Annotated in this window: 57 protein-coding genes, 1 other RNA gene and 3 other annotated features (1 of these 61 only partly in view); of the genes, 48 read left to right on the top strand and 10 right to left on the bottom strand. The window is 45.9% G+C overall.

What is annotated here, in order from left to right:
- From recJ to B3S86_RS09245, 10 genes are all read left to right on the top strand, one after another.
- Window positions 1–1,620 carry the 3' portion of a single-stranded-DNA-specific exonuclease RecJ gene (gene recJ, locus B3S86_RS09290; RefSeq protein WP_290751778.1) on the top strand. Its footprint begins 690 nt before the window's first position, so the window shows 1,620 of its 2,310 coding nt (coding positions 691–2,310); its start codon lies off the left edge, out of view; its stop codon occupies window positions 1,618–1,620.
- Window positions 1,599–2,117, top strand: coding sequence for an adenine phosphoribosyltransferase (locus B3S86_RS09285; RefSeq protein ID WP_035406521.1), 519 nt, complete (start codon window positions 1,599–1,601; stop codon window positions 2,115–2,117). The genes recJ and B3S86_RS09285 overlap by 22 nt, the downstream gene beginning before the upstream one ends.
- A 141-nt stretch (window positions 2,118–2,258) precedes the next feature.
- Window positions 2,259–4,457 carry a RelA/SpoT family protein gene (locus B3S86_RS09280; RefSeq protein ID WP_056062492.1) on the top strand — a complete coding sequence of 733 codons (2,199 nt, stop codon included), beginning with the start codon at window positions 2,259–2,261 and terminating at the stop codon, window positions 4,455–4,457.
- Between the two features lie 14 nt (window positions 4,458–4,471).
- A complete protein-coding gene (gene dtd, locus B3S86_RS09275; protein ID WP_290751773.1) occupies window positions 4,472–4,921 on the top strand; it encodes a D-aminoacyl-tRNA deacylase in 450 nt (149 codons plus the stop codon).
- A gap of 45 nt (window positions 4,922–4,966) precedes the next feature.
- Window positions 4,967–5,188: a binding site (T-box leader), on the top strand.
- A gap of 42 nt (window positions 5,189–5,230) precedes the next feature.
- The gene (gene hisS / locus B3S86_RS09270) at window positions 5,231–6,511 is read left to right on the top strand and encodes a histidine--tRNA ligase (protein WP_290751770.1); all 1,281 of its coding nucleotides are present in this window, start codon (window positions 5,231–5,233) and stop codon (window positions 6,509–6,511) included.
- On the top strand, window positions 6,508–8,274 hold the full coding sequence (aspS, locus tag B3S86_RS09265) for an aspartate--tRNA ligase (protein WP_290751767.1): 1,767 nt from the start codon (window positions 6,508–6,510) through the stop codon (window positions 8,272–8,274). The genes hisS and aspS overlap by 4 nt, the downstream gene beginning before the upstream one ends.
- A 62-nt stretch (window positions 8,275–8,336) precedes the next feature.
- Complete coding sequence (locus B3S86_RS09260; protein WP_290751764.1) at window positions 8,337–8,921, top strand: DNA-3-methyladenine glycosylase; 585 nt, start codon at window positions 8,337–8,339, stop codon at window positions 8,919–8,921.
- A 289-nt stretch (window positions 8,922–9,210) separates the two neighbouring features.
- Window positions 9,211–10,395, top strand: a complete 1,185-nt coding sequence (locus B3S86_RS09255; RefSeq protein ID WP_290751761.1) for a DASH family cryptochrome — start codon at window positions 9,211–9,213, stop codon at window positions 10,393–10,395.
- Between the two features lie 74 nt (window positions 10,396–10,469).
- Window positions 10,470–10,659, top strand: a non-coding RNA gene (gene ssrS, locus B3S86_RS09250) — 6S RNA.
- 93 nt (window positions 10,660–10,752) lie between these two features.
- On the top strand, window positions 10,753–11,517 hold the full coding sequence (locus tag B3S86_RS09245; RefSeq protein WP_023468920.1) for a tRNA threonylcarbamoyladenosine dehydratase: 765 nt from the start codon (window positions 10,753–10,755) through the stop codon (window positions 11,515–11,517).
- Window positions 11,518–11,529: 12 nt separating this feature from the next.
- Here the strand turns inward: B3S86_RS09245 and B3S86_RS09240 are convergent, their stop codons facing one another.
- Complete coding sequence (locus tag B3S86_RS09240; RefSeq protein WP_290751758.1) at window positions 11,530–12,867, bottom strand: replication-associated recombination protein A; 1,338 nt, start codon at window positions 12,865–12,867, stop codon at window positions 11,530–11,532.
- A 60-nt stretch (window positions 12,868–12,927) separates the two neighbouring features.
- Between B3S86_RS09240 and cymR the strand changes: the two genes are divergently transcribed.
- The 4 genes from cymR to B3S86_RS09220 are packed head-to-tail and all read left to right on the top strand — an operon-like array spanning window position 12,928 to window position 16,293.
- Entirely contained in the window at window positions 12,928–13,335 is a 408-nt protein-coding gene (gene cymR / locus B3S86_RS09235) for a cysteine metabolism transcriptional regulator CymR (RefSeq protein WP_056062801.1), read from the top strand.
- A 13-nt stretch (window positions 13,336–13,348) separates the two neighbouring features.
- Window positions 13,349–14,476, top strand: coding sequence for a cysteine desulfurase family protein (locus tag B3S86_RS09230; protein ID WP_290751755.1), 1,128 nt, complete (start codon window positions 13,349–13,351; stop codon window positions 14,474–14,476).
- A 16-nt stretch (window positions 14,477–14,492) separates the two neighbouring features.
- A complete protein-coding gene (gene mnmA / locus B3S86_RS09225; RefSeq protein WP_029342234.1) occupies window positions 14,493–15,614 on the top strand; it encodes a tRNA 2-thiouridine(34) synthase MnmA in 1,122 nt (373 codons plus the stop codon).
- A 13-nt stretch (window positions 15,615–15,627) separates the two neighbouring features.
- Window positions 15,628–16,293, top strand: a complete 666-nt coding sequence (locus B3S86_RS09220; protein WP_058703823.1) for a tetratricopeptide repeat protein — start codon at window positions 15,628–15,630, stop codon at window positions 16,291–16,293.
- Between the two features lie 47 nt (window positions 16,294–16,340).
- Here the strand turns inward: B3S86_RS09220 and B3S86_RS09215 are convergent, their stop codons facing one another.
- The gene (locus B3S86_RS09215) at window positions 16,341–16,889 is read right to left on the bottom strand and encodes a VOC family protein (protein WP_035406551.1); all 549 of its coding nucleotides are present in this window, start codon (window positions 16,887–16,889) and stop codon (window positions 16,341–16,343) included.
- 116 nt (window positions 16,890–17,005) lie between these two features.
- On the opposite strand from B3S86_RS09215, the gene B3S86_RS09210 reads away from it, so the two are divergent.
- From B3S86_RS09210 to B3S86_RS09140, 15 genes are all read left to right on the top strand, one after another.
- Entirely contained in the window at window positions 17,006–19,231 is a 2,226-nt protein-coding gene (locus tag B3S86_RS09210; protein WP_056062464.1) for an ATP-dependent RecD-like DNA helicase, read from the top strand.
- Between the two features lie 42 nt (window positions 19,232–19,273).
- Window positions 19,274–19,484 (top strand) — a binding site (T-box leader).
- A 57-nt stretch (window positions 19,485–19,541) separates the two neighbouring features.
- Window positions 19,542–22,184: an alanine--tRNA ligase gene (gene alaS, locus B3S86_RS09205; protein ID WP_214853112.1), complete on the top strand. Its 2,643-nt coding sequence runs from the start codon at window positions 19,542–19,544 to the stop codon at window positions 22,182–22,184.
- A 34-nt stretch (window positions 22,185–22,218) separates the two neighbouring features.
- On the top strand, window positions 22,219–22,488 hold the full coding sequence (locus B3S86_RS09200) for an IreB family regulatory phosphoprotein (protein WP_029342229.1): 270 nt from the start codon (window positions 22,219–22,221) through the stop codon (window positions 22,486–22,488).
- On the top strand, window positions 22,485–22,907 hold the full coding sequence (ruvX, locus tag B3S86_RS09195; RefSeq protein WP_056062458.1) for a Holliday junction resolvase RuvX: 423 nt from the start codon (window positions 22,485–22,487) through the stop codon (window positions 22,905–22,907). Before B3S86_RS09200 ends, ruvX begins: the two co-directional genes overlap by 4 nt.
- A gap of 14 nt (window positions 22,908–22,921) precedes the next feature.
- On the top strand, window positions 22,922–23,209 hold the full coding sequence (locus B3S86_RS09190; protein ID WP_023468909.1) for a DUF1292 domain-containing protein: 288 nt from the start codon (window positions 22,922–22,924) through the stop codon (window positions 23,207–23,209).
- The gene (locus B3S86_RS09185) at window positions 23,196–23,489 is read left to right on the top strand and encodes a DUF1292 domain-containing protein (protein ID WP_023468908.1); all 294 of its coding nucleotides are present in this window, start codon (window positions 23,196–23,198) and stop codon (window positions 23,487–23,489) included. The genes B3S86_RS09190 and B3S86_RS09185 overlap by 14 nt, the downstream gene beginning before the upstream one ends.
- Before the next feature lie 78 nt (window positions 23,490–23,567).
- Complete coding sequence (gene mltG / locus B3S86_RS09180; RefSeq protein ID WP_035406563.1) at window positions 23,568–24,716, top strand: endolytic transglycosylase MltG; 1,149 nt, start codon at window positions 23,568–23,570, stop codon at window positions 24,714–24,716.
- A gap of 71 nt (window positions 24,717–24,787) precedes the next feature.
- Window positions 24,788–25,426, top strand: a complete 639-nt coding sequence (locus tag B3S86_RS09175; protein WP_081780346.1) for an O-methyltransferase — start codon at window positions 24,788–24,790, stop codon at window positions 25,424–25,426.
- 16 nt (window positions 25,427–25,442) lie between these two features.
- Complete coding sequence (gene udk / locus B3S86_RS09170; protein WP_035406565.1) at window positions 25,443–26,090, top strand: uridine kinase; 648 nt, start codon at window positions 25,443–25,445, stop codon at window positions 26,088–26,090.
- 56 nt (window positions 26,091–26,146) lie between these two features.
- Window positions 26,147–26,620 (top strand): transcription elongation factor GreA, encoded by a 474-nt coding sequence (gene greA, locus B3S86_RS09165; RefSeq protein WP_029342224.1) that lies wholly within the window; start codon window positions 26,147–26,149, stop codon window positions 26,618–26,620.
- Between the two features lie 52 nt (window positions 26,621–26,672).
- The gene (gene mtnN, locus B3S86_RS09160; protein ID WP_029342223.1) at window positions 26,673–27,371 is read left to right on the top strand and encodes a 5'-methylthioadenosine/S-adenosylhomocysteine nucleosidase; all 699 of its coding nucleotides are present in this window, start codon (window positions 26,673–26,675) and stop codon (window positions 27,369–27,371) included.
- A 106-nt stretch (window positions 27,372–27,477) separates the two neighbouring features.
- Window positions 27,478–28,422, top strand: a complete 945-nt coding sequence (locus B3S86_RS09155; RefSeq protein WP_290751733.1) for a beta-ketoacyl-ACP synthase III — start codon at window positions 27,478–27,480, stop codon at window positions 28,420–28,422.
- Between the two features lies 1 nt (window position 28,423).
- Window positions 28,424–29,662: a beta-ketoacyl-ACP synthase II gene (gene fabF / locus B3S86_RS09150; protein ID WP_056062450.1), complete on the top strand. Its 1,239-nt coding sequence runs from the start codon at window positions 28,424–28,426 to the stop codon at window positions 29,660–29,662.
- Window positions 29,663–29,759: 97 nt separating this feature from the next.
- The gene (locus tag B3S86_RS09145; protein ID WP_290751728.1) at window positions 29,760–31,316 is read left to right on the top strand and encodes a peptide ABC transporter substrate-binding protein; all 1,557 of its coding nucleotides are present in this window, start codon (window positions 29,760–29,762) and stop codon (window positions 31,314–31,316) included.
- A 206-nt stretch (window positions 31,317–31,522) separates the two neighbouring features.
- Window positions 31,523–33,166, top strand: a complete 1,644-nt coding sequence (locus B3S86_RS09140) for a peptide ABC transporter substrate-binding protein (protein ID WP_056062443.1) — start codon at window positions 31,523–31,525, stop codon at window positions 33,164–33,166.
- A gap of 100 nt (window positions 33,167–33,266) precedes the next feature.
- Here B3S86_RS09140 and trpS read toward each other — a convergent pair whose 3' ends face one another.
- Window positions 33,267–34,268 carry a tryptophan--tRNA ligase gene (gene trpS, locus B3S86_RS09135; protein ID WP_035406584.1) on the bottom strand — a complete coding sequence of 334 codons (1,002 nt, stop codon included), beginning with the start codon at window positions 34,266–34,268 and terminating at the stop codon, window positions 33,267–33,269.
- A gap of 51 nt (window positions 34,269–34,319) precedes the next feature.
- Window positions 34,320–34,525: a binding site (T-box leader), on the bottom strand.
- A 56-nt stretch (window positions 34,526–34,581) separates the two neighbouring features.
- Window positions 34,582–34,962, bottom strand: a complete 381-nt coding sequence (locus tag B3S86_RS09130) for a DUF3899 domain-containing protein (protein ID WP_290751721.1) — start codon at window positions 34,960–34,962, stop codon at window positions 34,582–34,584.
- Between the two features lie 272 nt (window positions 34,963–35,234).
- Between B3S86_RS09130 and B3S86_RS09125 the strand changes: the two genes are divergently transcribed.
- The 5 genes from B3S86_RS09125 (at window position 35,235) to B3S86_RS09105 (ending at window position 41,197) form a co-directional block, all read left to right on the top strand.
- The gene (locus B3S86_RS09125) at window positions 35,235–36,848 is read left to right on the top strand and encodes a peptide ABC transporter substrate-binding protein (RefSeq protein WP_290751718.1); all 1,614 of its coding nucleotides are present in this window, start codon (window positions 35,235–35,237) and stop codon (window positions 36,846–36,848) included.
- Window positions 36,849–37,180: 332 nt separating this feature from the next.
- Window positions 37,181–38,107: an oligopeptide ABC transporter permease gene (gene opp3b / locus B3S86_RS09120; RefSeq protein WP_035406592.1), complete on the top strand. Its 927-nt coding sequence runs from the start codon at window positions 37,181–37,183 to the stop codon at window positions 38,105–38,107.
- Entirely contained in the window at window positions 38,107–39,138 is a 1,032-nt protein-coding gene (gene opp3C, locus B3S86_RS09115) for an oligopeptide ABC transporter permease (RefSeq protein ID WP_035406596.1), read from the top strand. The genes opp3b and opp3C overlap by 1 nt, the downstream gene beginning before the upstream one ends.
- A gap of 32 nt (window positions 39,139–39,170) precedes the next feature.
- A complete protein-coding gene (locus tag B3S86_RS09110; protein WP_035406599.1) occupies window positions 39,171–40,244 on the top strand; it encodes an ABC transporter ATP-binding protein in 1,074 nt (357 codons plus the stop codon).
- Window positions 40,244–41,197 (top strand): ABC transporter ATP-binding protein, encoded by a 954-nt coding sequence (locus B3S86_RS09105; protein WP_035406602.1) that lies wholly within the window; start codon window positions 40,244–40,246, stop codon window positions 41,195–41,197. The genes B3S86_RS09110 and B3S86_RS09105 overlap by 1 nt, the downstream gene beginning before the upstream one ends.
- Window positions 41,198–41,243: 46 nt before the next feature.
- Here B3S86_RS09105 and B3S86_RS09100 read toward each other — a convergent pair whose 3' ends face one another.
- On the bottom strand, window positions 41,244–41,777 hold the full coding sequence (locus B3S86_RS09100) for an HD domain-containing protein (RefSeq protein ID WP_035406605.1): 534 nt from the start codon (window positions 41,775–41,777) through the stop codon (window positions 41,244–41,246).
- A 223-nt stretch (window positions 41,778–42,000) separates the two neighbouring features.
- On the opposite strand from B3S86_RS09100, the gene B3S86_RS09095 reads away from it, so the two are divergent.
- The 3 genes from B3S86_RS09095 to mecA all read left to right on the top strand — a co-directional run bounded on the left by B3S86_RS09095 (window position 42,001) and on the right by mecA (window position 43,507).
- Window positions 42,001–42,138: a hypothetical protein gene (locus B3S86_RS09095; protein WP_023468890.1), complete on the top strand. Its 138-nt coding sequence runs from the start codon at window positions 42,001–42,003 to the stop codon at window positions 42,136–42,138.
- A gap of 172 nt (window positions 42,139–42,310) precedes the next feature.
- Window positions 42,311–42,709 (top strand): transcriptional regulator SpxA, encoded by a 399-nt coding sequence (gene spxA, locus B3S86_RS09090; protein ID WP_012370920.1) that lies wholly within the window; start codon window positions 42,311–42,313, stop codon window positions 42,707–42,709.
- A gap of 171 nt (window positions 42,710–42,880) precedes the next feature.
- On the top strand, window positions 42,881–43,507 hold the full coding sequence (mecA, locus tag B3S86_RS09085) for an adaptor protein MecA (protein ID WP_035406608.1): 627 nt from the start codon (window positions 42,881–42,883) through the stop codon (window positions 43,505–43,507).
- Between the two features lie 62 nt (window positions 43,508–43,569).
- Here mecA and B3S86_RS09080 read toward each other — a convergent pair whose 3' ends face one another.
- Window positions 43,570–44,292, bottom strand: coding sequence for an SDR family NAD(P)-dependent oxidoreductase (locus B3S86_RS09080; protein ID WP_290751705.1), 723 nt, complete (start codon window positions 44,290–44,292; stop codon window positions 43,570–43,572).
- Between the two features lie 70 nt (window positions 44,293–44,362).
- Between B3S86_RS09080 and cls the strand changes: the two genes are divergently transcribed.
- The 3 genes from cls (at window position 44,363) to pepF (ending at window position 48,710) form a co-directional block, all read left to right on the top strand.
- A complete protein-coding gene (cls, locus tag B3S86_RS09075; RefSeq protein ID WP_290751702.1) occupies window positions 44,363–45,874 on the top strand; it encodes a cardiolipin synthase in 1,512 nt (503 codons plus the stop codon).
- Between the two features lie 18 nt (window positions 45,875–45,892).
- The gene (locus B3S86_RS09070; RefSeq protein ID WP_290751698.1) at window positions 45,893–46,843 is read left to right on the top strand and encodes a competence protein CoiA family protein; all 951 of its coding nucleotides are present in this window, start codon (window positions 45,893–45,895) and stop codon (window positions 46,841–46,843) included.
- 64 nt (window positions 46,844–46,907) lie between these two features.
- Window positions 46,908–48,710 carry an oligoendopeptidase F gene (gene pepF / locus B3S86_RS09065; protein ID WP_035406619.1) on the top strand — a complete coding sequence of 601 codons (1,803 nt, stop codon included), beginning with the start codon at window positions 46,908–46,910 and terminating at the stop codon, window positions 48,708–48,710.
- Between the two features lie 212 nt (window positions 48,711–48,922).
- Here the strand turns inward: pepF and B3S86_RS09060 are convergent, their stop codons facing one another.
- The gene (locus B3S86_RS09060) at window positions 48,923–49,714 is read right to left on the bottom strand and encodes a DsbA family protein (RefSeq protein WP_035406622.1); all 792 of its coding nucleotides are present in this window, start codon (window positions 49,712–49,714) and stop codon (window positions 48,923–48,925) included.
- Between the two features lie 94 nt (window positions 49,715–49,808).
- Complete coding sequence (locus B3S86_RS09055; RefSeq protein ID WP_290751691.1) at window positions 49,809–50,390, bottom strand: CYTH domain-containing protein; 582 nt, start codon at window positions 50,388–50,390, stop codon at window positions 49,809–49,811.
- 96 nt (window positions 50,391–50,486) lie between these two features.
- On the opposite strand from B3S86_RS09055, the gene B3S86_RS09050 reads away from it, so the two are divergent.
- The 3 genes from B3S86_RS09050 to B3S86_RS09040 are packed head-to-tail and all read left to right on the top strand — an operon-like array spanning window position 50,487 to window position 52,855.
- Window positions 50,487–51,131 (top strand): GTP pyrophosphokinase, encoded by a 645-nt coding sequence (locus tag B3S86_RS09050; protein ID WP_035396676.1) that lies wholly within the window; start codon window positions 50,487–50,489, stop codon window positions 51,129–51,131.
- A gap of 10 nt (window positions 51,132–51,141) precedes the next feature.
- Window positions 51,142–51,945, top strand: a complete 804-nt coding sequence (locus B3S86_RS09045) for an NAD kinase (RefSeq protein ID WP_035406625.1) — start codon at window positions 51,142–51,144, stop codon at window positions 51,943–51,945.
- Window positions 51,946–51,970: 25 nt separating this feature from the next.
- The gene (locus tag B3S86_RS09040; protein ID WP_035406628.1) at window positions 51,971–52,855 is read left to right on the top strand and encodes an RluA family pseudouridine synthase; all 885 of its coding nucleotides are present in this window, start codon (window positions 51,971–51,973) and stop codon (window positions 52,853–52,855) included.
- A gap of 54 nt (window positions 52,856–52,909) precedes the next feature.
- Here the strand turns inward: B3S86_RS09040 and B3S86_RS09035 are convergent, their stop codons facing one another.
- On the bottom strand, window positions 52,910–54,079 hold the full coding sequence (locus tag B3S86_RS09035; protein ID WP_035406631.1) for an FtsW/RodA/SpoVE family cell cycle protein: 1,170 nt from the start codon (window positions 54,077–54,079) through the stop codon (window positions 52,910–52,912).
- A gap of 144 nt (window positions 54,080–54,223) precedes the next feature.
- Here B3S86_RS09035 and fabI point away from each other — a divergent pair, with 144 nt between their 5' ends.
- Window positions 54,224–54,997, top strand: a complete 774-nt coding sequence (gene fabI / locus B3S86_RS09030; RefSeq protein ID WP_029342212.1) for an enoyl-ACP reductase FabI — start codon at window positions 54,224–54,226, stop codon at window positions 54,995–54,997.
- Between the two features lie 119 nt (window positions 54,998–55,116).
- Window positions 55,117–55,335: a hypothetical protein gene (locus B3S86_RS09025; protein ID WP_035406634.1), complete on the top strand. Its 219-nt coding sequence runs from the start codon at window positions 55,117–55,119 to the stop codon at window positions 55,333–55,335.
- Window positions 55,336–55,339: 4 nt separating this feature from the next.
- Here B3S86_RS09025 and B3S86_RS09020 read toward each other — a convergent pair whose 3' ends face one another.
- Window positions 55,340–55,852, bottom strand: coding sequence for a YjcG family protein (locus tag B3S86_RS09020; protein WP_056062411.1), 513 nt, complete (start codon window positions 55,850–55,852; stop codon window positions 55,340–55,342).
- Between the two features lie 145 nt (window positions 55,853–55,997).
- Between B3S86_RS09020 and B3S86_RS09015 the strand changes: the two genes are divergently transcribed.
- The 3 genes from B3S86_RS09015 to B3S86_RS09005 are packed head-to-tail and all read left to right on the top strand — an operon-like array spanning window position 55,998 to window position 57,657.
- Entirely contained in the window at window positions 55,998–56,540 is a 543-nt protein-coding gene (locus B3S86_RS09015; RefSeq protein ID WP_035406640.1) for a phosphatidylglycerophosphatase A family protein, read from the top strand.
- The gene (locus tag B3S86_RS09010) at window positions 56,540–57,160 is read left to right on the top strand and encodes a phosphatase PAP2 family protein (RefSeq protein WP_052018989.1); all 621 of its coding nucleotides are present in this window, start codon (window positions 56,540–56,542) and stop codon (window positions 57,158–57,160) included. The genes B3S86_RS09015 and B3S86_RS09010 overlap by 1 nt, the downstream gene beginning before the upstream one ends.
- The gene (locus B3S86_RS09005; RefSeq protein WP_290751677.1) at window positions 57,160–57,657 is read left to right on the top strand and encodes a hypothetical protein; all 498 of its coding nucleotides are present in this window, start codon (window positions 57,160–57,162) and stop codon (window positions 57,655–57,657) included. The genes B3S86_RS09010 and B3S86_RS09005 overlap by 1 nt, the downstream gene beginning before the upstream one ends.
- The last annotated feature ends 14 nt before the right edge of the window (window positions 57,658–57,671 follow it).

The raw sequence follows: 57,671 nt of genomic DNA, 5'->3' as shown, positions 1-57,671 counted from the left end.
CCGCTCGTCGGCGAAAACCGCTTACTTGCGATTCGTGGCATCGAAGCACTGAACGCAAGTGAACGTCCAGGTATCCTTGCGTTACGTGACGTCTGCAGTTTAACTGAGGACGAACTAACGGAAGAGTCGGTCGGATTTGCGTTCGGTCCACGGATCAATGCAGCAGGTCGTCTCGATTCTGCGATGCCAGCGCTCGAGATGTTGCTAGCAGAAAGTAAAGATGAAGCACTTCATCTCGCGAAACAGCTCGACCAACAAAATAAGCAACGTCAAGATATCGTCAAGCAGATTGCGGAAGAAGCAACGGCGCTTGTCGAGGAACGCTTCAAGGATGACCGCGTCCTCGTCGTCGATGCGGCAGACTGGAACCCAGGTGTCGTCGGGATCGTCGCCTCGCGACTCGTTGAAAAATATCATCGCCCCGTCATCATGCTGTGTCATGATGCTGAAAAAGGAACAGCCAAAGGTTCTGGGCGATCGATTCCAGCCTTTGACCTCTTCGCTGAACTGACGAAATGTGAAGATATCTTACCGCATTTCGGCGGACATCCAGCTGCGGCTGGGATGACTTTATCTTCTGATGACGTTGAGACGTTACGTCAACGCTTGAATGAACAAGCGAGCACGTTACCGGATGACGCGTTCATCGCGACAATCGATGTCGACCTACGTCTACACGTCAGTGATGTCTCGATTCAGTTAATTGAAGACATTCAGCGACTGGCACCGTTCGGGATGGGAAACCCCGCGCCACGGATCGTCATTGAGCAGGCGAAGATTCGCGATATGAAACGGATCGGTCGTGATCTGACGCATGTCAAGGCACTCCTATCAGGCGACGGGAAGGAACTCGATGCAATCGGCTTCGGCTTCGGCGACCTCGTCGATGAAGTTTCAACCTTATCGGAGATTCACTTGATGGGCAGTCTGAACATCAATGAATGGAATGGTTTCCGTAAACCACAATTGATGATTCAAGACGTCGCTGTCGAAGATGTTCAAGTGTTTGATTACCGTGGAGGTAAGCGGCCGCTGAGCGATCTATTCGCCTTACCGCACGAGACGACGACATTCGTCGCCTTTACCGATGAGATGAAGGAGAAATACACTGAACGTTCGTTGAATGGTCCGATTCGACAAAACATCGTCTTTCTTGACCTGCCGGAAGAGGAAGCAGCATTTTATCCATATGTGCAACAGGCAGAGCGGATTTATTGTGCCTTTAAGGATGAAGGCTATTATTTCGAGACGATTCCATCGCGTGAGGACTTCAAACAGTACTTCCAGTATTTTGCGAAATGTCCACGGGATGAGCTCCGGATGGGTCTCGTACGTTTGTCGAAATCGCGAAAATGGACGAAACGATCGATTAACTTTATGCATTCGGTATTCTCGGAACTTGATTTTCTTGTTACAATGGAGGACGGGCTGCCGGGTGTGAACCCAAATGCTGCAAAACGAGATCTGACGGAAGCACCGACGTACCAACGTCATGAAGCGCGTCAAGAGCTCGAGCAACAATACATTTATTCGTCACTCGCTCAGTTGAAAGAGCGTTTTGATACTTTGGTAGAAGCGGCGAAGCAGGAGGAAAAGACATGGAGTTCAAACAGCATATAAAAGAGGTCGAGAATTGGCCGAAAGAAGGAATCAGTTTCAAGGACATCACATCACTCATGCAAAACGGACCGGCGTATAAACAATCGGTCGATGCGCTCGTTGAGTATGCACGTAGTAAAGGCGCAGATGTCATCGCAGGTCCAGAAGCACGTGGATTCGTCGTTGGTTGCCCAGCAGCTTACGCGATGGAAATCGGATTCGTTCCTGTTCGTAAAGAAGGAAAATTACCGCGCGAGACAGTCCGTGTCGAGTATGGTCTTGAGTACGGAAAAGACGTCTTGACGATGCACGAAGATGCAATCCAACCGGGACAACGCGTCGTCATCCTTGACGATTTGCTTGCGACAGGTGGTACGATTGAAGCAACGATCCAAATGATCGAAAAATTAGGCGGAACAGTTGCCGGAATCGGATTCTTAATTGAACTCGATGGTCTTGGCGGACGTGAGAAACTCGAAGGATATGACATTCTTTCATTGATTCGCTACGAAGACTGAAGACACTATACTCTCTTGGTACTTGATGACCAAGGGGGTATTTCTTTTTATTTTGACATCTTCTCAAGATTTCACGATAATAAGAATTATATATTAGGGATTCCGTTGCAGACGATCCCGGGGACTGGGTGAGGAAAAGGGATGACAAATAAACAAATCGTAAATGTAGAAGACCTTCTCGCTCGATGTGCGGAATACATGACGCAAGTTGAAGTCAAAGACATCGAACGTGCTTACCAATTCGCGAAAGACGAACATGATGGACAATTCCGCCGTTCAGGGGAACCGTACATCATTCATCCGGTACAAGTTGCCGGTATCTTAGTCGATATTGGTTTGGATGCAACGACGATCGTCGCTGCGCTTCTTCATGATGTCGTCGAAGATACGGACATTACACTCGAAGAATTATCCGAACGATTCGGATCTGACGTTGCGATGCTCGTCGATGGCGTCACGAAACTCGGGAAAATTAAATATAAATCGAAGCGCGAAGAGTTAGCTGAGAACCATCGGAAGATGTTCATCGCGATGGCGGAAGACATTCGTGTCATCTTGATCAAACTGGCTGACCGTTTGCACAATATGCGGACGTTGCAACATATGGTCAAGGAAAAGCAAGTGCAAAAAGCAGAAGAGACGCTTGAAATCTTCGCGCCACTTGCGCATCGTCTCGGGATTTCGACGATCAAATGGGAACTCGAGGACATCAGTTTGCGCTACATCAATCCGCAACAATACTACCGGATCGTTTCGATGATGAAACAAAAACGGACGGAACGAGAAGCGCTCGTTAGTTCGGTTATTGAAGAGGTCAATGAAGTACTCGATGATGTACAGATTGCAGCGGAAGTCGATGGACGTCCGAAGCATATCTATTCCATTTATAATAAGATGCAAAACTCGAAAAAAGAGTTCAGTGAAATCTATGATTTGATGGCTGTTCGCATCATTGTTGACTCAATCAAAGATTGTTACGCTGTACTCGGAATCATTCATACGCAGTATAAACCGATGCCGGGACGTTTCAAGGATTATATCGCGATGCCGAAGCCGAACATGTATCAATCGCTGCATACGACGGTCATCGGACCGAAAGGCGAGCCGCTCGAGGTCCAAATTCGGACGCGAGACATGCATTTCATTGCCGAGTACGGGATTGCCGCTCACTGGGCGTATAAAGAAGGTAAGGAACAGGAAGCAAAATCTGGGTTTGAGGATAAGATTGCTCACTTCCGCGAGATTTTGGAGTTACAGAAGGACACGGCAGATGCCGAGGAATTCATGGAATCGGTCAAAGTCGACTTCTTCAGTGACATGCTGTACGTCTTCACACCAAAAGGTGACGTCATCGAGTTGCCGAAAGGTTCTGTTCCGATTGATTATGCCTACCGAATTCATACGGAAATTGGTCACCGGACGATCGGAGCGAAAGTCAACGGACGGATGGTACCGATCGACTATAAGCTAAAGACAGGTGACATCATCGAAATCGTCACGTCGAAGCATAGTTATGGTCCAAGTAAGGATTGGCTCAAGATTTGTGTGTCGAGTCAGGCGAAAAATAAAATCCGTCAATGGTTCAAACGTCAGCAACGCGAAGAGAACGTCTCAAAAGGACGGGAACTGATCGAAGCAGAAGTGAAGAAGCTTGGCTTTGAGCCGAAAGAAGTCATCAATGAGAAGACGCTCGAAGACGTGACGCGGAAGTTCAACTTCTCGCAAGAAGAAGACATGTACGCTGCCGTTGGCTATCATGGTCTGACTGCTGCCCAAGTCGCGCATAAATTAACGGAAAAATTACGCAAAGACAAAGAATCCAAAAATCTAGAACTGAACGAAGCAATCAGTGAGATGAAGACGTTCGATCGTCCGAAAAAGGAAAATCCGGAAGGGGTTCGGGTCAAAGGCATCGATAACATGCTCGTTCGCATGAGTCGTTGTTGTAATCCGGTTCCAGGGGACGATATCGTCGGATATATCACGCGTGGGCGTGGCGTCTCAATTCACCGGACGGACTGTTTGAACGTCATTCACGAACAAAATCCGGAACGTCTGCTCGAAGTCGAGTGGGAACATGAAGGTAAAGCCGTCAAGAGTTATAACGTCGAAATCGAAATTTCTGGATTTGACCGGGCAGGATTGTTGAATGATGTCTTGCAGTCGGTATCTGCAACGAATACGAACATCGTCGCTGTCAGTGGGAAGGGCGACGACAGTAAACAAGCCAAAATCACGATGACGATTGCGATCAATAATGTCAATCATCTACAAAAAGTCGTCGATCGAATTAAACAAATCTCTGACGTGTATGCTGTACATCGCGTCATGATGACGTAAGGAGCGGATCCGTCGTGCGAGTTGTATTACAACGAGTCAAAGAAGCAAGTGTCACAGTCGATCAAAAAATCATCGGTCAAATCAAACAAGGATTTCTTTTGCTCGTCGGTGTCACGCACGAAGACACGATCGATCAGGTGAACTGGTTAGCTGATAAAATCGCAGGACTCCGTGTGTTTGAAGATGAGGAAGAACGGATGAATCGCTCGTTACAGGATGTCGACGGTCAGATTCTATCCGTCTCGCAGTTCACGCTGTATGGTGATGTCAAAAAAGGACGTCGTCCAGCCTTCACGGAAGCGGCGAAACCGAATGTTGCCAATGAGTTGTATGAAGCGTTCAATGAACGTCTTCGTGCGCAAGGACTGACGGTCGAGACAGGTCAGTTCGGTGCCATGATGGATATCGCGCTCATTAATGATGGGCCTGTAACGTTGATTCTTGAAAAAGAAGCAAACGCTTGACAGGAACCGAGAGACGAGGCAATATTAGACGTAACCAAATGATTCATACGACCGAAGACGAAGAGGAGTAATCAAGACCTCGTCTGCTTAGAGAGTCGCCCCTTGGCTGAAAGGGCGAACAGACGAACTCGATGAAAGACCCTTCCGAGGTATCTTCCTGAACTGAGAGTAGGGAAGGTCGTACGCAGGCGTTAACTGCACCGAGTGGTCAAATGTGATTTGACAACCAGGGTGGTACCACGGGATCTTCAAGTTCTCGTCCCTTTGCGGACGAGAACTTTTTTGTATTCAAAAAAGGAGGAATTTGAGATGAAATTACCACGCGGTACGTTTGATGTCCTTCCAGGAACAGTCGAACGTTGGCAGTACATCGAACAACAATTACGTGAAATTAGTAAGCGTTACAACTATAAGGAAATCCGGACGCCGATTTTTGAGGAGACAGAACTCTTTAAACGTGGCGTTGGTGAGACGACGGATATCGTTCAAAAAGAGATGTTCATGCTTGAGAAACGCGGAAAAGACCAGTTGACGTTACGCCCGGAAGGAACGGCTGCCGTCGTTCGTTCATTCGTGACAAACAAACTGTTCGGTTCACCGAACCAACCAACGAAATTATTCTACATCGGCCCGATGTTCCGTTATGAACGTCCGCAAGCAGGACGATTCCGTCAGCTCCACCAATACGGAGTTGAAGCACTCGGAAGTGAACAACCGGCCATCGATGCGGAAGTAATCAGTCTCGCGATGAGCATCTACCGTTCATTCGGATTGAAGCATCTTAAACTGGTCATCAACACGCTCGGGGATAACGAAAGTCGCGCCGCACACCGGGCAGCACTCGTCGAACACTTTAAGCCAGTCGTTCACGAATTATGCCAGGACTGTCAAAATCGTCTCGAAACGAATCCACTTCGTGTCCTCGATTGTAAGGTCGACCGCGATCACCCGAGCATGGCAACAGCACCATCGATTCTCGATTACTTAAACCCGGCATCAAAAGCGTACTTCGACGAAGTGTTGCTTCACTTAGATGCACTCGGTATCGAGTACGTCGTTGATCCAACGCTTGTTCGCGGAATCGACTATTACAATCACACGGCGTTCGAAATCATGTCAGAAGCAGAAGGTTTCGGAGCAATCACGACACTATGTGGTGGTGGTCGTTACAACGGTCTCGTCGAACAGATCGGTGGACCGGCAACACCGGGAATCGGATTCGGAATCGGTATCGAGCGTTTATTGATGGCGCTTGAAAATGAGAACGTCTTACCAGCAGTCGACGATCGAATCGATGTCTTCATCGTCGCGCAAGGCAGTGACGAAGTCGAAAAGACAGCGACACGACTCCTACAATTAATGCGTCTTGAAGGACTTGTCGCGGATCGGGATTATCTCGGTCGGAAGTTCAAAGGACAATTTAAGGCAGCAGATCGCTTGAAAGCACGTTACACGGTCATCCTCGGGGATGAAGAAGTCGAGCGTGGTGCAGCTGCCCTCAAAAACATGGCTACAGGGGAACAGACGGACGTTCCGTTATCAGCAGTCGCTGATACGATCGTCGCGAAATTAAAGGAGGAAGCACAATGATCGGACGCACGCATATGAACGGACAGGTGACAGAAGAAGTCATCGGACAACACGTTCAACTTAAAGGATGGGTTCAAAAACGACGTGACTTAGGAGGATTGATCTTCCTTGATCTCCGTGACCGTAGTGGCATCGTCCAAATCGTCTTCCAACCGGAAAACGAGCAGGCACACCGTCTTGCCGAATCGATTCGTTCGGAATATGTCCTCGATATTAAAGGACATGTCATCGCACGTGAGAATCCGAACCCGAACATCCCGACTGGACAAGTCGAGGTCGTCGCGGATGAAGTCGTCATCTTAAACGCAGCGAAGATGACACCGTTTCCGATCAGTGAAGAAGCGGAGCAGACGTCAGAAGATTTACGTCTCAAATACCGTTACCTCGACTTGCGTCGCCCATCGCTCCAAGAGACATTCCGTCTTCGTTCGAAAGCATCGAACATCATGCGGAACTTCCTCGATGAGCAAGACTTCCTGGAAGTCGAGACACCGATCTTAACGAAATCAACGCCAGAAGGCGCACGTGACTATCTCGTCCCAAGCCGGGTTCACCCGGGCGAGTTCTACGCCTTGCCACAATCTCCACAATTGTTCAAACAATTGCTGATGGTGTCTGGTTTTGAGCGGTACTTCCAAATCGCACGTTGTTTCCGTGATGAAGACTTACGGGCAGACCGTCAACCTGAATTCACGCAAGTCGACATCGAGACAAGCTTCATGGACATCGAAGACTTGTATGCCATGATGGAGTCGATGATGACACGCGTCATGAAAGAAACGCTCGGAAAAGATATCGTGACACCATTCCCACGGATGCCGTATGCAGAAGCAATGAGCCGGTATGGTTCGGATAAACCGGATACACGCTTCGGTCTCGAATTGATCGATGTCGCGGATGCCGTCAAAGGAGCAGGATTCAAAGTATTCGATATGGCACTTGAAGCAGGTGGAGAAGTCAAAGCATTGAACGTCAAAGGTGCAGCTGAACGCTTCTCACGAAAAGACATCGATAAGTTACAAGAATTTACGGCGATTTACGGTGCAAAAGGTCTCGCATGGGTCAAAGTGACAGCGGACGGATTGAATGGTCCAATCGCGAAGTTCTTCAACGAAGAAGCAACCGCTCGCTTGACAGCGGCGACAGATGCAGAAGCAGGCGACTTGTTGTTGTTCGTCGCAGCAAAAGCATCGATCGTAGCAGACAGCTTAGGTGCGCTCCGTCAGAAGTTGGCGAAGGAACTCGACTTAATTGATGAGTCGGTCTTCAACTTCCTTTGGGTGACAGACTTCCCACTTGTCACGTACGAAGAAGAAGATGGTCGTTTCTATGCGAACCACCACCCGTTCACGATGCCGCGTCGTGAGGATCTCGAATTGCTCGAGACGGATCCTGGCAAAGTCCTCGCAGTCGCGTATGACCTCGTCTTAAACGGATATGAGCTCGGCGGTGGATCACAACGGATTTATGAACGGGATATCCAGGAGCGGATGTTCAAGTTGCTTGGCTTCTCAGAAGAAGAAGCAAACGAGCAATTCGGCTTCTTGATGGAAGCATTCGAATACGGAACACCACCACATGCGGGGATCGCACTTGGTCTAGACCGTCTCGTCATGTTACTCGCAGGGCGTTCGAACTTGCGTGATACAATTGCCTTCCCGAAAACAGCATCAGCAAGTGATCTGTTGACGGCAGCACCAAGCCCAGTCTCGGATGCGCAATTGAATGATCTCTCAATTCGTACAGCAGTCAAACAATCTTAAGTCACGACAAGCGAATCTTCCGGTATGGGAGGTTCGCTTGTTTCATGAAGGAGGGCGAACGGATGGAACGACACTTTTTTGAACGGTCTCCAGTTGAAGTCGGACCAGACTTCTTAGGAACACAGATCACGGTCGATGAGGTGACGATGCGAATCGTCGAGGTCGAAGCCTATCTCGGTCCTCACGATCAAGCGGCACACTCGTTTTCCGGTAAACCGACGAAACGAACGGCACCGATGTTCGGTCCACCCGGACATTTATATGTTTATTTCACGTATGGTATGCATCACTGTATGAATATCGTTTGTGGACATGAAGGGGAAGGATACGGACTGCTGTTACGAGGTGCCGAAATCATCAGTGGGCACGATCTTGTCGCTGAACGCCGTTTCGGTTGTTCCTACGCAGAATTGACTGCGATTCAACGACGAAATCTCGTCAATGGACCGGCAAAATTGTGCCAAGGATTCGGTCTAACGACTGCTGATTCAGGTCAGGATCTTTATCAAGACCGGTTTCGACTCGTTGCCGACCCAGTCGATGCAATCGTCCAGACGACACGCATTGGTATTCCAAATGCTGGAGAAGCGACGGCCTATCCATGGCGTTTTTATGTCGACGCGAGTGAAGGTGTCAGTAAACATTAAAAAATGGACGCTCCGATCAGGAAGCGTCCATTTTTTATTTAGGATTGTTGATTGATTTTTTAGCTTGTTGTTTTTTATAGAATTTATAAACGATTGGTCCAACCGTCGTTACAAGCGTCACTAATGTTCTGAGTTTACCGCGTTTTGCAGCCATTGATCCATTCACTCCTCTGATTTGTTGTAATAATCATATTCCACGAAAACAACGTCTTAAAACCTCGTCGGCACATCGATTGGTTTTCTAAGTCCCTTGGTCGGGTCATAGTATAAGAGAAGGGAGCCGATCAATATGGGAGCAGTCGTCTGGTACCGCAATGATTTGCGTGTCGATGATCATGAAGCACTTCGGAGCGCATGCGAAGAACAAGATACGATTCGGGCAGTATACGTTAAAAATCATAAGGAACAGCTGTTTGAAAGAGGCGCGCAACAAGCGAAATTCGAAGAAGAGACATTAGTGAATTTAGCCGATCATTTGTCTCAAATCGGAATTGCATTAGATATTTTAGAGGGGAAGGTGAATGAGGCACTTGATTCTTATCTACAAACGGATGATACAGTCTATTTCCATAAGATGACTGGAACAGAAGAAGCGGCAAGTGAGCAGTATGTCAAAGACAGATATACAGTCCGTTCTTTTGAGACACAGACACTACATCGCCGGGAAGATATCGGAAGTGACGAACTGAAGCGCGTCTTTACAGCGTTTCGAAAACGTGTCGAGGCGAAAGGAACCTTCTACGATCCACTTGATCCACCAACCGGTATTCGATTAATAAGGGAGGAATCAGTCAAAGCGGATCCAGAGATTGCGTTCCCGTTCCGTGGTGGAGAATCAGCGGGGAGAGCACGTCTTCAAGAATACTTTGCTGAGCCTGTATTCACCTATAAAGAAACACGTAATGGTTTTTTGCGAGATGATTCTTCGAAGTTATCTGCCTGGCTAGCGAACGGATCGCTGTCACCGCGTCGCGTCATGGCTGAATTGCAGAAAGCCGAGCGAAAAAAGGGAGCAAATGAATCGACGTACTGGTTGTATTTCGAACTGTTATGGCGTGACTTTTTCCATTTAACGATGCGTGAGACAGGAAGTCGTCTGTTTCGATCGAATGGATTAAAGGAAGGACAATACACGTGGAAGACGGATCAGCTAGCTGTCGAACGTTGGATAAAAGGAAAGACCGGTGTACCGTTCGTTGATGCCTTTATGAACGAGATTCGCGAGACGGGATGGATGTCGAACCGGGGCAGGCAGATCGTTGCCAGTTATCTCATTCATGAATTAAAACAGGACTGGCGCATCGGAGCACAGTATTTTGAACAACAATTGATTGATCATGACGTTGCTTCGAACTATGGCAACTGGGCATTCATCGCAGGGGTCGGGAATGCGACACGGACGCCACGATTCGATCCCGTGTTCCAGCAACAACGATATGATCCGAATGAGGAATTCACGAAACGTTGGACCTGAAAAAAGCATCTTTTTCTGGAGTGGGAAGTAGTTGCATTTCAGAGGGGAGGATGCTATATTAAATGCATCAGATGGGGTTCCTGAATTGTACGAGAGCCGCCTTTTATCTTTGAGCCACTCTTTTTTGATAGGGAGTTTGACGTTCCAACTAGTAGTACATGCCTCGTAACACAGCAGGAGGACGTACGAATAGGAATCGGATAAGACACCCACCTGCACAGCAGGTTCAAAAATAAGGTATCGACACGGCACTTCGGGTCCCATCGTCTTATTATTTTATTGTTTGACACGTCGCATGACGTTTTTTTTTATGATATAATTCCGAGTAAAACAGTATGAGTATTGTGAGGTTATGAGATGTTACATCAATTTTCGCGTAATGAACTAGCAATCGGTAAAACTGGACTTGACGCATTGGCATCCAAGTCTGTCGCTATTCTGGGAATCGGTGGTGTTGGATCGTTCTCGGCAGAAGCGCTTGCCCGTAGTGGTGTAGGTCGTTTGATTCTCGTTGATAAGGATGATATCGACATCACGAACGTCAACCGACAAATTCATGCCTTGCTTCCGACGGTCGGTCAGCCGAAGGTCGATGCGATGGCAGAACGTCTTGCGTTAATCAATCCAGACCTTGAAATCGTTCGTTTAAAGATGTTCTACAATGAAGAAACATTCGAGTCGTTCTTTGAACAGCAGCCGGATTATGTCATTGATGCATCGGACACGGTCTCGTTCAAAATTCACCTGATTCAAGAATGTAAGAAACGTAACATCCCGATCATTTCGAGCATGGGGATGGCGAACAAGATGGATCCGACACGCATCAAGATCGTTGACATCAAAGATACAAGTTATGATCCTCTGGCGAAGGTCATTCGGACGAAACTCCGGAAAGCCGGCATCCATAAAGGTGTTCCTGTCGTCTTTTCCGATGAACCACCCGTTAAGATCATTGAAGAAGTCCGCCAAGTCGTCGGAAACGATGCCGCTGCGATTCGTAAAGCGAAGATGCCACCGAGTTCGAATGCATTTGTTCCATCTGTCGGTGGACTGATTGCAGCGAGCTACGTCATCAATGAGATTGTCCGTGAAGCTGGCGTGACGATCGAACGCGTTCGTTAAAAAAAAGCGACCTTATGGTCGCTTTTTCTGATGTGTGGCTGTTTGTTTGTTCCAAAAATCAAGTCGAGCTTGCAGTTGTTTCTCAAAACCGCGCGGGCTCGGGCGATAAAAGACCGGCTTTGTTCGGGCCAGGTTCTCGGGCCAGTAATTTTGTGGCACATAGGCATGCTCGAACTCATGAGGATATTGATAAGTGACACCATTCCCGAGCGCCGCTGCCCCCGGATGATGAGCATCGCGCAAGTGCGGCGGGACGGGTCCGCCGTCCGAACGACGAACGAGCGTCAATGCTTGATCGATTGCTGAGATGACAGCATTCGATTTCGGTGCCGTCGCGAGATATAAGACCGTTTCAGCAAGCGGGATCCGTGCTTCCGGGAAACCGACGTACTCGCACGCGCGTGCGCAGGCATCGACCATTAATAACGCTTGCGGATCAGACAGACCGATGTCTTCTGCCGCATGGACGTAGAGACGACGGACGATGAAACGTGGACTTTCGCCCGCTTCAATCATGACGGCGAGCCAGTAGAGAGCGGCGTCGGGATCGGAACCGCGAATCGATTTGATGAAGGCGGAGATGACATCATAATGACGATCGCCGTCCTTATCATACTTCAATGCCTTTTGCTGAATCGATTCCTCGGCGACAGCGAGGTCGATCGTGATTTGACCATCGATTTCCGGTGTCGTCAAGACGGCGAGTTCGAGCGCATTCAATAATGCCCGGTAGTCGCCGTCTGACAATTTGACGTAATGATCGATTGCTTCATCCGTGATCGTGATTGGATATTTGCCAAGACCACGCTCCGTGTCCTTCAGGGTCCGATCGAGGACGATCCGTAAATCATCTGCCGTCGGGGGTTCAAAACGAAAGACTGTTGCCCGCGATAAGAGAGCGGCGTTGACCTCAAAACTCGGATTTTCCGTCGTCGCCCCGATCAATGTGATCGTACCCGCTTCAAGCGCTGGCAGTAAGGCGTCTTGCTGCATCTTATTGAACCGATGGATCTCATCGAGAAAAAGGATCGTTTTTTGATCCTCGAACTGAAGACGAGCTTCGGCTGCTTTTAGAATTTCCCGTAATTGTTCCAGTTTCGCCGTGACCGCATTCAATTGCTCGAATGCTGATTTCGTATAACTGGAGATGACACGTGCGAGCGTCGTCTTACCGGTACCGGGTGGACCGTAAAAAATGACGGTTCCGAGACGATCGGCTAATATGGCACGCCGCAAAAGCGTCGTCTCTCCGATTAGATGGCGTTGTCCGACGATTTCATCCAGATTCTGCGGACGCATCCGATTCGCGAGCGGTCCGGCAGGAGACTGGGATTCAAATAAATGTGCCATACACATATGCTCCTTCCACTTTTAGCTACTACTATACTAGAAAGGATGATCCTTCGCATGATGAAAATCTCGACGAAAGGGCGATATGGTCTGACGATCATGATCGCACTCGCGAAAGAAGCTGAATCTAAACCATTGTCCTTAAAAAAAATCGCGCAGATGTATGACTTATCTGAACACTACCTCGAGCAATTGATCGCACCACTTCGTAATGGTGGTCTCGTCAAAAGCGTCCGCGGCGCCTATGGCGGGTATAAACTCGGTCGTGAAGCACAAAGCATTACGGCGGGTGAAATCATCCGCCTGCTTGAAGGACCACTCGTCGTCGTTGAAGGTGATGCGTGTGACGAGGTCACGAAACGCAAACTGTGGGATAAAATCCAACAAGCAGTCGATCAAGTACTCGATTCAACGACGCTACAAGACTTAGCGGAAGAAGACGATACAGGATACATGTTCTATATTTGAGAGGTGAAAACGAATGAATTACTTTGACCATTCGGCGACGACGCCGATGCGTCCGGAAGTCCTTGAGGCGATGACGCCTTATTTGCTCGAACAGTATGGTAACCCATCGAGTGTCCATGCGGCTGGTCGGTCTGCTCGTGCAGCGATTGACAAAGCACGTCGGCAGATCGCACAAGAATTGAACGCGAAACCAACCGAACTGATTTTCACGAGTGGTGGAACGGAGTCGGATAACTATGCCATCTTCGGTGCGGCAGAGGCAGCGCGTGAAAAAGGACGTCATCTCATTACGACACGTTTTGAGCATCATGCCGTGCTCCGCGCCTTCGAAGAGCTCGAAAAACAAGGCTATGACGTCACGTATCTTGATGTACCAACGACAGGCGTCGTCTCATTGGATTCCTTGCAAGAAGCTGTCCGGGAAGATACGACACTTGTCTCGATCATGTTCGGCAACAATGAAGTCGGGACGATCCAGCCGATTGCGGCAATTGGTCAATTCTTACGGGAACGCGGTATTTTGTTCCATACGGACGCGGTGCAAGTGTTCGGAAAACAAGCAATTGATGTCGAAGCGTTACAGGTCGATCTTTTATCCGCGTCTGGTCATAAAATCAATGGTCCAAAAGGAATCGGGCTATTATATGTACGGACAGGTGTGAAATTAGCGACGCAGACGTATGGCGGAGAACAGGAACGCAAGCGTCGCGCTGGTACGGAGAACGTACCGGGAATCGTCGGTTTAGCGAAAGCGCTCGAACTGATGATCGCAGAGCGCGATCATCAGCAGGACCACATCAAACAACTGCGTAGCGTTTTGCTAACACGCTTGGATGAAAGTGGCGTCACTTACGAAGTCAACGGTGTTGAAGGATTGCCGAATGTCCTCAATCTTTACTTCCCGCAAATTGAAATCGAACCGTTCTTGATCATGCTTGATATGCGCCAGATGGCGGTATCGAGCGGGAGTGCATGTACGGCAGGATCCGTCGAGCCTTCGCATGTCTTGTCGGCGATGTATGGTGAAGATGAACGGACACGGGCATCGGTTCGGATCAGTTTTGGTCACGGAAATGAGCTCGCGCAAGTCGAACTACTCGCACAAGCCTTGCAAGATGTCGTAAAATCGTTTCAGAATTAACTAAGAGGTGAAATGAATGAATACACGAGCGAAAGCCCCGAGTGAAACGACAGTCGTCGTTGGGATGTCGGGCGGTGTCGATTCGTCTGTGACGGCTCATTTATTAAAAGAGCAAGGCTATAACGTCATCGGGATCTTCATGAAAAACTGGGATGACACGGATGAGAACGGCTTTTGTACAGCGACGGAAGATTATGAAGACGTCATCGCCGTAGCCAATCAAATCGGCATTCCGTATTATGCGGTCAATTTTGAAAAAGAGTACTGGGATAAGGTCTTCACGTACTTCCTCGATGAATATAAACTCGGTAGGACACCGAATCCAGACGTCATGTGTAACAAGGAAATCAAGTTCAAAGCCTTCCTCGATCACGCGATGCGTCTTGGTGCCGATTTCGTCGCGACAGGTCATTATGCACGTGCTGTCTATGAAGATGGAGAACATAAATTGCTTCGTGGTGTCGATGCAAACAAGGATCAAACATATTTCTTGAATCAATTGTCGCAAGAGCAAATCGCGAAGGCGATGTTCCCAATCGGTCACATGGAAAAATCAGAAGTGCGCCGGATCGCAGAAGAAGCGAACCTTGCAACAGCTAAGAAAAAAGACTCGACCGGTATTTGCTTCATTGGCGAGCGGAATTTTAAACAGTTCCTCGGTCAATACCTACCGGCACAACCCGGTGAGATGCGGACGCTTGACGGCAACGTCATGGGTCGTCACGATGGATTGATGTACTATACGATGGGGCAACGCCACGGGCTTGGTATCGGTGGCGACGGAGAACCTTGGTTCGTCGTCGGAAAAAACCTAAAAGAGAACATTCTCTATGTCGATCAAGGATTCCATAACGAATTATTGTATTCGGAAGGATTACTTGCTTCAGATGTCAGTTGGACATCTGAACGTCCAGTCGGTGAGACATTCCGTTGCACAGCGAAATTCCGTTACCGTCAACAAGATACAGCCGTCACGGTTCGTGTCCTTGAAGATGGACTCGATGTTTCGTTTGACGAACGTCAACGGGCGATCACACCAGGACAAGCGGTCGTGTTCTATGATGGAGACATCTGCCTCGGTGGTGCGACAATCGATGCAGCCTATAAAGCAGGCGAACGCCTCGCTTATTTAGCGTAAGGAGCAAAAGAAGATGAACTATAATGAAGTAGGGTTCCGGCATCTAGAAGCTGGAAATTATGAATTAGCAGCGCAAGCTTTTAATGATGCGATCGAACAAAACCCAAAAGATCCGACAGCATACGTCAATCTTGGAACATTACTCCAATCGATGAACGACGCTGATCGTGCCCTTCGTTTTTATGACCGGGCACTGATGATTGATAATACGTTTGCGAGTGCCTATTATGCGAAAGGCGCTCTGTTCTTTGCTGCCGATCAACTCGTCGAAGCAGAGGAATCATTGCGCGCGGCGTTATTGTACGGACTTGACGACGCGGATCTCCATTTCATGCTAGGGATGACGTATCAAAAACTCGGTGATCCAGTCCGCGGGTTGCCCCGTTTACAGCGTGCGTCAGAACTAAACGGTGTCGATATCGAGATCGCATTCCAATACGGACTTGCCTTAGCGCAAAACGAGAAGTTGGAAGAAGCGGTCGAGATGTTCGAGCACGTCTTGATGCTTGACGAAACGCATACAGATGCACGATACAATTATGCGATTGCTCTTGCCTTCCTCGGTCAACAGGAAGCCTGTTATGCAGAACTTGAAGCCGTTCTTGCCTATCAGCCGGAACACGCGCTTGCACGAGATGCAAAAGCGAAGATGGATGCGTTATTAAAACAAGCAGATTGATCTAAAAAAAGACGATTCCAGGCGGAGTCGTCTTTTTTGTATGGTATTTAATTCCCGACTTCACGGATGACACGAAGCGGAGGTCCGGAAAAGTCTTCATAGGCTTCATCCATGTTTTTCGTATACAGTTCGATGACGTTATTTTCTGTATCCTTGAAATAAGCGGAATACTCTTTTTGGTTCGAGGTCTCCTGTTCATCCCATTCTCTGAGCTTCACGGTGATTGAAGCTTCCCGAAGCTGATTTAAGGCTTGCTGGAACTCGTCCTTCTCAACGTAAAAGGCACAGTGGACATGGACTCCGCCTTCATCGTACAACGTATCCCATTCGGAGACCGGTAAATGTTTAACGGTTCGTTCTTCCATCGTGAAGTCCCGTTTCAGCCAAAGACCGAGTCGGGTGTTGCCGCCAATGTAGAGCCACGTTGCCCAGACCCCATCTTGTTTAGATTGTTCTTTGCTCGGCTCAGCATCCTCAGGTGCCCATTGCTCGACAATCGGAATACCAAGTGTCCCATTCCAAAAGCCAAGGGCGCGATCCATATCCTCGACTTCAAGTACTAATTCACACAATCCTGCAATCGGTAAACGTGCCATCCTTGAACTCCTCCTCTTAACGAAATGTTTCAGGGTATCTTTCCCTGATTTAAAATCCGGTAAACGAGTGCTATGATGAAAGCAGCGAATGAAAAAGAGAGAAAGAAGGTGGAGTGATGGAGCACCCCCATCAAGTCGTCGGGCGCGTCAAACGTGTGCTCTTTTCTTCTGAAGAGGAAGCACACTCCATTGTACTGGTCGCCGTCAAAGAAAAGAACTTTGAATTAAAAGAGACCGAGCTCGTCATTACGGGTACAGGAGTCGGAATCGAACTCGGAGGGACGTATCAAGCATTCGGTCGTCTCGTTGATCATCCTCGCTTCGGAAAACAACTGAAGGCGGAGCTGATTCGCCGATCGGTTCCGATGACCAAACATGCGACGATCCGCTTCTTGACGAATGGTTCGTTCACCGGCATTGGTCCGAAAACAGCGAAAAATATCGTCGATGCTCTCGGAGAAGACGCAGTGGATCTCATATTAAAGGATGAACGGGTACTGAATCAGGTGCCTGGGTTGAAACAAAAACAAGCCGACATCATATTGAATCGACTCGCCACGTTATACGGTGTCGATCAGTTGATGCTGTTCTTAGCACCGTTTGATGTCACACCGAAGCTAGCGGCAAAGATCTATGCCGCGTACGAGGGCGACGCCATGGCACGGATTCGGGAGAATCCGTATTCCTTGATGTATGAAGTAAACGGGATCGGCTTTAAGACAGCCGATCATATTGCCGCGCACCTCGGACTTGTCGGGCTACATCCAGAGCGTGTCGCTGCTTCGATCATGCATATATTAGAACAAGAAGCGGGCGAGGGACATGCCTTCGCGACGGTCGACTCTCTGTTGCAACGGGCACCCCGTCTACTAGGGGAAGATCCGGGAGAGCGGCTGGAACAAGCGATCGAACTGTTGCTCGCTGAAGATAAGGTCAAGCTTGAAGAAGGTTGCTTGTATTTACCGACGATCTTTTATGCGGAAGTCCGAGCGGCGAAGGAGCTAGCACGCGTCATGGCAAACGGTGCTGAACAAGAAGTCGATGTCGCGACGATTCTTGAAGCAATCGGGCACCTCGAAGAACAGTTTGGCATGGAATATGCCGCGCAACAGCGAGAAGCGATCGAGTTAGCGGTCAAAGCGCCGCTGATGGTCTTGACTGGTGGACCGGGTACCGGTAAGACGACTGTCATCAAGGGAATTTTGCATGCGTTGCAAGAAATTCATGACTGGCCGCTTGAGAAGAGTCGCGTCAAGACAGGGGATGTCTATCCATACGTCCTTGTTGCACCGACGGGACGTGCCGCTAAACGTCTATCGGAAGCAACAGATGTACCGGCGATGACGATTCACCGTCTCTTAAAGTATGACGGAACGAACTTCCAACTGAATGAGGATCAGCCGATCACGGGAAAAGTACTGATCATCGATGAATCGTCGATGATTGATATCTACTTGTTATCGAGTTTGCTTCGCGCCGTCCCGAATGGCATGAAGATCTTGTTCGTCGGTGACCGCGATCAATTGCCATCCGTCGGTCCAGGACAGGTGCTGGCAGACTTGATGGATACGGAAGGAATTCCCGTCGTCCGTTTGAACGTCGTCCATCGTCAAGCAGAAGATTCTTCGATATTGCGTCTTGCGCACGATTTGAAGAACCGGACGACGTCTGCTGATTTGTTATCACCACTTGCGGATCGCCGCTTCTATACTGCGTCTCCGCAAGAAACGTTACGGGGCATCTCGGCCTTCGCGGAAAAAGCACTCGCAAAAGGCTACTCGAAATTCGATGTACAGGTCCTCGCGCCGACCTACCGGGGTCAGGTCGGGATCGACGAATTGAATGTCGCCTTGCAACGCGTCTATAACCCGGAGGAACCGAAGAAACGGGAAGTCAAACAAGGAACGCGGATTTACCGGACCGGGGACAAGATTCTCCAGCTCGTCAACAATGCGGAAGAAAACGTCTATAACGGAGATATCGGCGAAATCGTCAATATCTTCTTCGCTAAAGAGAATGTCGATAAAGTCGATAAAATCATCGCCCGGTTCGATCAGACGGAGGTCGAGTACAACCGGAGTGATTGGGATCAATTCACGCACGCCTATGCGATTACGATCCACAAAGCGCAAGGATCTGAGTTTCCGATCGTCTTGATGCCGGTCTATTTCACGGGGGCGTTCAAACATTCCCGAAATTTAATTTATACGGCAGTTACTCGGGCAAAATCGAGTTTGTTATTATTCGGTGATCCGCGTGCGTTCCATAAAGCGTCGCAAGAAGAGGAACCCCGGCGCCGAACACGATTGATCGAACGACTCGGTGGGGTGACAAAGACTTGACGGATGCTGTTCGATAGGTAATAATCACGATAGATGAATGGACGTAACACGTTGATGGAAGATAAGTAAAAGGAAAACTCGAGTCCAGAGAGAAGTGAGTCTGCTGCAATCACTTTCTCGAGTCCCTTTGAAGCTCCTTCCGGAGTCGGGTGTAAACACCTGCGGGTCATCCCCGTTATCAGATGTTCGAGGTAGGCAATAGGTTGCTTACGAACGAGGGTGGTACCACGGAAGCGATGCTTTCGTCCCTTTTCAGGGATGAAAGCATCGCTTTTTTGCGTCCAAATAAAACCAATGGAGGTAACTGTTCATGAAAGCTCTAAAACCATTAACGGGTGCACAAATCCGTCAGATGTATCTTGATTTCTTCCAAAGCAAAGGGCATGCGATCGAACCGAGTGCTTCACTCGTGCCGGTCGAGGATCCATCGCTCTTGTGGATCAACTCGGGTGTTGCAACACTCAAGAAATATTTTGATGGTCGTGTCATTCCTGATAATCCACGTATCGTCAACGCACAAAAATCAATCCGGACGAACGATATCGAAAACGTCGGGAAAACAGCGCGTCACCATACGTTCTTCGAGATGCTTGGAAACTTCTCTGTCGGTGATTACTTCCGTGAAGATGCAATCAAATGGGGTTGGGAACTCTTGACGAGTGATGACTGGTACGGTCTTGACCCAGAACGTCTTTCGGTCACGATTCATCCGGAAGATGATGCAGCGCGTCAAATCTGGCTTGAACTCGGCGTACCGGCTGAGCGGATCATTCCGCTTGAAGATAACTTCTGGGAAATCGGTGAAGGTCCATCTGGTCCGAATACGGAAATCTTCTTCGATCGTGGTCCAGCTTTCGGAGACGATCCGAACGATTCAGAACTTTATCCAGGTGGCGAAAACGAACGCTATCTCGAGATCTGGAATATCGTCTTCAGTCAGTACAACCACGACGGACACGGCAACTACACGGAACTTCCGCGTAAAAACATCGATACTGGGATGGGACTCGAACGGATGGCGTGTGTCATGCAGGACGTGCCGACGAACTTCGATACGGATCTGTTCATGCCGATCATTCATAAGACAGAAGAAATCAGCGGCAAGATATACCGTGATGATTCGAAACTTGATGTAGCATTCAAAGTCATCGCAGACCACATCCGTACTGTATCATTTGCAATCGGTGATGGGGCTCTTCCTTCGAATGAAGGACGTGGATATGTCCTTCGTCGTTTACTACGCCGTGCGGTTCGTTATGCGAAGATGCTCGGGATTGAACGTCCGTTCATGTATGAACTCGTTGATACGGTCGGGAACGTCATGGTTGACTTCTACCCACAAGTTCCGGAAAAAGCGGACTTCATCAAACGCGTCATTAAAAACGAAGAAGAACGTTTCCATGAGACGCTTCATGACGGTCTTGCAATCTTGAACACGGTCGCTCAGACGTCTAAGGCAAACGGTGAGCACGTCATCAGTGGCGAAGATGCGTTCCGTCTGTATGACACGTATGGTTTCCCACTCGAATTGACAGTTGAGTATGCGGAAGATCATCAGATGTCTGTTGATGAAGAAGGCTTCAAACAAGCGATGGACGCACAACGTCAACGTGCGCGGGCAGCACGTGAAGAGAGCGGTTCGATGCAACAACAATCGGAAGTCCTCTCGACACTAAAAGATAAAAGTACGTTCGTCGGCTATACCGACCTTAAGGCGGATGCAAAAATCATCGCATTGTTGCATGATGGAGAACGAGTCACAGAAGTGGCTGCTGGTGAAGAAGCGCAAGTCATTCTCGATATCACGCCGTTCTACGCTGAAAGTGGTGGTGAAGTCGCGGATACAGGAACAATCGAAGGCAAAGACTTCGTTCTTGATGTCAAAGATGTTCAAAAGGCACCAAACGGTCAAAACTTGCATACGGTCATCGTCCGTACAGGAATCGCAACGGAAGCGGCGGATGTCGTTGCAAACGTCGAAGCAGCAGAACGTAAAGCCGTCACGAAAAACCATACAGCAACACACTTGCTTCATAAAGCATTGAAAGACACGCTCGGAACACACGTCAACCAAGCGGGATCACTTGTTTCTCCAGAACGTCTCCGCTTCGACTTCTCACACTTCGGTGCCGTGACACAAGAAGAGTTGACAAAAATCGAACAAGACGTCAACCAAGCGATCTGGGCATCATTACCGGTTGATATCGAAGAGATGAACATCGCTGATGCAAAAGCAAAAGGCGCGATGGCATTGTTCGGTGAGAAGTACGGGGAAACGGTCCGTGTCGTCTCAGCAGGCACATACTCGATTGAATTGTGTGGCGGAATCCACGTCGGAAACACTGCAGAGATCGGTCTGTTCAAGATCGTCTCAGAGTCTGGGATCGGTGCAGGTACACGCCGGATCGAAGCCGTGACAGGTGCAGGCGCGTATCGTGTGATGAATCAACACTTGGAAACACTCGAACAAGCAGCAGCTGTCTTGAAAACGAAAACGACGGAAGTTCCGGTCCGTATCGAAGCACTGCAACAACAACTTCGTGAGACGGAACGGGCGAACGAATCGTTGCAAGCAAAACTTGCGAACATCGAAGCTGCTTCACTAAAGGACGATGTTGAGGAAATCAACGGCGTACGTGTGCTTGCAAAACGTGTCGACGTCTCAGATATGGATGCCCTTCGCGGTATGATGGATGAGTTGAAGAGCTCACTCGGATCAGCAATCATTGTTCTCGGTAGTGCGCAAGGTGAAAAAGTCAATCTCGTCGCAAGCGTTTCAAAAGATTTAATCGACCAAGGCTATCATGCTGGTAAATTGATCAAGGAAGTCGCAACACGCTGCGGTGGTGGCGGTGGCGGTCGCCCTGACATGGCTCAAGCTGGTGGGAAAGATGCGTCGAAATTAGAAGAAGCACTCGCGTACGCTTCACAATACGTGCAATCACTGGCATAATAGAAACGTAGTGTATATGAAAGAGGTGATGAACGTGAGTCAGATGGATCAAACGATGAAATTCAACTTTCCAGAAGACGATAACAAAGCAGCGACACGGGATGTGTTGTTGACGGTCTATCATGCTTTAGAAGAAAAAGGATATCATCCGATCAACCAAATCGTCGGCTATCTCCTATCTGGAGATCCTGCTTACATTCCTCGTCATAATGACGCACGTAACTTAATTCGTAAGATTGAACGCGACGAATTGCTCGAAGAACTCGTGAAATCTTATTTGGCGGAGAGTGGAAATTCAAAATGAAACGTGCAATGGGACTAGACGTCGGTTCGAAGACGATCGGGGTAGCGGTCAGTGACTTGATGGGCTGGACGGCGCAAGGTGTCGAGACGGTCAAGTGGACGGAACCGGATTACCCAGAAGCCTTCAAACGGCTCGATGTCATCATGGAGACATACAATGTCGAAATCCTAGTCATTGGTCTTCCGAAAAACATGAACGGTTCCATCGGTCCCCGTGCGGAGGCGAGTGAAGCCTTTGCGAAGGAAATCGAACAGCATACTGGGCTTGAAGTCGTCTTCATGGATGAACGGTTGACGACGATGCAAGCAGAACGGATGCTGATCGATGCCGATGTCAGCCGCAAGAAACGAAAACAAGTCATCGATAAGATGGCTGCCGTCATGATCCTGCAATCGTATTTGGATCGGGCGAATCGATGAAGGGAGAGAAACCGATGGCTGAAGAAAAACGTCAGTATCTCTTTCCAGATGAAGAGGGCGGCGAACATCTTTTCGAAGAATGGTACCGTTACTCAAGTGAACGTACAGGAAAAACCTATCTATTTCTTGAAATGATCGGTAACCCTGACGAAGGAGCGGATGATCTAATCATCTGTGAGATCGATGAATATGGAGAAGGCGAAGATGATTTTGAATTGAGCCTGATCGATGAAAATGATGAGCAAACTTGGGATGAACTCGAGCTTGCGTTAAAGGAGCGGATCACTGATGCAACAGAATGAGCCAACACGTTACGTAATTCCGGACGGCGAAGGAAATGATTTCGAATTCGTAGAACGTCTGCGTTATGAAAGCCCACGTTCGAGCAAGACATACATCTTCCTCGAGCCAATCGGAGCAGATTATGACGAAGCAGAAGAAGTCGATATCTTCGTTTACGAACTCGACGAATACGGTGATGGAGACAACGACTTCAACCTCGTACCAATCGACGAAGACGATACAGCGACTTGGGATGAAATCGAAGAAGTCTTTAACACGCTCGAAGATCAGTTAGACTAACCCGACTCATGACAGGTGACGTCGTAAGAGACTTTCTCTTACGGTGTCACCTTGTTTTAAGAGAAGAAGGAGGAACCGATGGAGAACGAATGGAAGCAAAATGCTGAAATCGAAAAAAGGCGACGCCGGACATCACGCCGGATCACGCTGATCATCCTTTCTGTATTGTTGACGATTTTTCTAGTTACCAGTGCGGTCATCTATGTCTTTTTGAAAAATGCGCTTGAACCGGTCGATGAAGCAGCGACGAAATCCGTCAAAGTCGAAATTCCTTTAGGCGCAGGAACGAGTACGATCGCTTCCTTACTAAAGGAAAAAGATTTGATTGCAAACGAGACGATTTTCCGTTATTACGTCCGTTATAAGAATGAATCGTCATTCCAGGCGGGTACATATACCCTGTCACAAGCCATGTCCCCGGATGAAATCATCAATGAATTGAAAACGGGAACGGTCATGAAGGCAGCGGATGTGAAAATCACGTTACCTGAAGGCATCACGATGGATCGTCAAATTGATTTAATCGCGAAAGCGACGAAGTTCAAAGAAGAGACGATTCGTAAAGAATTGACGGATGCGATGTTCATCGATGCCATGATTGAAAAATATCCGATGTTGACGGATGAAGTGAAGAAGAATGGCGTCTTGTACGCACTTGAAGGATATCTCTTCCCAGCAACGTATGAGTTCGATAAAGGAAAAAGCATTGATCAAATCGTCGAGACGATGCTCGACGAGACAGAAAAAGTCTACGATGAAAATGAGGATGCCATTCGAAAGTCAGGCATGACCTTCCATGAAGTGCTCAGTCTCGGTTCAATGGTCGAGCGTGAAGCCGCGACACCGAAGGATCGTCGTGAAATCGCAGGCGTCTTCAAAAACCGTTTAGATGATGGCATGAAACTTCAGTCGGACCCAACGGTTTGGTATGGCACAGGCGAGAATACGGCATTGACGACGCTGAAGGATCTTGAGAATAACTCGAAGTACAATACGTATAAGTACGAAGGAATTCCGATTGGTCCGATTTCAACGGTCAGTAAGGATTCCGTATTAGCTGTCTTGAACCCGAATAAAACAAAATATGTCTATTTCTTCGCCCGTCCACCAAGTGATACACATCCACGAGGACAGATTCTTTACGAAGAGACATATGAAGAACATCAAAGAAACGTCGTTAAGTATAAACCGGAATGGGTGGAATACGAAGCGAGTAAAGAGCAATGAGCAACGGGTTGGGTTGAAGCGGAAATGACGCTTCAAGTCAACCTGTTTATGCGGAAGAGGGAGTGAATGGCGTGAAGGATTTCACGACCTATGTCGAATCGATGATTCATCCTCGTGATGCCCTACTAGAAGAAATGGAGCGTTATGCGGAAGAACATCATATACCGATCATCGAGTTGACCGGTTCCGAAGTCTTGTTGTCGCTCCTGCGATTACAGCAACCGAAGCGTATTTTAGAAGTCGGAACAGCAATTGGTTATAGTGCGATCCGGATGGCACGCGCGTTACCGGATGCGCGTATTACGACAATCGAACGGAATGCAAAGCGGTATGAAGAAGCAAAAACCTTCATCGCCCGGTCAGATGTGGCGGATCGGATTGACATCATTTTTGGTGATGCAGTAGAATTAGCCGAAACGCTTGAAGACCAGTTTGATGCAGTCTTCATCGATGCAGCTAAAGGACAGTATAAAAAATTCTTTGCGGGATATGGGCGACTCATTCCAGAGGGTGGCGTGCTTTATACGGACAATCTCTTCTTACACGGAGATGTCCTTGAGCCTGACCCGAAGACGTTCGATCGAAGAAGACGTCGGCTCGTGCGTCTCGTCAAAGAATTCACGGTCTGGATGATGGAACAAGAACAATATGATACGACGATTTTTCCGCTCGGTGACGGTGTATCCGTCAGTCGGAAAAAGTCGAAATGATGGAGGAACGAATGACATGCAAAAACCGGTAGTAATAGGCGTAGCGGGCGGAACGGGTTCAGGGAAGACGACGGTGGCACGTTCACTTGTCGATGCGTTCCCAAGCGAATCAATCGTCATGATTGAACAGGACGCATACTATAAAGACCAAAGTGAATTATCAATGGAAGAGCGATATCAGACAAACTATGATCATCCATTTGCTTTCGATAATGGTCTTTTGATCGAACACATTCAAGCGCTCCGCGAAAACATTGCCGTTGAAAAACCGGTATATGATTATGTCGCACATACACGTGCTCAAGAAACGATTCGTCTCGAACCACGTGATGTCATCATCGTAGAAGGAATTTTAGCGCTTGAAGACGAACGGTTACGGGAACTAATGGATATTAAGGTGTTCGTCGATACGGATGCGGACGTTCGCATTCTTCGTCGGATGCAACGTGATATCAACGAACGTGGGCGTTCAATTGATTCTGTCGTTGAGCAGTACACGAATGTCGTCCGTCCCATGCATCTACAGTTCTGTGAACCGACAAAACGTTATGCGGATATCATCGTACCAGAGGGCGGCGAAAACCACGTGGCAATCGATTTACTCGTAACGAAAATCCGAGCGATCCTTGATTATCGTTCGGCACTTGATCAAAGAGGATATTGATTCCAAAAAAGATGTGAATATACTATACTAGTGGAATAAAAAGGAGCGTGACAAAAATGGCAGAAAAGCAATACTACATGACGCTTGAAGGTAAAGCGAACATTGAAAATGAATTGAATGAATTGAAGTCAGTCCGCCGGAAAGAAGTCGTCGAGAACATCAAGATCGCCCGTTCGTTCGGTGACCTTTCAGAGAACGCAGAGTATGACTCGGCAAAAGAAGAGCAAGCAATGGTCGAAGGTCGGATTGCTCAACTCGAGGAGATGCTTCGTAACGTTGCGATCATCTCGGAAGAAGAGAAGGATATCTCAGTCGTCGGTATCGGTACGACGGTGACGTTCTTGAGTGTCGAAGACAATGAAGAAGATACGTACACAATCGTTGGTAGTGCGGAAGCAGATCCGTTCACAGGTAAGATTTCGAACGAATCACCAATCGCAAAAAGTTTAATGGGGCACCAAGTCGGAGATCAAGTCTCTGTACCAGCACCAGGCGGCGAATACGCAGTAAAAATTACATCGATCAAATAAAGAACACAGGAGCCGGAGCAATCCGGCTTTCTGTTTGATGGAGGAATGGACCATGCCAATCGCAATCATCGGCGCAATGGAAGAGGAAGTCAACTTATTGCGCAACGAGTTGTCAGAACGTAAAGATACAGTCATTGCAAACTATCATTTTTATGAAGGACTCTTGAATAGCGTTCCTGTCGTCATTTTGAAGTCAGGAATCGGGAAAGTGAACGCTGCGATCGGTACGACATTATTGCTTGACCACTACAAACCAACTGCTGTCATCAATACCGGCTCAGCAGGCGGATTTAAAGAAGGCTTAACGGTTGGGGATGTCGTCGTCTCAACAGAAGTACGTCACCATGACGTAGACGTGACAGCGTTTGGTTACGAATATGGTCAGGTACCTGGAATGCCAGCTGCCTACCAAGCAGATCCAAAGCTCGTAGCAACAGCAGAAGCTGTCATCGAGCGCATGGATGCAATTCGTGTCGTTCATGGATTGATCGCGACAGGTGACTCATTCATCCATGATTCAGAGCGTTCTGCTCAAATCAAGGCGCACTTCCCAGAAGTCGCAGCCGTCGAGATGGAAGCTGCGCCAATCGCACAAGTCTGTCATCAGTTTGGTGTTCCGTTCGTCGTGACACGTTCGATTTCAGATAGCGCTAATGAAGAAGCGTCACTCTCGTTTGATGAATTCCTCGAGATTGCGTCAATCAATTCCGCTAAAATGGTCATGGAAGTCGTTCGGACGTTAGCAGAATGAGGTAGAAGGAAGGGCACGGGAGACCTTGCTCTTCCTTTTTTCTTTGACAAAAGCAAATTAACGCTTTATATTAGTACCAGATACTAATAACAAAAGGGGATGCCTTATGAAGATCGGGATTGTAGGATTAGGAACGTCTTTGCCATCACGTCGCGTAACGAATGATGAGCTAGCAACGACGCTCGACACAAGTGATGAATGGATTCGGACACGAACAGGAATCGGGGCACGACGAATTGCAGCCGATGATGTGGATGTAACAGACTTAGCGACAGAAGCGGCTCAGAAGGCACTCGATGATGCTGGATTGACAGTAGAGGACATCGGCTTGATCATTGTCGGAACGGCAACAGGACGTGCGTTCCCTTCTACAGCCTGTATCGTTCAAGAGCGCCTGGGAGCACGAGGGGCGACCGCTTTTGATATCAGTGCGGCCTGTAGTGGATTCATCTTCGCATTACAAACAGCTGCAAGCATGTTATCAACAGTCAAAGGAAAACATGCACTTGTCATCGGTGCCGAAAAAATGTCGAGCATCGTTGACTGGTCAGACCGGTCGACAGCGATTTTATTCGGGGATGGTGCAGGAGCGGTCGTCATCGGACAAACTGAGCAAGAGGGATTAAATGCTTTTGAACTCGGAACAGACGGACGTGGAGCCCATCTGTTGTTTAAGGATATCGATGGACCAATCGAGATGAACGGTCGCGAAGTCTTTAAGTTCGCCGTTCGTAAATTACCGGAAATCGTTGAGAAGGTCATTCAAAAAGCAGACAGCACGCTTGAAGATGTCGATATCTTGATTCCGCATCAGGCGAACCTACGCATCATCGATGCAGCGTGCGAACGACTGCATATTCCGCAAGAAAAAGTCATCGTTACGATCGATGAGCATGCGAATACATCTGCTGCTTCGATCCCACTCGCACTCGAAGAAGCACGTAAGCAAGGTCGTCTGACACTAGGTACGAAACTTGTACTTGCTGGCTTCGGTGCCGGATTGACTTGGGGAGCAGCATATATTACTTGGACTAAAGGAGAGAACACATAAGATGATGAGAAAACGCGTTGTAGTCACAGGAATCGGGGCATTGACACCAATCGGGAATGATGCGAATACATTCTGGGATGCATTAAAAGAAGGAACGAACGGAATTCGTCCGATGGAGCGTCTTGATATCGATGAGTATCCAACGAAGGTTACGGGCGAATTACAGAACTTCGACGTCACAGAATTCATCGAGGCGAAAGAAGCACGTAAAATGGACCGCTTCGTTCATTATTCACTTGTCGCAAGCATGGAAGCTGTAAAAGATGCTGGAATCGACATTAAAGAAATTGCAGAACGCGCTGGGGTCTGGATCGGATCTGGAATCGGTGGCGTTGAAACGATCGAGAAACAAGCGAAAATCTACTTTGAACGTGGACACCGTCGTGTCAGCCCATTCTTCATTCCAATGATGATTCCGAACATGGCAAGCGGTCAGGTATCGATCTATACCGGAGCCAAGGGACCGAATAACTGTTCCGTCACTGCATGTGCTTCAGGAACGAATGCCATTGGAGAAGCACTGCGTGTCATCGAACGTGGCGATGCGGATGTCATGATCGCTGGTGGAGCGGAAGCACCGATCACGAACTTAGCATTTGCTGGTTTTTGTGCCAACAAAGCGATGTCGACGAATCACGATCCTGAAACGGCAAGTCGTCCATTTGATGAAGGACGTGACGGATTCGTCATGGGAGAAGGCGCAGGTATCCTGATTCTTGAGGAATACGAGCATGCGGTAGCACGTGGTGCGAAAATCTATGCAGAGGTCAGTGGGTATGGATTAACAGCTGATGCGTATCACATCACAGCTCCGGATCCAGACGGAGACGGTGGAGCACGCGCGATGGCGATGGCGATTCAAGATGCGGGCATCACTCCGGAGGCAGTCGGATACATCAATGCTCATGGAACGAGCACACCGATGAACGACATTCTTGAAACAAAAGCGATTCACAGTGTCTTTGGTGAACAAGCGAAACAACTCGTCGTCAACTCAACGAAATCGATGATCGGTCACTTACTTGGTGGAGCAGGTGGTGTCGAGGCGATTGCGACGATTAAATCGTTACAAGAACAAACAGTTCACCCGACGATCCATCTGAAACAGCCGAGTGAAGGCTGTGATCTCGACTACGTGACAGAAGGTTCACGTCACGTCGAAATGACTTATGCGCTCAGCAACTCGCTTGGGTTCGGTGGACACAACGCATCACTCGTCTTCAAACGGTATGAAGCTTAAGCTCAAGCGACTCCCTTGAAACATCAAGGGGGTCGCTTTTTTGATGAAATTCTGATTCAATAGAGAAATGCGTGTTTGACGCAGAAAGGAGTCGTTTATGGCTAACATCACAAAAAAGACATCGATCATGGCACTGCTCCTATTTTTACTGATTGCACTTAGTGGCATGCTCATATATCGTCTGTCGTCGTCTCAAGAAACTAAAACAAGTAACGAAACAAAAACAGCAAAAGTCGAACTGATTGAATCATCGCTTCCGAAAACGTCAGATATTGCGCTGGCGACAGATAGTCGTTCACAGACACTTTTAGCGCAATTGTATGAAGGATTATATGTCTTTACTTCCGGAACATCGGTCCGTCGAGGTTTAGCGCAGGATATGTCAGTCTCGAAAGATCGATTGACGTATACGATTCAACTCAAAGAAACGAAGGATGCCAATGGTCAGCCGATTACGGCGCAGCAGTTCGTCGATAGTTTTCGGCGTATCGCTGCTAATCAAACCAATTCACCGTATGGTTTCTTGTTTGAAGTATTTAAAAATGGACGCGCCGTCAATGATGGAAAAATGAAACCAGAGCGTTTAGGAGTCAAAGCCAAAGGACGCAATCAACTCATCATCACGTTGAATCAGCCGGTTTCGAATCTAAAGGAATTACTTGCGATGTCCGTCTTCTATCCACAACCGGAATCAAAGAAGTGGGAAGAACTTGTTGGAAATGGTGCATTTACACTAGAAAAAATGTCGAAAAGCGGATATACGCTTAAGAAAAATGATCAGTATCATCAGCAAAACGTTGTCACAGTAGCGAAAATAGAAAGCCGTATCACTCCCGATCATCAGACGCAATGGAGTTCGTATGAGAAAAGCAAGGCGGCTATCCTTCCATTACAAGAAAGTGTCGAAACACAAGGTGATCAGGTTTCACGACCGACCTATCAAAAAAAGCGGAGTGGTGTCTTTTATATCGCCTTTAATCAAAAAAATGACACGTTCCGCGATACGACACTCAGAAAGCGGATTGCTTACGCCTTGATGGAAAAAGAATCGGTTCAACTTCCTTTAGGGTATGCAGGTATTCCGACGAATCGATTCGTCGTCACGGATACGAACGTATTGATGTCAGAATCCGTTCAAGAGAAACCTGAAAAATCACAAGAACATAGTAAACAACAAATTGAGATGCTTAATTTTGATGATCCACAAGCAAAACGGATTGGGGAACAACTCGAAACCTATCTTGAGAAACAAATACCTGAGATTGATATCATTCTTAAGCCAGTCGCGATTGAAGAGAAAATCGACAAAGAACAATCATCACGATATGCGATGACTTTGACTGGATGGATGCCAGATTATCCAGGACCGCTAGCCTATTTAAATCAGTTCGTCTCAGACAATCCTTTAAATTCGGTGAATTACCAATCCAAGGTATACGACCAGACAGTTGAAAAAGCAAGAAAAGAAAAAGAGATAAAACGAAAACAAGCACTCTATCATCGAGCCGAAGAACGGTTAATCCATCAGGATGCTGTCGTCGTTCCTTTGTATCAGACGACTGAGAAATTATATGTTTCTGATACGATTCAAGGAATTGAAGTACCGATTTATGGACCGGAATACCTACTCCGCTCGATGAAAATTTTAAAATAATCACTTAACTGGGACCATTATTTCTTAAGGTCCCAGTCTTTTTTGAAAAAATATTTAGAAAAATCGGATAAAAGGTTTGCAAAATTATCAGAACATTGTAAACTATTTGTAACGAAGGGTTTGATTCGAATATAGTAATTCTTTTTTTTTCGGTCAAAAACCTGACAGTATCATTTTTTTTAGAAACCTAGGGGGGTCATCGTAACATGAAGAAGAAAAGCTTTGCTTTAGCTACATCGGTAGCACTCGTATCAAGTGCGTTCCTCGCAGCTTGTTCGACAACGGATTCAGGCGACAAATCGGGCGACACAGGTTCAAGCAAAAAATCAAATGATCAAACACTTAACTTGATCGAAGGTTCGGATATCCCGACACTCAACCCGACGACTTCAACAGACTCAGTTTCATTTAACGTATTGAACAACACGATGGAAGGTCTTTACCGTCTTGATGACAAGCAGCAGCCGACTCCGGGTATCGCTGAAAGTCACACGGTTTCCGATGACAAATTAACATACACGTTCAAATTACGTGATGCGAAATGGTCTGACGGTACACCAATCACGGCAAAAGACTTTGAATATGCATGGAAAGAAGTTCTTAATCCAGAGAACGCTTCACAGTATGCATATGTCTTCTACAATATCGAAGGTGCAGAAGAGTACAACACGAAGAAAGGTGATCGTGATGCTATCGGCGTTAAAGCAGTCGATGACAAAACGCTCGAAGTTAAACTAAAAGCACCTGCAGATTACTTCCTCGGACTCACTGGATTCGGACCATTCATGCCGAAATCAGAAGAACTCTCGAAGAAAATCGGGAAAGACTTCGGTTCGACTGCAGATAAATCGCTGTACAACGGACCATTCAAGTTAACAGAATGGACACGTGAGCAAGGCTGGAAAATGGTTAAAAACGATAACTACTGGGATAAAGATGCCGTTAAACTCAAAACGATCAACGTTAAGGTCGTTAAAGAGACAGCGACAGGCGTTAACTTATATGAAAAAGGCGACATCGATCGTACAGGTCTAACTTCTGAGTTCGTTGCCCAGTACAAAGACAATAAAGAGTTCAAAACAAAAGGTGAATCAACGATCTTCTACCTTTACCTCAACACAAAGGTAAAAGCACTTGATAACGAAAAAATCCGTCGCGCAATCGACATGGGTTACAACAAAAAAGGAATCACGGATGTCATCCTTGCAAACGGATCACTTCCAGCAAACTACCTCGTACCAAAAGATTTCGCGAAAGATGCTGACGGAAAAGATTTCCGCGACAAGTATCCGGCATTCAACGAATACAATGCCGATGAAGCGAAAAAACTTTGGAAAGAGGGTCTCAAAGAAATCGGTCAAAAATCGGTTGATCTTGAGCTCTTGAACTATGACAGCGACGACTCGAAAAAAATCGGTGAGTTCTTGAAAGGGGAACTTGAGAAAAACCTTCCAGGTATGAAGGTTACAATCAAGCAACAACCATTCAAAAACAAACTTGATCTTGAAAACAAAGGTGACTTCCAGTTCTCACTCGCAGGATGGGGTCCTGACTACCAAGATCCAATGACGTTCCTCGATCTCTTCGTCACGGGTGGACCATACAACCGTGGTAAATGGTCGGACAAAGAGTACGATAAACTCATCAAAGATGCACAAACTCAAACAGATGCAGCAAAACGTTGGTCTGAACTACAAGAAGCTGAAAAAATCCTTCTTGATTCAGCAGCAATCTCACCTGTTTATCAGCGTGGACGTGCATTCCTCGTTAAACCATACGTTAAAGGAGTCGTCGAGCATAACTTCGGCGCAGACTTCTCATACAAATGGGCTTCGATCGAAGGAAAATAAGCAAAATAAAAACGGCTTCCGAATCAAATCGGAAGCCGTTTTTTTATCTGTGACATATAAAAAAGACCGGGACATCACGGTCTTTCGCGTAGAGGATGAATTATCTTTTTACTTTCGCACGTTTCCGTTGTAAGCCCATTGCCTTTTCAATCTTCGCAAGTTTTTTTGCAGCGACTGCTTCTGCGCGATCACGTCCAGCGTCGAGAATCTGATCAAGCTCTTCAGAATCAATCAATTCATAATAGCGCTGTTGAATCGGTTCGAGTTCCGCAATGATCGCTTCCGCAACATCTGCTTTAAATGTTCCATAATTCGAGCCTTCGTATTTTGCTTCAAGAGCTGGAATCGAGATACCAGCGAGTAGGGAGTAGATCTCAAGTAAATTCGACACACCTGGTTTGTTTTCTCGATCGAATTTTACGATACCTTCTGAGTCTGTGACAGCTGATTTCACTTTTTTACGAATGACATCTGGTGCGTCAAGCATTGAAATGAAGCCTTTCGGATTCTGATCAGATTTTGACATCTTTTTATCTGGTGTCGTCAAACTCATGATTCGAGCTCCTGATTCAGCAATGATTGGTTCTGGTAATGTGAACGTCTCATAATAGCGGCTATTAAATCGTTGCGCTAAATCCCGCGTTAACTCAATATGTTGTTTTTGATCGTCACCGACCGGAACGAGTTCCGCGTCGTAGAGTAGGATATCAGCTGCCATGAGTGTCGGGTAGACGAACAACCCTGCACCAATCCGTTCTTTTCCTTGTGATTTATCTTTATATTGCGTCATGCGTTCTAGTTCACCCATACCGGAAAGACATGTCAACATCCAGCCGAGTTGCGCGTGCGCTTTGACTTCTGATTGAACGAAAATCGTTGATTTTTCTGGGTTCAGACCACTTGCGATATAAAGAGCAGCAAGGGCGCGTGTATTGTTCATCAGTTCAACACGATCGATATCGACCGTGATCGAATGCAGGTCGACGACGCAATAATACGCATCATGACCATCCTGTAAGTTCACGAAGTGCTTCATGGCACCTAAGTAATTTCCGAGTGTGACCGTTCCTGTTGGTTTGATACCTGAGAAAATCGTTTTCATAATGAAATCCCTCCAAATAATAAAATCAAAATAAAAAACGCCCCTTGAAAATCAAGGGACGAGTCATCGCGTTGCCACCCAAGTTGCTATTTACATAGCCGCTCAATTTGCTGTAATGGGCAAACCCATCTGACTCTACTTGATTCGAATCAGCCACTCGAAAGTCCATTCACTTAGGCATCACCTGTCCATTTTCAGCACCATGGACTCTCTGAGAGGAATGGATCTAAGTTACTACTCTTTGTCGTCGTGTTTTCTTGTTTGATTAGCTTGAGTTTACCATACCTTAGGTAGAGCGTCACGTTGATTTCGTTTAAAAATATGAGATGATAAGTGAGACGACGATGAAGATGATACCGCTTGAGACATAGGGTTTCGTCCGTGCTGAAGCACGGCGTTGCTTTTTACGAAGCACTTCTTCCTCTTCGTCCTCGTCTTCGTAATAATCTCCGTCAATCTCTCGCAACTTTGCTTCCCGCTGCTTTTTGAATCCAGCTGTCATGCCGCGGAAGAAGCCGTTAGCAGACATGTTCGAGAAGAATCCTACTGCAATTAACAAGAATCCTGCTATGAATAAACCACCAGACAGATGATACAAGATGCTGTGTGTTGAATCCGTCATAGTTGCCCAAATCGTGTAAAGCAGAACAAGAATGACCGCAATGATGACCGGTCGGAAATACGTCGATCGCATGAAAATCCCCCTTTACGTACATAGATATTCTTAGTATACGAAACTTTTAATGCTGTTACGAATCGGTAACAAACGAATGATGCAAAATAGCAAATAGTGTGACTATTCACTTGACGTTAATGCTATTCTCACATAAAATCAATTTATCACTTCGTTTAAGTTTTTGAAACTAGGTCAATGCATTTTGGGGAATACATTGCAGTTTCGACGGGACGTTATTGATGTCATAGGCATTATGGCAACTTGAAAATTGAAAAGGAGATGACTTACCGATGAAGAAAAAAACAGTCGGTCTCGCTTTATCAGTCATGCTTGCAGGAAGCGCAGTGCTTGCTGGATGTTCGACAGGTGGTGGAGACAAAGATTCAGGTTCGACAGACGGCAAGAAAAATCTACGTTTAACGGACACTTCGGATATCACGACAGTGGATCCAGCAAAAGCTACAGATTCCGTCGCTTTCAACATGATCGGAAACACGATGGAAGGTCTTTATCGTTTAGACAAAGACGGAAAAGCCATTCCAGCACTTGCAGAAAAAACAGATATCTCAAGCGACAATTTGACGTATACGTTCACACTTCGTGATTCGAAATGGTCAGACGGTTCACCCGTCAAAGCACAAGATTTTGAATTTGCGTGGAAACGTGCTGCTGATCCAAAAACAGGTTCTAGTTACTCATACATCTTTGACACGTTAAAAAACGGCTCTGATGTCACGCAAGGTAAAAAACCTGTTGATGAACTCGGCGTTAAAGCGATCGATGATAAAACGTTAGAAGTAAAACTCGAGCGTCCAGCTCCGTATTTCCTCTCACTGACATCGTTCGGTACGTATACACCAATCAGTGAAGACTTCTACAAGAAAAACGAGAAAGACTTCTCGCTTAAACCAGAAAAATTGCTTTATAACGGGCCTTTCGTTTGGGAATCTTGGAAAACGGATTCAAAACGTGTTCTGAAGAAAAACGATAACTACTGGGATAAAGATGCTGTCAAACTCGACGAAGTCACGATTAGTGTCGTTAAAGATACGTCAACAGTCGCAAACTTGTATGATTCAAACGAAATCGATTACGCAGGTCTAACTTCAGAGCAAGTTGAAGCTTACAAATCGAAACCTGAATTCAAGACAGCGCTTCGCTCTTCGATCGCTTACTTGAAATTCAACAACGAAGATAAAACGATGAAAAATGTCGATGCGCGTAAAGCAATCGCTCGTGCGATCGATCCAAAAGGGATCACGGATACGCTTCTTGCGAACGGTTCGATTCCAACAACAAGCTTCATTCCAAAAGACTTCGTCAAAGATGCATCAGGCAAAGACTACACGAGCGACATCAACTGGTTCGACCGTGACGCGAAAGAAGCAGCAGATCTTTGGAAAAAAGCAAATGGCGATAAGAAAACGACGATTGAATTGCTTTCGTTCGATAGTGAAGATGCGAAGAAAATCGGTGAGTACATGAAAGGTCAAATCGAGAAGAATCTTCCGAACGTCACGGTTTCGATCAAACAACAGCCGTTCAAGAACAAACTCGATCTTGAAACAAAAGGAGATTATCAAATCTCTTACTCACTTTGGGGTCCAGATTATCAAGATCCAATGTCTAACCTGTCCATCTTCGAATCAACGAACAGCCAAAATGACGTGAAGTACAAATCAGCTGCGTATGATAAATTATTAAACGCGGCAAACGATGAGTCAGACTTGACGAAGCGTTTAGATTTGTTCAAACAAGCTGAGGCGCAATTGATTGAAAAAGATCAGGCCATCGCACCAATCTATCAAGCGGGTTCTGCATACTTGAGCCGTCCGACGGTCAAAGATTTCAACCGTCAATTGTTCGGAGCAGATTTCCAATACAAATATGTTGATGTGAAGTAATCGAGAACGGGAGCGTCCCTAAGTCAGTTCGGGTGCGCTCCTGTTTTATACTACTTTGAATGAACGGAAACTCATTTTTAGCGGAAATGTGAAATTTTCGTAAAAAAGTGGTTCTAATTACTTTGTTAGCAAAGTATAATGGAATCAAACGAAAAATTCTGACTATTGGACGACGTTAAAAAAGCGTCTGATCGAACATCGAATCAAAGCACAATTAAAAAGAATTTTAAATTTTTATAACAAAATTCTTGAATGTTCCGACAATTGTGGGTCATACTGATTTTATTGATGTTTCGAAAAAAACAGAAAATCTTTATAGGGGGTGCCATCTTATGGGCCGTTATTTAGCTCAACGCCTGGTTTACGGCGTATTGACGTTTTTACTCATCGCTTCGTTCACTTTCTTCCTGATGGATCTGCTACCAGGTTCACCATTCCAGAACCAGGAGAAACTTTCTCCTGAACAGTTGAATATCCTTCGGGATAAGTACAATTTGAATGATCCACTACCACAACGCTATGCAGCGTACATGGTTAACTTATTCCAAGGAGACCTTGGTGTATCGTTCAAATATGACAGCCGTCCAGTTACAGATTTAATTTCTGAACGAATTGGACCATCGGCTCAACTTGGAGTTCAAGCACTCGTACTTGGTGTACTCTTAGGTCTCGTACTTGGTGTAGTTGCTGCACTTCGTCACAACACAGTTGTCGACTACGGAGCAATGTTCATCTCGGTTCTCGGGATTTCAGTACCATCTTTCGTATTCGCCTCACTCCTTCAGTATTATGTCGGCGTGAAATGGGGCGCTTTGCCAGTAGCGTTCTGGGAAAGTCCGGCGCATACGATTCTACCAACGATTTCGTTGTCTCTTGGGGTCACCGCCTCGATTGCCCGATTCGTAAGGACGGAAATGCTTGAGGTTACAGGTCAGGATTACGTCACGTTAGCTAAAGCAAAAGGCCTAGATGGTCAATCAATCACTTGGAAACACATGGTTCGGAATGCATTGATTCCAGCTATTACGATTCTTGGACCTATGACTGCTGCATTGATTACAGGTACATTTGTCATCGAAAAAATCTTTGCTGTACCTGGGCTTGGTGAGTTGTTCGTATCGTCAATCACACAAAATGACTATACAGTTATCATGGGTACGACGCTGTTCTTCTCAGCAATCTTCATTCTCATGATTTTAATCGTCGACTTGCTATACGGTGTCGTTGATCCACGGATTCGTTTGGGGGGTAGTAAATAATGGCTGAACAAAATTCAAATGCAAAAGCGGAACAGTTCGATTCATCATTGTTTCAACAAGTTGAGTTCAATGAACAAGCCGGTGAACGAATTGCCGGTAAAAGCTTAAACTTTTGGCAGGATGCTTGGATGCGCTTGCGTAAAAACAAAGCAGCGATCATTTCTCTTGTCTTGATCATCGTGATTGCCATCATGTCATTAGCGGGTCCTGCAATCTCTGGTAAAGATGCTTATACCCAAACAATCACTCAAGCTAAACTTCCACCTAAAGTAACAGGATTAGAGTGGGCTGGCTTTGATGGTATGGCAACACTTGGTGAGACACCAATCGATTTTTATAAACAAAAACAAGTAAAAGAAAATTATTGGTTTGGTACGGACCACCTTGGTCGTGATCTTTGGTCACGTGTCTGGGAAGGGACTAAAATTTCACTCTTCATCGGTTTGATGGCAGCGCTTATTGACGTTCTCGTCGGTGTCACATACGGTGGTATTTCAGCTTATTACGGCGGTCGCGTCGATAATATCATGCAACGGATCGCGGAAATCCTGACAGGGGTACCGAACTTAATCCTGATCATCCTCTTCATCTTGATTCTTGAACCAGGAATCACGACGATCATCCTCGCGATGACGATTACTGGTTGGATCGGGATGAGTCGACTCGTTCGTGGTCAGATCCTGAAACTAAAGAACCAAGAATTCGTTCTCGCAGCACGTACACTTGGTGCTTCTAGCGCACGTTTAGTCTTCAAGCATTTGATTCCAAATACCTTGGGTACAATCATCATCTCGCTCATGTTCACGATTCCTGGGGCAATCTTCTTCGAAGCTTTCCTAAGCTTCATCGGTCTTGGGCTTGCACCACCGCAACCGTCGCTTGGTACACTGATCAATGAAGGGTACAAAGAACTTAAGACGTTTCCTTTCTTGCTCGTCGTTCCATCGACAGTGCTCGTACTCCTCATGATCAGCTTCAACATGTTGGCAGATGGATTACGTGATGCGTTCGATCCACGTCTACGTCGCTAACAAATATTAGATTAGAGAGGAGCTCATCCAAAATGGAAACAATCTTGTCAGTCCGCGACCTGAATGTCGCTTTCCATACGTACGCCGGGACGGTTCAAGCCGTCCGCGGAGTATCGTTCGATTTAAAAAAAGGTGAAACACTCGCAATCGTTGGTGAGTCCGGTTCTGGTAAATCGGTTACTTCAAAAGCCATCATGCGTCTGATTCCAAATCCGCCAGGTGAAATCACAAAAGGTGAGATCTTATTCGAAGGTCGCGATTTGGTTAAGCTTTCCGATAAAGAAATGCAAAAAGTACGCGGTCGTGATATCGCAATGATCTTCCAAGATCCAATGACATCACTTAACCCGACAATGACGATCTACAAACAGATTGCCGAAGGTTTAAAACGTCACCAAGGATTGACAGGTGATGCTGCTAAAAAACGTACGCTTGAATTACTGACGCTTGTAGGGATTCCAAACCCAGAAGCACGTCTGAAACAATATCCACACCAATTGTCTGGTGGGATGCGTCAACGGATCGTCATCGCAATCGCACTTGCTTGTAATCCGAAAGTCTTGATTGCCGATGAGCCGACGACAGCACTCGATGTTACGATTCAAGCGCAAATCCTCGAGTTGTTGAAAGACATTCAACAAAAAACGGGTACAGCGATCATCTTCATCACGCACGATTTAGGCGTCGTAGCGAATATGGCCGATCGTGTAGCGGTCATGTATGCAGGTAAATTAATTGAGAAGGGTACAGTCGATGAGATTTTCTACGAGCCACGTCATCCATATACTTGGGGACTCCTTGGTTCAATGCCACGTCCATCGGATGACCGTTCACAAGATTTACCGGCGATTCCAGGAACACCACCTAACTTACTTCATCCACCAGTCGGTGACGCGTTTGCACCACGAAATAAATATGCAATGAAGATTGATTTTGAAAAAGAACCTCCTTTCTTCAAAATTACAGATACTCACGAAGCGGCGACATGGTTGCTCCACCCACAAGCACCGTATGTTGAGCCACCACTTGCAATTCGGGATCTGGCGTTGAAATACCGCCCAGATAGCGTATTCGCGAAATCGCTTCTGAAAGGCGGTCTGAAATAATGGAAAACCGTAATAAATTACTTGAAGTAAAAAACTTGAAGCAACACTTCAACATTGGACGCGGACGTGTCGTTAAAGCGGTTGATGGTTTATCATTCGATATCTATGAAGGCGAAGTACTTGGTCTTGTAGGTGAATCGGGTTGTGGTAAATCAACGACTGGTCGCTCAATCATCGGATTGTATGAGGCGACAGACGGCGAAGTCATGTTCAAAGGTGAAAACGTTCATGGTAAAAAGTCGCGTAAAGATAAACTGAAGTTCAACCGTGCGATGCAAATGATTTTCCAAGACCCTTATGCGTCACTTAACCCACGGATGACAGTCGGTGATATCATCGCTGAGGGAATTGATATTCATGGTCTAGCAAAGTCGAAAGACGAGCGGAATAACCGTGTGTACGATTTACTCGAAACAGTTGGTTTGACGAAAGAACATGCGAGCCGTTACCCACACGAGTTCTCGGGTGGTCAGCGTCAACGGATTGGAATCGCGCGTGCGCTTGCTGTAGAACCGGACTTCATCATCGCGGATGAGCCAATCTCGGCACTTGACGTATCGATTCAAGCGCAGGTCGTCAACTTGATGAAAAAACTGCAGCGTGACCGTAGTTTGACTTACTTGTTCATCGCCCACGACTTATCGATGGTAAAATATATCTCGGATCGTATCGGTGTTATGTACCAAGGTCACCTCGTTGAACTATGTAGTGCGGATCGCTTATATGAGAATCCGGTCCATGCTTATACGAAATCGCTCTTGTCTGCGATTCCTCTTCCGGATCCAGAGCACGAGCGTACACGTAAGCGGATCGTTTATGATCGTCCGACGAGTGGACCTGTTGGTAAATCAGATGAAGATTCAAGCATTCCACCACTTCGTGAAATCGAACCAGGTCATTTTGTTTCGATGACGGATGCAGAACTGGAAGCATATCAAGCGCAACTCGTATAATTGTTTAAAACAAAAGGCATTTCCACGATCAACGTGGAAATGCCTTTTAATTTTCTGATGCAATTCGTGGAAGATGCGCGAAGCGATGAACGACAGAATCAATCGCATCAAGACGGCGCATGGCTTCATCAAAATCGATTTTTTCATAGTGATGTAGTCCGCCTGGTTGTTCTTCCAGCGTATCCGCATCGTGCACAAGTTGTTGAAGTGGTGTCCGGTTGATTGCACCAGGTGGAAGATACGAATCCGTATGCAAAAGAACGGCAAGTGCGATTTCTTTGGCGCGTGCTGGTTCTTCACCAAGGCGAATCAAAAGTTTATGGGCGCGTTCAGCCCCTTTAATGGCATGAATATCATTTTGACGATAGAGATCATAGTTCCAAGTGCCATCGGTATACCATTCGTAATGCCCGATGTCATGGAGGAGTGCAGCTTTCGTAGCTGTATCCGCATCTAAACCTCGCTTCGTAGCGAGCGTCAGAGCGCGTTCAGCTACTGAAATCGCATGATTCAAGCCAGAACGGGATAAATATTTTTGAGCGATCGGATGATCGAGAATAGTGACGAGTGTTAATGACATGAATGAAAAACTCCTTCCTGAGCGTTGATATTTCTATACACTCTACAGAAAATTGAAAGAAATTGCAACTATTTTTCATTACTTAATCGACAATCTCACATATTTAATTGTTTAAAGTAGGAATAGATTTTTGATATACGTGGTATAATTACTAATGTAGAAGATGATTATTTTGCTTTCGTAGGTTGTTAGTTCTGTTTCGGACCGATTGGGGTGTCGGAATATGAAAGAACGTGACAAAAAGAAAAAGCTGAAGAAGCGCCTTTTGCGGGATATTTTAGAGAAAAAACTAAAAGAAATGAAACTTCCTAAAGCAAAAGAAACGATTTCTCAGCCATTTGATCACACGCCAGCTTGTTAAAGCCACGTGGTGGCTTTAACAAGCTTTTTTACGAAAAGTTCTTTCATCTTTATAAAAAAGCTAGGTTTTCTGCTTTATTAGATGTAAACTGTCAAGTAATAGAACCATCATCGATATCTATGTATTCACTTAGGTGTTAAATGATGTTAAATCAGGGGGAGGATGTTTTTCAATGGTAACACTCTATACTTCACCAAGTTGTACTTCTTGTCGGAAAGCACGCGCGTGGCTTGAAGAACATGAAATCCCGTTCGTAGAACGTAATATTTTTTCAGAACCATTATCGCTCGATGAAATCAAACAGATTCTTCGAATGACGGAAGATGGAACGGACGAGATTATCTCAACGCGTTCAAAAGTCTTCTCGAAACTCGATGTTTCCGTTGAAAACTTATCGTTGCAGCACCTATACGATTTAATTCAAGAATATCCTGGATTATTGCGTCGTCCGATTTTGATTGACGAAAAACGTCTTCAAGTAGGATATAACGAGGATGAAATCCGTCGATTCTTACCACGCAAGGTGCGTACATTCCAACTTTTGGAAGCACAGCGTCTTGTAAACGAGTAATTTTAAAAAGCACGCTGCTTCGTGAGCAGTGTGCTTTTTGTTACCGATAAAAAAGGTTAAAATAAAGATAACAAAGGAATAGAAATATATCCTTCGGATTCGAAAGTATGAATCCAAGTCATGTCCTCGTTCGTATTCTAGATAAGGAACGAGAAGAAAGGAGTGGACAGATTGAAAATCGAACGCGTCAATGACAATACGGTCAAGTTCTTCATCACTTATACTGACATCGAACGCCGTGGTTTTGCCCGAGATGAAATTTGGTATAATCGGGAACGGGGAGAACAGTTATTCTGGCAGATGATGGACGAAGCGAATGAAAAAGAGTCCATCTCCTTCGAAGGTCCACTATGGATACAAGTGCAAGCTTTTGAAAAAGGTCTTGAAGTCACTGTAACGATCGCAAAAAATGCAGTCGATGGTGAGCAAGTCGATGAAGACGAACTCGATTCACTTTTACGATCAGCGATGTCTGAGACAGAAGATAAAGATACAGAATTAAGCCAGGATGTCTTATTCGAAACTCATGATTTCGAGCATATCATTGCGCTTAGTCAATATGCGAATGCTCCTGTCTTCGCAGAACTTGAAACAGCGCTTTACCAAAAGGATGGACTCTATCTACTACATGTTCATTTCGAAGATGATGTGAATGTAGAAGCACAAGAAAATGTCATGAGTTTAATTGCCGAATATCTTCATTTCAGCGAACAAACGATTCATCCTGTCGCTGAATATGGAAAACAAATCATTGCTTCAGACGTCTTTGCCTTTATTCGGAAATACTTTCCGAATTAAAGGAACTAAAAGTGCGAGTAAAAGGAGGATCACGAATCGTGATACCTCCTTTTATTCTGACATTAAGTGAGGGTATAACCACCGTCTACGATAAGGGCTTGCCCATTGATGTAACTCGCTTTATTCGAGAGTAAGAAACAAACGACTTCTGCGATTTCAGAAGGTTGTGCAGGTTCGCCACGAAGATGATGCTTCATCGCAAGATCAAACTTATCTTTCCCGCCATATAATGCGTGGCTCAATGATGTGTCGACCGGTCCCGGACAAATGGCATTAAAACGATACTTGCCATGGAAGCGGGCAGCGTATGTCTTTGTCAGTGTCAATAAAGCGCTCTTAGACGATGCATAGGGTAAGAGCATGGCGGGAAACTTGACGTGACCGACGATCGCGCTATTATTGACGATAGAGGCACCTTTTGAGAAACGTTTCGTCGCGAGCTGGATGATTCGTTCAGGGGCATGATAATTCACTTGGAACACTTCTTTTTGTTGATCGGAGATTCTCTCGGGTGCGACGGGTTTTCCAAATGTCCCTGCATTATTAAAAATCCCGTCGATTTCTGGAAAATCTTCGAGTGTTTCTTCAAAGAACCTGTCGATGGCAGAGGAATCAGTCAAGTCGACAGGGAAGAAATATAAACGTCCTTCTCCGCTAGATTCAAGAGAAGCTCCTTTGTCTTGATTACGACCAATGGCAAGAACGGTATGACCTTCTCGAATCAGTTGGAGGGCAGTTGCTTCTCCGATTCCACTTGTTGCACCAGTAATGATATACGTACCCATTTAAACGCTTCCTTTCTGTCATGAGTTCTTAACTACAATTTTTACAACATACATAAAAGGAGGGGGATTCATGCTACGACGTGTACAACTTCTCATGACCCTCATCTTGACCATCGGTTTAATCGCCTTTTTATCCTACTATTGGAGTGTCTATATGGTAGGCTGGCTGTCCATCGTCATCATTTTGGTCGTCATGAGCGTGTTCGTCATCATTTTGCTTGAAAATCGTAACCCAGAACGAACACTCGTCTGGGCACTTGTCATGATGGCACTACCTGTTGTCGGCGTGTTTGTTTATTTTACGTTTGGTCAGAACTACCGCCGGAAACGAATGTTTCGATTGAAAGCAATGCTTGATGAAGAGTCTTATATTAAATACCGTACCCAGTTTAAAACAGCAGTACACCAATCAGTGTTCCAAGAAGGACGTTATGGAAAAGTTGTCACACTTATCGATTCGATCAGTCGACTTCCGATTTCGTATAATACACATACAAGAATTTTGACGAATGGTCAGGAGAAATTTCCGATTCTTTTAGAAGAGATTCGTCAAGCACAACATCATATCCATTTGGAATACTATATCGTACGGGATGACGAGCTCGCATTGCAGTTACAGGAAGTATTGATTGAAAAGGCACAACAAGGAATTGAAGTCCGTTTTCTTTATGATGCCGTCGGGTGTTTTTCGACAGATAAGCATTATTTCAAGAAGATGCAGGATGCAGGTGTTGAAGTTCGGGCATTTTTCCCTGTCGTATTACCGTTCATTTCGAGTAAGTCTAACTACCGAAATCATCGGAAGATCGTTGTCATTGATGGAACAGTTGCTTTTACGGGTGGAATTAACGTTGGGGACGAGTATATCGGTCGCGATCAGCATTTTGGATTTTGGCGTGATACGCATCTTCTTGTACGCGGAGAAGCTGTTTCTGAACTTCAATTGATTTTCCTCCAAGACTGGTACTATATGACGGGGGAACGCCTGTTTACACCGTTTTATATGGAACCACTGGAATATGTCGATGAAGCAACGGGAGGCGTTCAAATCATTGCCAGTGGACCTGATGAGCCACATGAGGCAATGAAGTCACTTTACTTCGGACTCATCACAGAAGCGCGTGAATCTGTTTACATTGCATCTCCATATTTAATACCAGATGAAGATTTGATGACAGCACTAAAGACAGCCGCTATGTCTGGAATTGATGTTCGTATTCTTCTGCCAAGCTTTCCGGATCATAAAATCGTATTTTATGCGAGTCGCTCTTACTTTGATGATTTACTCCAGGCTGGTGTGAAAATCTATGAGTATAACAAAGGATTCATGCATTCGAAAGTCATCGTCGTGGATGACGCCATCGCAACGATTGGAACAGCGAATATGGATTTACGGAGTTTTCATTTGAATTTCGAGGTAAATGCTTTTTTATACGGAACAAATTCGGTACATCAATTAACACGTGATTTTTATGAGGATTTTAGCCAGTCTACACAAGTTGATGCTGATTTGTTTCATCGTCGTCCATTACGCCGCCGTTTAGTTGAATCAATTTCACGCTTATTCTCACCGCTACTCTAGTAAAAGGGGACGATGCTGATGTTTGAAGCCATTGATGGGTCAGGTAAACGCATTCTGATTCATAGGTTTTCTGTCCATGAATTAAAAGCGATGTCCTTACGTTGTCCGTATTGTCTGAAGCCATTGCGCGTCAGGCAGGGACGACGACCACATTTTGCACATATCTCAGCATGTTCAGGAGAAAGTAGCTTACATGTATCTTGGAAACGACGAATTGCAGATTCGTTGATGAATGCAGGCGTTCGCGTCGAGACCGAATGGACGATTGGACAGCGACGCTTCGACCTGTGGATTCCGGAAAAAGAGATTGGGATTGAAATTCAGCGTTCTCCGATGTCGGCAGATGAATGGATTAGACGAGCAAGACTTGATGCGAAACAAGGACAAACGGTTCGTTGGATTGGGTTTCATCCGTCACATGGTGTCACATTTCGTTTACAAGGATGGATGCGTCAAGCCTTCTTAGAAAATGAGTATTTGGACTTGATTGTTGACAATCAAATCCGACGGTTTCGACATCCGCTCCCTTTTGCGAAACATTATGTCTATTGTACCGTTCAATCCCTTTCATTATCCGACTTCCTTTCGACAGAACTTCCGTCATTTCCTCGGAAATTTTCAATGGCTCGATGGCAAGGAATCGTCTTGCGCTATCGACAGCGTCCTTTTTATCCTTCGTTACCTCCACGAATGCTTAAACTTCCATTATATGAGGCAGGGTTTCATCTTCTGAATCTGCCGTCATCGGTCTTTCTTCCGATCAGTCACTTATTATCGTATCCCGTTCATCCTTTTGAGTTTCAAATGGCAGTCTTTTTGCGGTTAAAAGGGGTTTATTCCTCTACTGCTTTAGAACAAGCCGTCTTTCATTTACTTCATCGATTGGATATACCGTTTGAACGACCGATGATCGATTTACTTATCACGGAATGGTTAGAGCGGATCGAGGAGGCGAATCGGCTGTTTTAGCAGGAGCACTTCGATTGTTTGTCGAAAAGAAAACAGGTATAACTGAATTAAAGGAGTGAGGGAAATGGCAGAAGTATTAACACGTCAAGATGTTGACGTTTCAGAAACTTGGAATCTAGAATCGATTTATGCATCAAACGAAGCGTGGGAAGAAGAATTTGAATCGGTGAAAGCGATGCTTCCATTACTCGTCGAGTATAAGGGTCGTCTTGGACAAAGTGCGGATACGCTCTATGAAGGGTTACAGTTACGAGACGAAGTCTCAAGACGTCTTTATAAGCTCTATACATACGCGCACATGCGTTATGACGAAAATACAGCGGATAGCTTCTATCAAGCCATGAACGACCGTGCTCGGACGCTTGCGTCACAAATCGGAGCCACACTTGCTTTCATGACACCGGAATTGTTAGCTGTACCTGAAACAACGATAGAAGCGTATCTTAATGAGAATGCAGACCTTGCGATGTACCGTCATGCATTTGATGAGTTGAACCAAGAACGCGAGCATGTGTTGACGGAAGCGGAAGAAGCGATTCTAGCGAAGGCGGGAGAAGTTCTCGGTCAATCCGGTACGACATTCGGTATGCTGAATAATGCAGATTTGACATTCCCGAAAATTAAGGGGGAAGACGGGGAAGAGACAGAATTGACACATGGTCGTTTCATCACATTCCTTGAATCATCTGATCGTTCGGTGCGTGAAGCCGCATTTAAAGCGATGTACGGAACGTATGCGAAATACACGAATACGCTCGCCTCAACTCTTGCTGGGTCAGTTAAGAAAGACAACTTCTATGCAGATGTTCGGAAGTTCCCTTCGGCACGCGCGGCAGCCTTACATGGTAATGCAATCCCTGAATCCGTTTATGATGGGTTGGTTGAAGCGGTACATGAGCACTTACCATTGCTTCATCGCTATGTTGCCTTACGTAAACGGGTCCTCGGTCTTGATGAGTTACACATGTACGATATGTATACCCCCCTCGTTTCTGAGGTCGAGATGAAGGTCTCTTATGAAGAAGCGAAACAATTGATGGTCGAAGGGCTCGCGCCGCTTGGAGCAGAATATAAACATATTCTCGAAGAAGGGTTGTCTGAGCGCTGGGTTGATGTCCGGGAAACGCGTGGTAAACGGAGTGGAGCATACTCTTCTGGTGCTTACGATACACAACCATTCATTTTGATGAACTGGCAAGATAACATCAATAATCTTTTTACGCTCGCACATGAATTCGGACATTCGGTTCATAGCTACTACACGCGGAAATCTCAACCATATCCATATGGCGATTATTCAATCTTCGTCGCTGAAGTCGCTTCAACGACAAATGAAGCGTTGTTAAACGACTATCTATTGAAGAAAGTGACGGATCGTAAAGAAAAACTTTATCTATTAAACAATCAACTTGAAACATTCCGCGGAACATTGTTCCGACAAACGATGTTCGCTGAGTTCGAACATGCGATTCATGATGCGGCGCGTCTTGGACAATCGTTGACACCAGAATTCTTGACGTCAACGTATTATGCCTTGAATCAAAAATACTTCGGAGAAGAGATTGTATTAGATGAAGAGATTGGTTTGGAGTGGGCTCGGATTCCACACTTCTATTACAATTACTATGTCTATCAGTATGCAACAGGCATTTCGGCGGCGGCTGCTTTGACGGATCAAATCCTAGAAGAAGGACAACCAGCTGTAGAACGTTACATCAATAATTTCTTAAAAGCGGGATCAAGCGATTATCCAATCGAAGTACTAAAAGCTGCTGGTGTTGATATGACAACAAAAGCACCAGTTGAAGCAGCACTTCGTCAATTTGAACGTGTCCTAGATGAATTCGAAGCGTTATTAGCAGAGTGACATCTTTGTGACAAAGTGAACAAAGTGTGGAAAAGAAAAAAGACTCACGGTATACTTATATTGTGAAGAGGGTCACATTCCCCAGTCGATTCTCTTTTTCCCCCATCCAATGGTCAAAAGAAGAAGTCCTTCTCGTCATGAAGGACTTCTTCTTTTTCTATGAGTGAATACCAAAAAAGGACAGTGAAGCTTGCTCCACTGTCCTTTTTGTATTAAGCATGTGCTGAATCTTTTAAATGACGCCATACTTTTCCATCACAGTACGATAGAGAAGCACATTTCTGTTGTAAGACCAGTTTTTTTAGTTCGTGTTCAACCTGGGATTCAGGAGCGTCATAAATAAAGGCGATTTCAGCCGTAGTTGCTGTTTCATACCGTCTCAAGAATTGTTCAAGTGGTGGCTTCGATTGTTTTTCAATCGTATGATCTAGCAGTTCACTTAAGATCGAAACATAGACCAAATACTCATAAGGTCCTTCTGCCTTAATGGCTTCCTCATCTCCAACGAAAGCGAGTGTCGGAAGAATTCGGACATCCCATTCCGTGACCAGTTCAGTCTCTTTCTCGAGCATTTGCTGAATCGTGTCCGACGAGACATCACGGTGGAATTCATCTAAATCCAGACCATACTCTGTCAATGCTTCGGCTAACCGCATCAATGATGGACGGCTGTAAGCACTCTCACCTTCGACATTATGAAGCATCCGAAGGCGTCGCATGAACCGCATACCAAACGTTTTTCCTTGAAGCTCGATTGCTTTTAGGATGACGAGTGGTGACATATCGCACGCGGAACGTGAAGGAGCACAAGGAATCGTAGCAATCGTGCGGAGACGAAAAAGATGACCATATTCTAGCTCTAATTTCTTGAGAACGGGTATCAACCGTAAACCGTCCGTTTGTGTCACATCTAAAAAATGATAGATTTCCAGAGGTTTCGTCGGTTGTTGAATCGATGGTTCGTCCAATGAACAATAAGATCCGTTACATTGTGCGTGTTCCATCCGTTCACCCCTTCCTGTTGTTATCGTTACCCTATTTTAGCAACGAAAAAAAAGAAAGAGCAAAGGTTTTGCTTGTTCATTCTTACACGAAAAATCAAGAAAGCGCTTTACGTTCCATGAAGCGAACGATTTTATTTTTAGTTTCACGCTGTGGAATGTCGTGTTCTGAAAGAATTCGCTCGAAATCCTTTTGCCCTTGTTCGAAGTTGCTGACCTCAAACTCTAACTCATAATCGGTATGTCCGAGATAGCGACTTTTATCAAGGACGAGTAAGCCTTCTGGAAGCACCGTCTCGATGCGTTCGGTTTCTAAACGTCCTAAATGTTCCAACGAACCTTGCAAGTCAAAAGACGACAACTGGTGATTCATCTCTTCGGAGTGAATCAGACCGTATTTGAATAGATCTTCCGCTTCACTTGCTGATAGTGTGACATGTGTTTCAAGCAATCCATTTTCATGAGGTTGTTTTAAAGTAAGGACAAGTCCTTGTTTTTTTTCACGTATCCGTAAGGCAGCACCTTTTTTTCGAAGTTCGAAATCAGGCGTATCAAAATAATCATTTGCTTGCCAAATGGGTTGTTTAGTTGACGCATAATGGGTAAATAACGATAGATATTCTTGTTCAGACAATAAGTTCTTGAATTCGATTTCCAATTCTTGTCTAATCGGAATCACGCCTTTCTAGTTGAATGTCTGAAAATATGATAACATGAATGAGGTAGGAACAGGCACTGAACCAATACTATTCGATTAAAAGTGGTGACAAATCAGATGACAAAAGAAAATTGGGATTTATTTCTTGCGCCGTATCAAATCGCGGTCGATGAGTTGAAAGTAAAGCTAAAAGCGATTCGTAAACAATTTCAGCAACGGGGAGAGCATTCACCGATTGAATTTGTCACAGGACGGGTCAAACCTGTAAAAAGCATTCTTCAAAAAGCAGAACGAAAAGCAATTGCGCGTGAATCATTGGAACAAGATATGCAGGATATTGCCGGATTACGCATCATGTGTCAATTCGTCGATGATATCATTCATGTTCTTGAACTATTACGTTCGCGCGGTGATTTTAAAATCGTCGAGGAACGTAACTACATTACTCAAAAGAAGGATAGTGGTTATCGATCGTATCATGTCATCATTGCTTATCCAGTACAGACGATCGAAGGTGAAGTACCGACATTAGTCGAGATTCAAATTCGTACGCTTGCGATGAACTTTTGGGCGACGATCGAACACTCGTTAAATTACAAGTACCAAGGGAACATTCCGGAAGAAACACGGGAGCGCCTGCGGCGTGCGGCAGAAGCGGCATTTTTGCTTGACGCGGAGATGAGTCAATTGAAAGTAGAAATTCAAGACGCGCAACTCGTCTTTCAACGCGACGCTAAGGCGTCGGAACGATTAAAAGAGTAGGGGGATGACCATGCGTTTTGCAATCACGGCTCGTGATGATGAGCGTTCTCATGCGCTAAAACAACAACTCGAGCAGGCGTTGACGGAGCGGGGATGTGTGCTTGATGTCAGTCAACCGGAAATCGTCGTTTCAATCGGGGGAGACGGGACAATGTTACAAGCGTTCCATTCGTATCTCGATCAAGTAGAGACGATTACCCTTGTAGGGATTCATACAGGGCACCTTGGTTTTTATGCGGATTGGCGTCCTGAAGAGATGGATGAGTTGATTGATCATATCGCGAAGCAGGATTTAGCGACGGTCGAATACCCGCTGCTTGAACTATCAATTGACTATGCGGATGGCTCGCATAATCAACTGCTTGCTTTGAACGAGTGTACGATCAAAAGTTTCAATCAAACACTCGTCTGCGATTTATCGATTCGAGGCGACTATTTCGAGACGTTTCGAGGTGACGGGTTATGTATATCGACACCCTCTGGTTCGACGGCATATAACAAGGCGCTCGGCGGTGCGATCGTCCACCCGGCACTCGAAGCGATCCAAATCACAGAAATGGCTTCGATCAATAATCGTGTTTACCGGACGATCGGCTCACCGATGTTGTTACCGAAACATCATGATGTCGAAATTCGTCCCGTCAATCCGATTGATTTTCAGATGACCTATGACCACTATGCTTCGATTGTCCATCAAAATGTGACATCGATCCGGTGTCGGGTATCAGATAAAAAAGTGAAATTTGCTCGTTTTCGTTCTTTCCCGTTTTGGCAACGGGTGCGGGAATCTTTCCTAGCAGACGAAAGACGTTGACGCAGTATGTAAAGGAAAGGGAAACATGAATGGATTTCAGCTACAACAGACGGTTACTGATATCGAGGATGGCTGGCGCGTCAGTCATTTTTGTACGACCCGTCTAGGTATCTCACGAAAAATGTTAGTATCAATCAAAAATCATGGAGATATCACGCGGAACGGTCATCATGTCAACGTCCACGACGTCTTGTGCGCGGGTGACCGTGTCCACGTCTTCTTCCCGGAAGAAACACCAGCACCGGACATGGTAGCGACAGAAGGGGAACTCGATATCTTGTTTGAAGATGATTGGTTACTCGTCGTCAATAAACCACCGGGGATGGCATCGATTCCGTCACGATTGCATCCGGAACACTCATTGTCGAATTATGTTCTTGGTTATTATCGAAAACAAGGAATTCCGTATGCGATCCATATCGTCAATCGACTCGATCGAGACACGAGTGGTCTCGTCTTATTCGCAAAACACGGACTTGCCCACCACCGGATGAGTCTCATGCAACGATCAAACGAATTAGAGCGGCATTATTTAGCCTATGCACCCGGACATGTACCGGTACAAACGATTGATCAGCCGATTGGTCAAACCGATCATTCCTTCATGGAACGAATGGTACGACCGGATGGTCAACGGGCCATTACGCATATTTTAAATAGTCGACGGGTCCAAGCTTTGGATCGAGAGTTTTCCTTACTGGATATTCGACTAGAGACGGGACGGACGCATCAAATTCGTGTCCATCTTGCTTTTTTAGGACATCCTTTGATTGGTGATACGATGTATCAGGGTGAACCATTGCTCCCGCGTCAAGCACTCCATAGCGCGTCAGCGACGTTCCTTCACCCTGCGACAGGAGAACGTGTCCGATTTGAAGCGCCGCTTCCCGAGGATCTTCGATTGGAATAATGAACATACGATAAAAGGCAGTGGACTTAATCCACTGCCTTTTATCGTATGCGATTAATCTTCATCAAACATGGAAATCCGAGACTGAGAAGCGATTGCCATAATTAATCCTAGACCGACGAGGTTTACGATCATCGTTGATCCACCATAACTGATGAATGGTAATGGAAGACCTGTGATCGGTAAGACACCGATCGTCATCCCGATGTTCTGGAAGATTTGGAACGTGAACATGGCGACATATCCTGTCACGATATAGGTACCAAATGGATCCGCCGTCTCAAGAGCAATTTGAATCAAGCGATAGACGAACAGGAATAAGACGATCAATACGATGGCAGCCCCGATGAAACCATAGTGTGAGGCAATCGTCGTAAAGATGAAGTCCGTATGCAGTTCCGGAACGAATACCTGCAGTTTTCCGTATCCAACCCCGAACATTTGACCAGAACCTGTTGCATTGATTGCTTGGACGAGCTGATACGAGAGATCATCCGCATATTCAAAAGGTTGCAACCAAGCCATGATCCGGTTCATCGCGTGACCTGGGAAAAACGTTGCGAGTAAGTCGTTGTGGAAATAAAACAGGTAAAAGAAGATGATGACAGAACCTGCGAACAGGGCAAACATCGTCAAGAGCCATTTCCAGTTCAGTCCAGATAACAACATGGCACATGCAAGAATGACACATAAGATCAAACCGATTCCTAAATCGGGTTGGATGATAATGAGACCAAGTGGCAAAGCCGTGACAGCAACCATTTTAACGAGCAATAAGAAGTCGCGTTCGTGTTGAACATAACGGGCATTGTGTTCGGTGATGACGGCAGCGAGCGAAACAATCAAAAAGAATTTCATGAACTCAGCCGGTTGAACTGTACCAATGACCGGGAATTGATACCACCCATACGCTCCTTTGATTTCAGTAACGATTGGTGTACCACGGAAAATAACAAGACCAATCAATGACAGGATACCAGCTCCGTATAAAAACCAGTGGAATCGCTTCAGCTGTTCATAGTCGATGAAAATGACGACGGATAACGCTATGAAACCGATGACATACCACTGAATTTGTTTGGCGGAGAAGTTGATGGCACTGATAGCACCTTTAAGCGAAGGTTGGGCCGTATAGATGGCGATGACGCTGATGACCATCAGACAGGCGAGTAAAAACAACAACGTATGATCATAACGTTGTGTAAATGATTTGAATCGATTCATTTCATCCCTACTTTCTATCACTTTCTATATTACCGTAATTTATCAAATCCGCAATATCAAGAGCGATGGTTGACAGAAGCGTTACGTTTTTGTAACCTGAAGATAGGTTTTATTACCAGGTACTAATTCAAGGGGGACTTTATCATGAATATTTATCCTTCACTCGAAGGCAAGACGTACGTCGTCATGGGCGTCATCAACCAACGTTCGATTGCATGGGGCATCGCACGTGCACTCGACGCTGCTGGAGCAAGCCTCGCATTTACATATGTCGGGGAACGTTTCAAAGCACCACTTGAAAAATTAGGACAGGAATTATCACGTCCGGCTTCTTATTATACGTGTGATGTCACGAGTGATGAAGAAATCGAACAGGTCTTCCAGACGATCCATGCAGATCACGGTAAGATTTCAGGAATCGCTCACTCGATCGCATTCGCGGATAAAGAAGCACTTCGTGGTGAATTTTCTGGTGTAACACGTGAACAGTTCGCGCAAGCACTTGATATCTCTGCCTACAGTTTGACGGCAGTCGTCAAGGCAGCGAAAGACTTCTTTACAGAAGACGCATCTGTCATCACATTGACGTACCTTGGTGGTGAGAAGATGGTTCCGAACTACAACGTCATGGGTGTTGCGAAAGCAGCATTAGATGCTAGCGTTCGTTATCTCGCTGCTGAATACGGACAGCAAGGTGTTCGTGTCAATGCGATCTCTGCTGGTCCGATCCGGACAGTTTCAGCAAAAGGTGTTGGCGATTTCAACTCAATCCTTGATAGCATCGAAGAACGCGCGCCACTTCACCGTAACGTTACGACGGAACAAATCGGTCAGAGTGGATTATTCTTACTTTCGCAAATGTCGAGTGGTGTAACAGGAGAAATCCTTCACGTCGATAGTGGATTCCACATTCTGTAATAGGTGATTTAGTGAACCGGGCTTCCCTTAGGAGGGGAGCTTGGTTTTTTTTGTGCTTAATCGGGGAAGTGTCAATTATGAACAACGTTAGAATTAGAAGGGGAGAGGAAGTGCAGAGGATGAACGCAATCGATTTTACGGTCGTACAATATGTGAATCGTCAAGTACGAGTCGACCCACAACTGAAAACTGAACCGGTCGCAAGGGTTCAACCGATACGCCCAGTCGATCCTTATCGAGAACATGAAACGCAAGATTTTTTAGAAGAACAGGCGAATGCATATGGAGTGTTACCAGAACTAAAACTTCCCGGTCGAAGCTTCGACCGGGAAGTTTAATCATTCATTGACCTGTAAAGCGGAATGTCTCGTAGACACTCCAAGCTCCATTTTCCAGTTCATACAATAAAGCCATTTTCGTGACATCTTCTTGGAAACGGATATCTTCCATCTTGAGACGTTCTAGTACATCGAACAATTCGACATCCGACAGTTCTTGACCAATCGTGATATGTGGCAAGAAATCGTATTTCGGATTATGTGCGAGTGGTCCTGTATGCAAGGCGCGATGTAATTGTTCTAACTCATCCGATGGCATTACTTTAAGGAACAAGACATTGTTCGTCGGATGGAACGACCGTGCTCCTTGGATGTGCAGATTGACCGGTTTCGTTTCGGACGCGATTCGATTTAACTCTGTCACGATGTGATCTAATTCTGTCTCATCGACTCCCATCCGCTCCCGTAACGTGATGTGCGGTGTAATCAGTGAATACTTCGAGTCATATCTCTTTCGGTATGAATTGGCAAAATCTTGAACGCGTTTCGATGGAAACAATACAACCCCGATGTTCATCGAAAATCCCCTACTTTCCCCTGAAATGATAACGCTTTACAAAATAATCATGACGGATTCTGGCGTCGATGTCAAAGAAGTTTGAGAGGAGCTTTAGAATCCGTGTATACTAATGAAGTACTTTGTTGGAGAGGTGGATACAGTCATGAAGAAAACACATTCAAAAGAGGTCAAACAAGCAGCAATTGACAAGTTACATGAACGCGGGGTGACGATTCATGCGATTGCTGAGATCGTTTACCAAATGCAAGCACCATACACAGTGGATCTGACAGTAGAAACATGTGTCAGTTCGGTTGAACGAGTTCTTGAAAAGCGTGAATTACAACATGCGATCCTTGTCGGGGCAGAATTAGATATTCTTGCTGAAAAAGGATTATTATCAGAACCACTCTTGTCCATCATCCAAAGCGATGAAGGATTATTTGGCGTAGATGAAACGATCGCGATTGGTGCTGTCAATACGTACGGTTCTATCGCTGTTACGACATTCGGATATTTGGATAAGGCGAAGGTTGGGATCATCAAAGAACTGGATACGAAGCTCGGAGACGGAAAAGTCAATACGTTCATGGACGATATCGTTGCAGCCATCGCAGCAAATGCATCAGGGCGTTTGGCACATCGTTTGCGGGATAAGGAAGATTATTCAGCAGAAGAATTAGAAGAACGTAAGGGGACATACTAATGCGGGGGGCAAGAGCGGCGTGGGTGGGTGCATCCATCGCTGTCGTCTTGTTCGTGATCATCGCCGTCTCGATTCGAATGACGGGCTATTTTTTATTTGACGCTCAATTATCGTCGTACATGTCTCAACATGTTCCAGGGGACTATGTCTCTTGGTTCACTCAACTAGGCTCTGGTCCTGGGGCGATGACAATGACGGTGTTACTTGGAGTAGTGAGTTATGTCTTGTGGCGAGATCGTATCGCAAGTATTTGGTATGTATTGATGGCGATCTCTGTAGGAGCATTGAATCAAGTCGTCAAATTTGCCTTCGTACGAGAACGTCCTTCATTGAATGAGTTAGTTGGTGGTGTTGGCTATAGTTTTCCAAGTGGTCATTCCGCGATGGCATTCGCTGTATATGTAGGATTTCTTGTCGTCGCTTTCCGGCATTTAAAAACGACTGGCAAAGTAATCGTATCGGTGTTGACGATTGGGTTATTTCTTGCCATGGGAGCTTCCCGCATCATTTTAAACGTTCATTATTTTTCAGACGTCATCGGTGGTTATTGTTTTGCAGCGATTCTTTTATGTAGCTCCTATGCATTCATCGTCTCCCGCAGAAAAAAAGGAGTGTCTTAATGCTAGTATTAGATGTAGATCATAGTTTATTATTTGATGAAGAAACGATGCGTTCTATTGATAAACCGACCTTGCTTGTTGAGCGAGTCGCCGGACGACCGCGATTCATGACGATGCGAGCGCATCTTAGATTAAAACGATTGGTCTCAATCAACGGTGTCATTCCGGTGACGAAACGAACGATGGAAGAATATCAGCAGTTGGAACTTTTCCAAATCGATGCGCCGCCTAAATGGGCAATCATTGCTAGTGGAGAGATATTGCTGAAAAAAGGAAAAGTAGATCGTCGATATGAAAACTGGCTTCGTCAATTTAAAAAGGAAAGCTCACTTGATTCTATCCTTGAGTATCTTATTGAGATGGAACAAGTGTCGTTTGATGTATATCCTTCCGACACATTATCGAATCAAATCGCACTTCCGCACGAACCGATTCATCGAACGTTGGACGAAGCGATGTTGCTAGAAGAATTATTTCGTAAATACGAAACAAAATAAAGAACCGGACGGTC

Source organism: Exiguobacterium sp. UBA3968, from assembly GCF_002385115.1.
Classification (GTDB): domain Bacteria; phylum Bacillota; class Bacilli; order Exiguobacteriales; family Exiguobacteriaceae; genus Exiguobacterium_A.
The sequence above is the reverse complement of the archived record's forward strand: the minus strand, read 5'-3'. Positions and strand labels throughout refer to the sequence as shown.

What these genes read in the sequence shown, in the direction of transcription:
- B3S86_RS09285 (WP_035406521.1), top strand. Translation starts at nt 1,599, where the DNA reads ATGGAGTTCAAACAGCATATAAAAGAGGTCGAGAATTGGCCGAAAGAA.
- B3S86_RS09280 (WP_056062492.1), top strand. Translation starts at nt 2,259, where the DNA reads ATGACAAATAAACAAATCGTAAATGTAGAAGACCTTCTCGCTCGATGT.
- hisS (WP_290751770.1), top strand. Translation starts at nt 5,231, where the DNA reads ATGAAATTACCACGCGGTACGTTTGATGTCCTTCCAGGAACAGTCGAA.
- aspS (WP_290751767.1), top strand. Translation starts at nt 6,508, where the DNA reads ATGATCGGACGCACGCATATGAACGGACAGGTGACAGAAGAAGTCATC.
- B3S86_RS09260 (WP_290751764.1), top strand. Translation starts at nt 8,337, where the DNA reads ATGGAACGACACTTTTTTGAACGGTCTCCAGTTGAAGTCGGACCAGAC.
- B3S86_RS09255 (WP_290751761.1), top strand. Translation starts at nt 9,211, where the DNA reads ATGGGAGCAGTCGTCTGGTACCGCAATGATTTGCGTGTCGATGATCAT.
- B3S86_RS09245 (WP_023468920.1), top strand. Translation starts at nt 10,753, where the DNA reads ATGTTACATCAATTTTCGCGTAATGAACTAGCAATCGGTAAAACTGGA.
- B3S86_RS09240 (WP_290751758.1), bottom strand. Translation starts at nt 12,867, where the DNA reads ATGGCACATTTATTTGAATCCCAGTCTCCTGCCGGACCGCTCGCGAAT.
- cymR (WP_056062801.1), top strand. Translation starts at nt 12,928, where the DNA reads ATGAAAATCTCGACGAAAGGGCGATATGGTCTGACGATCATGATCGCA.
- B3S86_RS09230 (WP_290751755.1), top strand. Translation starts at nt 13,349, where the DNA reads ATGAATTACTTTGACCATTCGGCGACGACGCCGATGCGTCCGGAAGTC.
- mnmA (WP_029342234.1), top strand. Translation starts at nt 14,493, where the DNA reads ATGAATACACGAGCGAAAGCCCCGAGTGAAACGACAGTCGTCGTTGGG.
- B3S86_RS09220 (WP_058703823.1), top strand. Translation starts at nt 15,628, where the DNA reads ATGAACTATAATGAAGTAGGGTTCCGGCATCTAGAAGCTGGAAATTAT.
- B3S86_RS09215 (WP_035406551.1), bottom strand. Translation starts at nt 16,889, where the DNA reads ATGGCACGTTTACCGATTGCAGGATTGTGTGAATTAGTACTTGAAGTC.
- B3S86_RS09210 (WP_056062464.1), top strand. Translation starts at nt 17,006, where the DNA reads ATGGAGCACCCCCATCAAGTCGTCGGGCGCGTCAAACGTGTGCTCTTT.
- alaS (WP_214853112.1), top strand. Translation starts at nt 19,542, where the DNA reads ATGAAAGCTCTAAAACCATTAACGGGTGCACAAATCCGTCAGATGTAT.
- ruvX (WP_056062458.1), top strand. Translation starts at nt 22,485, where the DNA reads ATGAAACGTGCAATGGGACTAGACGTCGGTTCGAAGACGATCGGGGTA.
- B3S86_RS09190 (WP_023468909.1), top strand. Translation starts at nt 22,922, where the DNA reads ATGGCTGAAGAAAAACGTCAGTATCTCTTTCCAGATGAAGAGGGCGGC.
- B3S86_RS09185 (WP_023468908.1), top strand. Translation starts at nt 23,196, where the DNA reads ATGCAACAGAATGAGCCAACACGTTACGTAATTCCGGACGGCGAAGGA.
- mltG (WP_035406563.1), top strand. Translation starts at nt 23,568, where the DNA reads ATGGAGAACGAATGGAAGCAAAATGCTGAAATCGAAAAAAGGCGACGC.
- udk (WP_035406565.1), top strand. Translation starts at nt 25,443, where the DNA reads ATGCAAAAACCGGTAGTAATAGGCGTAGCGGGCGGAACGGGTTCAGGG.
- greA (WP_029342224.1), top strand. Translation starts at nt 26,147, where the DNA reads ATGGCAGAAAAGCAATACTACATGACGCTTGAAGGTAAAGCGAACATT.
- mtnN (WP_029342223.1), top strand. Translation starts at nt 26,673, where the DNA reads ATGCCAATCGCAATCATCGGCGCAATGGAAGAGGAAGTCAACTTATTG.
- B3S86_RS09155 (WP_290751733.1), top strand. Translation starts at nt 27,478, where the DNA reads ATGAAGATCGGGATTGTAGGATTAGGAACGTCTTTGCCATCACGTCGC.
- fabF (WP_056062450.1), top strand. Translation starts at nt 28,424, where the DNA reads ATGATGAGAAAACGCGTTGTAGTCACAGGAATCGGGGCATTGACACCA.
- B3S86_RS09145 (WP_290751728.1), top strand. Translation starts at nt 29,760, where the DNA reads ATGGCTAACATCACAAAAAAGACATCGATCATGGCACTGCTCCTATTT.
- B3S86_RS09140 (WP_056062443.1), top strand. Translation starts at nt 31,523, where the DNA reads ATGAAGAAGAAAAGCTTTGCTTTAGCTACATCGGTAGCACTCGTATCA.
- trpS (WP_035406584.1), bottom strand. Translation starts at nt 34,268, where the DNA reads ATGAAAACGATTTTCTCAGGTATCAAACCAACAGGAACGGTCACACTC.
- B3S86_RS09130 (WP_290751721.1), bottom strand. Translation starts at nt 34,962, where the DNA reads ATGCGATCGACGTATTTCCGACCGGTCATCATTGCGGTCATTCTTGTT.
- B3S86_RS09125 (WP_290751718.1), top strand. Translation starts at nt 35,235, where the DNA reads ATGAAGAAAAAAACAGTCGGTCTCGCTTTATCAGTCATGCTTGCAGGA.
- opp3b (WP_035406592.1), top strand. Translation starts at nt 37,181, where the DNA reads ATGGGCCGTTATTTAGCTCAACGCCTGGTTTACGGCGTATTGACGTTT.
- opp3C (WP_035406596.1), top strand. Translation starts at nt 38,107, where the DNA reads ATGGCTGAACAAAATTCAAATGCAAAAGCGGAACAGTTCGATTCATCA.
- B3S86_RS09110 (WP_035406599.1), top strand. Translation starts at nt 39,171, where the DNA reads ATGGAAACAATCTTGTCAGTCCGCGACCTGAATGTCGCTTTCCATACG.
- B3S86_RS09105 (WP_035406602.1), top strand. Translation starts at nt 40,244, where the DNA reads ATGGAAAACCGTAATAAATTACTTGAAGTAAAAAACTTGAAGCAACAC.
- B3S86_RS09100 (WP_035406605.1), bottom strand. Translation starts at nt 41,777, where the DNA reads ATGTCATTAACACTCGTCACTATTCTCGATCATCCGATCGCTCAAAAA.
- B3S86_RS09095 (WP_023468890.1), top strand. Translation starts at nt 42,001, where the DNA reads ATGAAAGAACGTGACAAAAAGAAAAAGCTGAAGAAGCGCCTTTTGCGG.
- spxA (WP_012370920.1), top strand. Translation starts at nt 42,311, where the DNA reads ATGGTAACACTCTATACTTCACCAAGTTGTACTTCTTGTCGGAAAGCA.
- B3S86_RS09080 (WP_290751705.1), bottom strand. Translation starts at nt 44,292, where the DNA reads ATGGGTACGTATATCATTACTGGTGCAACAAGTGGAATCGGAGAAGCA.
- cls (WP_290751702.1), top strand. Translation starts at nt 44,363, where the DNA reads ATGCTACGACGTGTACAACTTCTCATGACCCTCATCTTGACCATCGGT.
- B3S86_RS09070 (WP_290751698.1), top strand. Translation starts at nt 45,893, where the DNA reads ATGTTTGAAGCCATTGATGGGTCAGGTAAACGCATTCTGATTCATAGG.
- pepF (WP_035406619.1), top strand. Translation starts at nt 46,908, where the DNA reads ATGGCAGAAGTATTAACACGTCAAGATGTTGACGTTTCAGAAACTTGG.
- B3S86_RS09060 (WP_035406622.1), bottom strand. Translation starts at nt 49,714, where the DNA reads ATGGAACACGCACAATGTAACGGATCTTATTGTTCATTGGACGAACCA.
- B3S86_RS09050 (WP_035396676.1), top strand. Translation starts at nt 50,487, where the DNA reads ATGACAAAAGAAAATTGGGATTTATTTCTTGCGCCGTATCAAATCGCG.
- B3S86_RS09045 (WP_035406625.1), top strand. Translation starts at nt 51,142, where the DNA reads ATGCGTTTTGCAATCACGGCTCGTGATGATGAGCGTTCTCATGCGCTA.
- B3S86_RS09040 (WP_035406628.1), top strand. Translation starts at nt 51,971, where the DNA reads ATGAATGGATTTCAGCTACAACAGACGGTTACTGATATCGAGGATGGC.
- B3S86_RS09035 (WP_035406631.1), bottom strand. Translation starts at nt 54,079, where the DNA reads ATGAATCGATTCAAATCATTTACACAACGTTATGATCATACGTTGTTG.
- fabI (WP_029342212.1), top strand. Translation starts at nt 54,224, where the DNA reads ATGAATATTTATCCTTCACTCGAAGGCAAGACGTACGTCGTCATGGGC.
- B3S86_RS09025 (WP_035406634.1), top strand. Translation starts at nt 55,117, where the DNA reads ATGAACGCAATCGATTTTACGGTCGTACAATATGTGAATCGTCAAGTA.
- B3S86_RS09020 (WP_056062411.1), bottom strand. Translation starts at nt 55,852, where the DNA reads ATGAACATCGGGGTTGTATTGTTTCCATCGAAACGCGTTCAAGATTTT.
- B3S86_RS09015 (WP_035406640.1), top strand. Translation starts at nt 55,998, where the DNA reads ATGAAGAAAACACATTCAAAAGAGGTCAAACAAGCAGCAATTGACAAG.
- B3S86_RS09010 (WP_052018989.1), top strand. Translation starts at nt 56,540, where the DNA reads ATGCGGGGGGCAAGAGCGGCGTGGGTGGGTGCATCCATCGCTGTCGTC.
- B3S86_RS09005 (WP_290751677.1), top strand. Translation starts at nt 57,160, where the DNA reads ATGCTAGTATTAGATGTAGATCATAGTTTATTATTTGATGAAGAAACG.